This is a genomic window from Pseudoalteromonas sp. HM-SA03 (assembly GCF_002289345.1).
GTDB lineage: Bacteria > Pseudomonadota > Gammaproteobacteria > Enterobacterales > Alteromonadaceae > Pseudoalteromonas.
The window spans coordinates 39,127-96,797 of sequence record NZ_NSDG01000029.1 but is presented as its reverse complement, the minus strand read 5'-3'; the positions used below and the strand labels follow the sequence as shown (position 1 = coordinate 96,797).

The following is a 57,671-nucleotide window of genomic DNA, read 5'->3' as shown; positions in this document are numbered from 1 at the left end:
ATGTAAGCTACTAAAAGACGATTGGACTGTTGTTACCAAAGACCGTAGTCTTTCGGCGCAGTGGGAACACACGCTGCTTGTCACAGATAATGGCGTTGAGATCTTAACGCTGCGCAATGATGAGACGATTGAGCGGGTCATTACACATTCAGCTTAATTACAAAAGCATTTGTCAAAGCCAGCCACATTGCTGGCTTTTTATTGCGAAACTCACGCTACAACTGTTACGCATCTTCTGTGTTTAGATATCAGTTACGCGCGATACTAGTTGCCCAATCCTTGACCCTTCACCTTCTCGTCACTCGCAATTCTTATTTATTTAGTGTAAAACAGGACTCTACTGTTTTTGCGCGCATGACACAGGATCCTAAGTGGCATTACCGAACAAAGTGAAGACGCTTCTCGACGAAGCACAAGAACTTACCGATTACCGTGATTGTCTTGCTTTTTTCTACAAATGGTTGAGCAATCAATTTGCCAAGCAACCCGTTAGAAACCTAATTAACTCTCGAGCCGAATTTATCGACCGATTATTAATTAAACTGTTTAATGAAACCGGACTGTCGCACCAACCAGACTTGTCTCTAGTCGCCATTGGCGGTTACGGTCGTGGTGAATTACACCCGTTCTCTGATATCGATTTTTTGGTGCTGACCAAATCAATCCCCTGTGAAGAAGTGACCAGCTGTTTGGAGCGTTTTGTCACTTATCTATGGGATTTAGGTCTAGATATTGGTCATAGCGTAAGAACCCATGAACAAGTCCTAGAACAAAAACAAAATGACGTTCACTTTGCCACAAGTCTGCTGGAAAGCCGCCTAATTTGTGGTAACCACATTGAGTATGAACACCTCAAACGACATATCGTTGAAACCCCAATTTGGCAATCTAGTGACTTTTTTATCGCCAAGGTCAACGAGCAGAATATTCGCCATAAAAAATGCCACGGTACCGCCTATAACCTTGAGCCTAATATTAAAGAAAACCCCGGTGGCCTTCGCGACCTGCAAACCATTTTTTGGGTCGCTAAAAAGCACTTTCGCGCAGAAACGTTGGAAGAGTTGATCAATCACGGATATTTGACCCATGAAGAATATCAAGAGCTGTTAGAGTGCATCGAGAACCTGTGGAACATTCGCTTTGCGCTGCATCTGGCCGCTGGTCGCAGTGAGAACCGCTTACTGTTTGACCATCAACCACATGCCGCAGAACTCCTCGGTTTTGGCTCTGAAGGTAAAGCCTCAGTCGAGCGTATGATGAAACGCTTATTTAGGATCATGAGCCGAGTGCGTGAAATGAACCAGATGCTGCTCTCCTATTTCGAACAAAGTATTCTTCCTGAGCAGTTGGAACAAGAAGCAGTCCCTCTCGACAGAAACTTTGAGCGTATTGGCAATAAAATTCGCGTTAAGAACCCCTCGGTCTTTTTCCGTCGAGAGAATTTGTTTGTCCTCTTTGAACATATTGCAGACAATCCTAAAATTAATCAAATTGACCCAAGTACCATACGTACTATGCGCCAAGTCAGACGCCGTTTATTAGGCGATTTGCAAGATTACGCAGGCTGTCGTGACGCTTTTTTAAGGTTATTGAAACACCCTAATGGCATGGGCCGAGCGTTTACTCTGATGCACAAACACGGGATCATCGCCGCCTATTTACCGCAGTGGCGAAATATTTTTGGTCAAATGCAGTTCGATCTATTTCACGCCTACACAGTGGATGAGCATACCCATAAGCTTATCAATAACATCTACCGCTATTTCGATAAAGAGCATATTAGCGAGTTCCCGATTTGTTCTGAAATTGTTGCCCGCATGGACAAGCCCGAGCTACTCTACTTAGCTGGGATCTTTCACGATATTGCCAAAGGTCGAGGTGGCGACCATTCCGAACTTGGTGCCGTTGACGCCATGGCATTTACCAAAATGCACGGTTTTACCGCTTCCGACGCTAAATTAGTAGCTTGGCTGGTGCAAAATCACCTACTGATGTCTGTCACAGCTCAGCGTAAAGATATTAACGACCCCGATGTTATTGCTGAATTTGCACAAAAAGTGAAAAACGAACGTCAGCTAGATTATCTCTATTGCTTAACAGTTGCCGATATTCGTGCCACCAACGACAATCTCTGGAACGACTGGAAAAATACGCTCTTACGCGAGCTGTATTTGCATACTCAGCGGGCATTACGCTTGGGCCTTGAAAACCCAATGGATATGCGCGATCAGATCCGTGATAAGAAACGTCAAGCCAAGCAACGGCTGATTAATTTGGACTACTTCGAAGAATACATTGACCTTATTTGGTCACGCTTTAAGGCCAATTATTTTACTGCCTTTAGTGAACAGCAGATCTCTTGGCATACTGAGCACCTATTACAGTCTGATGACTTAAGTCAGCCAAGCGTGATCGTCTCTGACAAGCCCATGCACGGCGGGACACAAGTATTCGTATACAGTCCTTATGAATCTGCGTTATTCGCCAAACTGGTCAGTGTAATAGGTTCTAAAAAAGCACAGATCCAACATGCTCAGGTCATGACTACAAAAGACGGCTATGTTGTTTTTAGTTTTGTTATCCTAGAAGTGAATGGCGACCCACTCAGTACTGGCCGTGCAGCGGGGATCAGAAAAGGCTTGGAAACATTACTGAAAGACCCAAAAAGAAAGATCCGCGTTAAGAAAAACCGCTCACAGAAATTTAAAGACTTTAATATCAAACCTAAAATTATATTGCGCCCACACGCACGCGACGATCGCAGCCTAATTGAAATTCAGGCCATTGATATTCCGGGGTTACTGACTAAAATTGCTGAGGTATTTCAGGCCTATTCACTACATATTCATGCCGCGCGCATTACAACCGTCGGCGAACGCGCAGAAGACTTTTTCGTCGTCTCAAATAAAGATTACAAGGCACTAGATGAAGTACAAAAAGCAGAGCTTCATCGCGCCCTACTCAAAAAATTAAATGCTGAAACAGATTAACGAGGAATTTATGTCTGATTTAAAAACGACTATTGAAACCGCGTGGGAAAACCGCGATACCATTACTCCAACCACGGTATCAGACGAAGTAAAACAAGCGATTGTCAACGCATTGGAAATGCTAGATTCAGGTGCAGCGCGTGTTGCTGAAAAAATTAGTGGTGAGTGGGTTGTACACCAATGGTTGAAAAAGGCGGTACTCCTGTCTTTTAGAATTCGTGACAACCAACCAATGAGCGATGGCGTTAACCAGTTTTACGACAAAGTACCATTAAAATTCTCAGACTATACGCCAGAGCAGTTCCAACAAGGTGGTATGCGCGTAGTACCAAACGCGGTAGCGCGTCAAGGCAGCTTTGTCGGTAAGAATGTGGTACTTATGCCGTCTTACGTTAATATTGGTGCTTACGTCGACGAAGGCACCATGGTAGACACTTGGGCGACCGTAGGCTCGTGTGCACAGATCGGTAAAAACGTACATCTATCTGGTGGTGTGGGCATTGGTGGCGTTTTAGAGCCGCTACAAGCCAATCCAACGATTATTGAAGACAACTGTTTTATCGGCGCACGTTCTGAAATTGTCGAGGGTGTGATTGTTGAAGAAGGTGCAGTTATCTCCATGGGTGTCTATATTTCACAAAGTACTCGTATTTACGACCGTGAAACAGGCGAAACCCATTATGGTCGCGTACCAGCCGGTGCAGTGGTAGTACCAGGGTCACTACCGAGTAAAGATGGCTCTCATAGCCTGTATGCAGCAATTATTGTGAAAAAAGTAGATCAGCAAACCCGCGAAAAAGTTGGGATCAATGCACTACTTCGCTCACTAGACGATTAATTGTCACGATAGTTTCAAACAAGGGAGCTTTCTGCTCCCTTTTTCATGTATTACCAGCGGTAGTCCAGTGACACTAGAATGTTTCTTGGTCTTCCGGGAAAGTACCTTTCACCACTAAATGAAGTGTAATCGGCACGCTCAGCGTAACGTTCGTCGGTTAGATTTTTCACTCTCATCGTCAACGCCAAATGCGGATTTACCTGCCACTTTCCTCGTAAGCTCAGTAAATCGTGACCAGAATAACGATGAAGATTTTCGGGGTCAGTAAAATACTCTCCTACATGGTGCCAAGCTAAAGACCAACTGAGATTATCCCGTACTTGCCAGTGTAATTGGGCGTTAATGACGCTCCTTGGTGCTGAATCTAGATCGTTACCATTAATATTGATGCCACCAAGAATATTATCTTGTTCATAGGTATGCTTAGCACGCGTTGCGGCGAGATCTAGTTGCCAATGTGCTGTGAATGAATAACTCAGCTCCAACTCCACACCTCGGTGTCTTGAGCGACCATCGTTAATATAGAAAAAGTCGCTATCTCGGAAGATCAAATTTTCTTTTTCCATGTCATAAATCGCGACCTGATAGCCAAGACTATCTGCACTCCCTTTTAGGCCAAGCTCGATATTGTCCGCCTTTTCTTCCTCTAGCGATGTTTTTACCTGCTCTCGCTGCAATTGGTAAAGCTCAGCAGTTTGTGGTGCGCGATAGCCTTTGGACACGTTAGCATAGGCAATATGCCGCTCAGTAAACGCATAGCTTAGGCCAAATTTTGGTGAAAAATAAGCAAAGCTATCTCTGCTACTGGCTGGGCGACTATAACGACATCCTCCCATTGCACACACCGAGCCATCTTCTTTGGTGCGCCCAGTAGGCAAAAAGTTGCGATAATCGTACTTCATTGACTCAAAACGACCGCCCAGTTCAACTAACCAGTTACCCTGTCGCCAACTGAGATTTGCAAAAGGCGCGAGTTGCCTCGCATCTACTTCATAGTCGTAATGCTTTCCTGTAGGAATAGTTGAGCGCAAAAATGCAGAGCCTTCAGTCGGCGTAGGCTGATACTGCAACATCTCGCCTTGGGTATATTCCGCATCCATTCCCCAATCTAGTTGTATTGAGTCACTTAATTCAGTGTGTATAAGCGTTTGCAGCCCCACACCAGTTTGACCATTTTCTTCAAACGGCTTACCCGGCAAGAAATGCTTAACAAATTCCATCTCTTGCCAGCGTACATAAGGTTTTATCAGTACGGTGTTGCTATCATCAACGTGCCCGGTTATTTCTGTCCAAGCTCTAAATGACTCAGCCTTTCTAAATGCTTCAGGGTTTTTGTTTTGCTTTGCCAATTGCTTATTTTTATAGCTATCCACTCCGGTTACATAACCTGCTGTTTGCTGATCTAAGTGGGTGTATGTTATTCCAGATACGACACCAACCTTCTCGCCTTCATATTGGTGTTTGACGCTCAACTTTTGTTGCTCAACGCTTTCCTCGTCACGATAACCCATATCCTTTGTAAGGGTTAACACTGCGCCCAAGCCAAGGGCTTTGTCGCCAGCTTGTATCCTAGTTCGACTATAACCATAGGAGCCGATATCTAGTGCGATCCTAGGTGTTTTTTGAATGCTGTTTGAAGTAATCACATTGACCACTCCATGCACCGCATTAGAGCCATACAACACGCTATTTGGCCCTTTTAGCACTTCAATACGCTCTGCCGCTTCAAAGTGCGATTCAAATAGTTCATTAATATTACAAAAACCTGCGGCTCTGAGTGCAATACCATCTTCAGCCATTAAAATGCCGCCACATGCGCCTGCACCAGAGAGCACTTGTGAGCGCAATGCAGGTAGATACTCTTGACCATTACCATGTTGTACATTTGCGCCAGCAACGAGCCTCAACGCCTTTTCGATATGCGTGACGCCTGTGTCATCTAATTGAGCTTCCGTGAGCAAAGAGAGGCTTACAGGGCGCTCTCCTGCCGTCTCAGCCAATCTGGATGCCGTAGTAGTGATGATTTCAAATTCGTTGTTCTCTGTCGCTTCGCTAAGTTGTGGTGCAAGGGCACAACTTGCAAAGACCAACACCATTTTTTTCATTTTGATACCAATTGTATTAGGGCCTGTTGATCTTTGCTGTTTGATTTTTGTTCTCCTGAGTGTGTTTTGGTCGCGACGCTCGACTTGCCGCCTAGTAATCTAGGCAAAAGTTGAGCAACAATGAACAAAGCCCACTCAGGTGAACCCAAAGGGCAGCGCTTGATTAGCATTTCTACTGTGTTCTCGCCTGACTCACATAGAATAACTATGCTACGCAGGCTCTGCCTTGTACAAATACCAATCAAACTGCTGCAAAAACAAACTTGAAAGGTAAACAGGCCCTAACTCGATTACAAGGCAAAAAGAAAGGGCTACACAGCCCTTTCGTTTTCTTTACCACTAAGCGTTATGCTTGTCTCGCCTCTAACATCAAGCGCTTCATATCTCGTACTGCCTTTTCCAGTCCATCAATTGCCGCTCGAGCAATAATGGCATGACCAATGTTAAGTTCGTAGATTTCTGGCATTTGTGCAATCGGTTTAACGTTATGGTAATGCAAACCATGGCCAGCGTTGACGATAAGACCTAGGCCATGAGCATACTGAACGCCCTCACGAATGCGCTCAAGCTCAGCGCTCATTTCGATGTCGTTCTCAGCATCAGCATAAGCACCGGTGTGGATCTCAATGTAAGGCGCACCGCTTTGCTTTGCGGCATCTAGCTGCTTTTTATCCGCGTCGATGAACAAGCTTACTTTGATACCTGCATCAGCTAGACGCTGAGTTGCCGCTGTGATCTTATCTAGATTACCCGCAACGTCTAAGCCACCTTCCGTGGTTAATTCTTCGCGCTTCTCTGGTACTAGGCAAACATATTCAGGCTTTACTTCGCAAGCGATATCGAGCATTTCGTCAGTTACTGCGATTTCTAGATTCATACGTGTTTGGAGGGTTTTTGCCATCACGTAAACATCGCGATCTTGAATATGGCGACGGTCTTCACGTAAGTGAATAGTAATGCCGTCGGCACCTGCGTGCTCAGCTACTGCGGCTGCATGTGCTGGATCAGGATAGCTAGTGCCACGCGCCTGACGAAGCGTTGCAATATGGTCTACGTTGACGCCGAGTAAAATATCTTTCATCGTTTATCCCTTGATAATATGACGTAGCAAGTGGATCACCCACTTATTACCGCGATACCAATTTACCGATTTATACTTTTGATTAAATTGGTATTATTTCTTTGAAATAAATAGTTCTCTACTTTTCAGCCCTTGCTTACCAACCAGCGGTGCCATTAACTTGCGTGTTAATAGCTTAGCCGCCCTTCTCACGGCAAGGTCTTGGAAATCTTGATTGGCAATGGCCAATAACATACTGCCCGGTATCGTATCAGGTTCACGACCGACTGCAATAAAACCGTACTCAGATACGTACTTATACGCGGCTTTTGGCCGTACTGGATTACCTTCAGCGTCAAATTCCAGTTCCACCCCGAAACCCAGCTCACCCAACAATTGCAACTCAAAGCTGCGTAAGATAGGTTCCACATCTTCATCTTGGGCCAAACGCATTAAATGTAGTTGATAGAGCGCAAAGATCTGCTCTAGCGGTTCGTTCGTTGGTACCACGCGTTGCGTTAGCTCATTGAGATACAAGCCGCAATATAACTGCCGCCCAACGAGTTGGATTTGATTGTCTGTGGGTTCAAAACGGTTTAGGTATTTAAAATCGTATCTGCCTGCATATTGCAGTAAAAGTAATGAAAATGGCCGCAGCTGGGCATTATGTTTGAGGGATTGCTTGCCCTTTACTCGGGCAAGCATTTTGAGTTGTCCAACGCCTTCGACCAGCACGTCAAGCAGTACCTGAGAATCGCTGTAAGGTCTGCGATGTAACAGATAGGCCTGTCGAAAGTCGCTATCCAATCAGTCTTCTCCGTACCCTAAGCTACGAAGAGCACGTTCGTCGTCTGCCCAGCCAGACTTCACTTTAACCCAGCACTCGAGATAGACTTTGTTGTCTAGCATGTTTTCAAGATCTTTACGCGCTTCGCGACCGATCACTTTGAGCTTTTCGCCTTTGTTGCCGATCACCATGCGTTTTTGTGATTCGCGCTCAACAAGGATCAACGCGTTGATCTGCCAAACACCATTGTCTTGCCACTTAAACTGTTCGATCTCAACCGTCACCGAGTACGGTAGTTCATCGCCCATAAAACGCATCAGTTTTTCACGCACGATCTCAGCCGCCATAAAACGCATTGAACGATCGGTAACATAATCTTCAGGGAAATAGAATTCACACGCAGGTAAACGCTTGTGCACTTCTTCTCTGATCATATCAACGTTTTTACCTTGCTTCGCAGAGATAGGTACGATCCCGATAAAATCTCCTTGTTCACTCAACCACTGAATATGTGGCATCAACAAGTCTTTATCTTTTACCTGATCGGTTTTATTCATCACCACTAAGATAGGACGACCGCTGTCTTTGACTTTAGCCAATACCATTTCATCATCAGGCGTCCAATGCGTCCCTTCAACAACAAAAATAACCAGTTCAACGTCGCCAATTGAGCTTGATGCTGCTCGGTTCATTAAGCGGTTAATTGCACGCTTTTCTTCAATATGAAGTCCTGGCGTATCAACGTACACCGCTTGATAGTTACCCTCTGTATGGATCCCCATGATGCGGTGACGAGTGGTTTGTGGTTTACGCGAGGTAATACTTACCTTTTGCTCAACCAATTTGTTTAATAGTGTCGATTTACCTACATTAGGTCTACCGACAATGGCAATCATGCCGCAATGTGTATCAAGCGTCATTCTTTAATATCTTAAGCGCTTTTTCGGCAGCTTTTTGCTCAGCTTTACGTCGCGAGCTGCCTACTGAAATTATACTCTCCATCCCTTCCACTATACATTCGACCGTGAATGTTTGGTTGTGAGCTTGCCCTTTGGTATCTATTACAGTGTAGCCCGGTAAAGGTAACTTTCGAGCTTGTAGATACTCCTGCAGCAGCGTCTTCGGGTCTTTTTGATTATGACCAGGAGAAATCGCAGTTAAGCGTGATTCATACCAGCTTAGTACCAAATCTCTACACACATCGATGTCAGAGTCTAAGAAAACGGCACCAATAATGGCTTCTACTGCATCAGCGAGCGTTGACTCACGGCGAAAACCGCCGCTCTTCAATTCACCTGGACCTAGTCGCAGATAATCACCCAGCGCGAATTCCACACCGAATTCCGCCAGCGTTTGACCACGCACTAACGTTGAACGCATGCGGCTTAAATCACCTTCACGCGCTTTTGGAAACTTGTGATACAAAGCATTTGCAATCACAAAGCTTAAAATAGAGTCGCCCAAAAATTCGAGACGCTCGTTGTGCTGGCCTTTGTGACTACGATGCGTCAAAGCCTGCTCAAGCAGCGCCTTATCAGAGAAGTTGTACCCTATTTTATTATAAAGTTCTTCTACGTTTCTTTTCATTTTTACTGAATACTACCTAGGCGTTCAAAACGAACACCAGTTGGAACCCACCCTGGCAAAATGCTGTCTGGGCCATTATTAAAATCAAAACTTAACCAAATAAATACTGCTCTTCCAACCAAGTTTTCATCAGGTACAAAACCCCACATACGACTATCTTGGCTGTTATTACGGTTGTCACCCATCGCAAAATAACTTCCCTCTGGTACTACCCACTCATCGCGGCGAGTACCTGGTTGTTGATAGTAGCGATCTGTTAACTCTAACACTTCAGGATTAATTAAAATATCATGTTCTACGTTTGGCAAATGCTCTGTTAGGCGCACTAACTGCATTGGGCCTTGCGTAAACTCATCACGATTTACAATGTCTACATCAATCTTGTTATATTCGCCACACATTAACCCGTTTGCTTCGCTCTGTCCGTCTTCACACTTAGGTTTAATATAAAGTTGACGATTGCGATAAACAATGTGGTCGCCCGGCAAACCAACAATACGTTTGATGAAATCAATACGCTCGTCTAGCGGAAACTTGAATACGGCAATATCACCGCGCTCAGGCGTGCCCGTTTCAATGATTTTGCTACGCCACACAGGGTCTTTAATCCCGTAAGCATATTTTTCCACTAGGATAAAATCGCCATCCAATAAGGTTGGCATCATTGAGCCTGATGGAATTTGAAACGGCTCAAAAATAAACGAACGGAAAATCGTAATTGCAGCAATCATTGGAAAAATAGATTTCGCGTTTTCAACAATGGCAGGTTCAGGTGCTATTTCCGCAATGATGTCGGCATCCAACTGGGTGTCAGACGCACCTTGCGCAATAGCAAGCCTAGCTTGTCTTTTTGGTGCATACACCAAGTGATCGATCAACCAAATAAGGCCCGAACCGACCGTGAGTAGCACCAATAAAATTGAAAAATAACCTGCCATTTGTATTTCCTGTTACTTGCCTACTTTCAATATTGCTAAGAATGCGTCTTGTGGCACCTCAACGTTACCAAGTTGCTTCATACGCTTCTTACCTTCTTTTTGCTTTTGCAGTAGCTTTTTCTTACGGCTCACGTCACCACCATAACATTTTGCGATTACGTTTTTACGTAACTGCTTAACTGTACTACGCGCAATAACGTGATTACCAATTGCAGCTTGAATAGCAATATCAAACATTTGGCGAGGGATCAATTCTCTCAGCGCCTCAGCTAACTGACGGCCACGCGTTTGTGAACCATCACGGTGAACAATTATTGCAAGCGCATCAACGCGGTCGCCATTGATCAGAATATCCACACGCACCATGTCTGATGCTTCAAAACGCTTGAAGTTGTAATCAAGTGATGCAAAACCACGGCTGGTAGACTTCAACTTATCAAAGAAGTCCATCACCACTTCTGACATCGGCAATTCATAGGTTAACGCAACTTGCTTACCGTGATAGGTCATCTTGGTCTGCATACCACGCTTTTCAACACACAGCGTGATCACGTTTCCTAAATATTCTTGCGGAACGAGAATATTTGCTTCAACGATTGGTTCACGAATTTCAATAATATCGTTTACTGGCGGTAGATCAGACGGGTTATCGATTCTCACCACACCGTGCTTAGTTTCTACTTCATAAATTACCGTTGGTGCCGTGGTAATAAGATCCATATCATATTCACGTTCAAGGCGTTCTTGAATGATCTCCATATGAAGCATACCAAGGAAGCCACAACGGAAACCAAAACCCAGTGCCGTCGAGTTTTCAGGCTCGAAGAATAATGATGCATCGTTTAGGCTTAGTTTGTTCAGTGCATCTCGGAAGTTTTCATAATCATCAGATGAAATTGGGAACATTCCCGCATATACCTGAGGTTTTACCTTCTGGAAACCTGGCAAACGGTCTGTTGCAGAATCGCGAGCCATAGTAATGGTATCACCAACAGGTGCGCCATGAATATCTTTGATACCTGCGATAACAAAACCTACTTCACCCGTTTTCAACACTCCGGTATTGGTCTGCTTTGGTGTAAAGATACCAACCTTGTCTACTTGGTGAGCTTGCTCTGTAGACATAATCTTGATCTTCTCGCCCGCTCGTAATTCACCGTTTTTAATACGCACCAATGACACTACACCTTGGTACGGGTCAAACCATGAATCGATAATCAGTGCCTGTAATGGCGCACTTGGCTCACCTTCTGGCGGCGGAATATCACGTACGATCACTTCGAGTACTTCATCAATGCCGATACCCGTTTTCGCACTACAACGAACCGCTTCTAATGCTTCTATACCGACGATATCTTCAATTTCTTCAGCTACGCGAAGTGGATCTGCCTGTGGTAAATCAATTTTGTTCAGAACCGGAATTACTTCCAAGTCCATCTCTAGTGCGGTGTAACAGTTCGCTAGCGTTTGTGCTTCAACACCTTGACCTGCATCAACAACCAGTAGTGCACCTTCACAAGCGGCTAGAGAGCGCGAAACTTCATAAGTAAAGTCAACGTGTCCCGGCGTGTCGATAAAGTTTAGCTGGTAAGTTTCGCCATCTTTTGCTTGATAGTTAAGCGTTACACTCTGTGCTTTAATGGTAATGCCGCGCTCACGTTCGATGTCCATCGAATCCAGTACCTGCTGCTGCATTTCGCGGTCTGTTAAACCTCCACAAACTTGGATTAAGCGGTCTGATAGCGTCGATTTTCCATGGTCAATGTGGGCAATAATAGAAAAGTTACGGATATGCTTCATATACTGGATTCAATACTTCTGTTAGTCACAAATAGAGATTAAGGGCTCGATTTTACATTTTATTTAGTACAATCACCATCTATTTGCGTTATTGGTAGGCTAATTGGGTAAATTTTTATCACTTTTACCTGATGTTTGAGTTTATCCCCTTGGACTTTGGCGAAAAATAAACCGAGTGTTGCACTGGTAAATGCAATAAGTATCTGCAAAGGTTCATTAAGACCAAGTACGAGAGCCGCAATAAACATGCCGGCAAAAGCAAAAAGCAATGGCATCATGTAAACATAAAACGCATGTTTCACCACATTAGAGTCGTCTAATGCTAACTTAATTTTTTGGCCAATTTCGACAGATTCCGTCAAATCTACAAGAAATTGCTTTTTGTGGGTGCCAAAGAGTTTAGCGAATACCTGGGAGCCGCACTTGCCGTTACAGCCTTCACAAGCGGGTTTTGGTTGTGCTTCTAAATAGACAGTTGCACCTTTTATGGCGGCAACTGTCAGAGTTTGTTCTATCATAAAGGTCTTTTCACAGACTCAGCGATTGCTTTTGCGGTCATTGCTGGAATATTTCCAACTACAGATACATCAAATGCACCTGTGTTGTGTACGTACACCGTTGTCGCACCTGAAGAAAGCGCACCACTTGGACGCTGACCCGGTAAAGGACGTTGTACAAATACCGAAATATCGACAAGGCCGTCGGAAAACAAGTAGTAGTCTGCCAGCTCGTTGTTTAAATCTAACTTATGTCTATCAGATTTTAGCAGCTCAAAGCCCTGAGGTAACCAACCAATTTGCCAATTGTTTTTTGTGCCATTCTCAAGTGTCTTCAACAACCCAGATACGGCTTCAGGAAACTGCTTTTGTGAAAGTTCTAACAATTGCTCGGCTGGGGTTTCAGTCACACTGATATGGGTAAGCTGAAGCTGTTCTAACAACTCGCCTTGTTGATTTACGTAAGCGGATTTTAGCAACAGAGATGACTCGGTATCGATCCACAACCAATAGTTGTATTTAGCGTCATCTTTTGCTTCTAGTCTGACAAGCTGAGCAGGTCTGTCAACGATCCGACCTTTACCACCTAAAACAAAATCATAGCTTTCTTTGAGGCTGTCGATATTTTTGAATAAAACTTCGGGAATAGGGCCTGCTATCGAATCTGTTTGGATGGTGTAAGGGTCAGACTTTGGTTCAAAGTAAGTCACTTTGTCACCAATGCGGATCATTTCAAGTCCAGCACCATTGAGCAAACTTAAAAGCTCGAATTCAGTCCCATCTTGGTTACCATGAAGCCAACGGTAAGGCTCCATAGATTTTCCTTTTACCACGACAAACGATGCATCAAAGTTTCTATGATGCACCGCTTCGGCCATATCTTTTAGCAGTTGTTTGGCTGATACGCTTTCATTTGCCCACAGCCAACTAGAGAAAAATACACTTACTACAACTAACAGTGCTCTCATTTATTGCTCTTTTTCCTCTTGCTTTTCAGCGGTGTTATTTTCGCCAGATTGCTGCAGCGCATACGCCATGCGTGACTGTCTTTGGTGCTCTAGCACCAATGCACCAATACGTTGCTGCTGTAACTCTCGAATGCCTTTAGCCGCTGATTCAAGCGCAGGCTCAGTTGATAAGCTCACAGGAGAAACGCCTCCAGCAAAAGGAGTAGATTGCAACTGTAACGTATCGCCCGCAGGTAAAGTCGCGTCAGTGCTTAGCGTATTAACCCCAAGCACAGCAAACAATGACACACTTGCCGCGATAGCCACTTGTGCAAACGGCTTACGCCATGCACTTAGCTCAATCACATTGCTCTTTGGCGTCGTTTCTTTCACTTGCTCAACGGCAGGCTCACTATACGTTTGCTCTTGTTCGAGTGCCGCTGCGAAGCTACTGGTGATATCAATGCAAGGTGTGTCTTGCTTTTGACTACGCATTACATCGCCAATCAAGGCATACCGAGCAAACTTTTGTTCGTCTAAACGAACATCAGTTTCAGCGTTGAGTGACAGATCACCGTCAAGAATTTGCGATGTCGTTAAATCTTCTGTCACTTGTTTTTCAGCTTGTGCCATATTAAGACTCACCTATTAATGGGTTCAAATTGTTATCTATCGCTTCCCTTGCGCGAAAAATTCTCGAACGAACTGTACCTACCGGACAATCCATAATGACAGCTATTTCCTCGTAACTCATACCTTCGATTTCACGCAAAGTAATTGCGGTTTTTAAGTCGTCAGGCAAGCGCTCGATAGTTTTGAAAATCACTGCTTTCACTTCGTCGCTTAACAATAGATTTTCCGGTGAAGCGTTCGATCTTAATTGGTCTGCGCCATCATAAAACTCGGCTTCTTCCGCATCTACGTCGTTTGCTGGCGGCTTTCGACCAAGCGCCACCAAATAATTTTTTGAACAGTTAACCGCGATTCTATACAACCAAGTATAAAATGCGCTCTCGCCCCTAAAGTTAGGCAACGCTCGATAAGCTTTAATGAACGTTTCCTGTGCCACATCTGCCACATCACCTTGATTCGCTACATAACGCGAAATAAGCGCTGCGACTTTATTTTGATACTTGGCAACTAACAGGTTGAATGCGTTTTTATCTCCCTGTTGAACGCGTTTAACTATATCTAGATCTAAATCCTGCTCGCTCATTCGAGCCGGTACTCCTCTTTTTGCTTTTCTAAATCGTATCTAGTTGCCATCATTCACAGCTACTCTGACTTAGTACTGAATAAAAAGTTCTGTTTTTTTGTATTTTTTTTTAAAATAAACGAATTCATCCATCTTTGCGTACTATTTCTTGGCTGCTTTTTTAGCATTATTCCATTAGCAGTCACACAAAATGTTCTAAATGATTCTCATTAAACGGAACAAACTCTCTGCCTTCTATGATAGCAGATGTGGTATAAATAGCAGAATTAAACGCAAAAACAGTAAAGATCTTCGAATATGAAAAATACGACTCACCACAATACTGATGTAGTCATTATTGGCAGTGGCGCTGCTGGACTCTCTCTTGCGCTCTCTTTAGCAAATCACTGTAAAGTTACCGTGATAAGCAAAGGGGCGTTAAAAGAAGGCTCCACACTTTATGCTCAAGGTGGCATTGCCGCAGTATTCGATAAGAAAAATGACAGTATTGAATCTCATGTCGAAGACACGCTTGCGGCAGGCGCTGGCTTATGTGACCGCGATGCAGTGCACTATACCGCCTCAAATGCAAAAAATTGCTTGAAGTGGCTGATTGAGCAAGGCGTACCATTTGATATGGAAGTGGATAGCAAAGGGAAAGAGCGCTTTCATTTAACCCGCGAAGGTGGGCATTCACATCGTCGTATATTGCACGCGGCTGATGCAACGGGTAAAGCCGTTCAAACCACATTAATTAGCCAAGTGCAGTTACATCCAAAAATTAATATACTTGAGCAATACAACGCCATCGATCTCATCAAAGATAAACATGGCGACTCAAGCGATATCAAAGGCGTTTACGTCTATAATCGCAAAGCGGATAGAGTTGAGAGCATCTCGGCTAAGTTTGTCGCTTTAGCGACGGGTGGCGCAAGTAAAGTTTACTTGTATACCTCAAATCCAGATGTTTCTTCGGGTGACGGCATCGCAATGGCGTGGCGTGCGGGTTGTCGTGTGGCCAACATGGAGTTTAACCAATTTCATCCAACCAGCTTATACCACCCTGAGCTACAAAACTTTTTAATAACCGAAGCCATGCGCGGTGAAGGCGCGCTGCTTAAACGTCCTGACGGCACACGCTTTATGCCTGACTTCGATGAGCGCGAAGAACTCGCCCCTCGCGATGTGGTCGCCCGTGCCATTGACTATGAGATGAAACGATTGGGCGCAAATTGCGTCTATCTGGATATCTCACATAAAGACAAAGAGTTCATCATTGAGCACTTCCCTACGATTTATGCTAAGTGCTTAAGTGTTGGTTTAGATATCACCAAAGAGCCAATCCCCGTAGTGCCAGCGGCGCATTATACCTGCGGTGGTGTTATGACTGACTTTAACGGTCGTACTGACATCGACAATTTATATGCAATCGGCGAAGTGGCTTACACAGGTCTACATGGCGCAAACCGCATGGCGAGTAACTCGTTATTAGAATGCATTGTGTTTGCCCACGCAGCCGCAAAAGATATTTTAGCTAAAATCGATAATCGTCCTGAGCCATCTAAGTTACCAGATTGGGACGAAAGCCGTGTCAGCGACTCGGACGAAGAAGTCGTGATCACCCACAACTGGCACGAACTTAGATTATTTATGTGGGATTATGTTGGCATCGTTCGCTCAACTAAACGGTTAGAGCGTGCGCTACGCCGCGTTGAGTTATTGCAGCAAGAGATCCACGATTATTACGCCAACTTTAGAGTGAGTAACAACCTGCTTGAATTACGTAACTTAGTACAAGTAGCTGAACTGATTATTCGCAGCGCGTTAGAACGTAAAGAAAGTCGTGGACTGCACTATACCATTGACTTCCCAGACATGGCTGAAAACCCCACACCGACCGTTTTGTCACCGACAAAATAATAATATTTGCATGTAGAGCATGTGCTGATTTTTATCGCCATGCTCTAGTCGCTGTTTCTAATTGGCTTGCAGCGCGGTGCGACAAAGTAAACGCCAGTCGGCTTCTGGTATTGCCTGTCGAGTCAAAAATACCTGCTGCTTAGCTTGGTTCGCATCCATGATTTTTAGCGCTATTTGACTATCAAACCATATGGTTGCACCAATAAGCTGCCCTTTGAAATTTATCGTTTGCGACTGTATTTCAACAAAATTTTCCTTTGGGAGCATGAGTACAGTACCGGCCTTTGGCGTACGAGATAAAACAGTTCGCCAACTGCAATAACCTGTCACGACGAACACGATGGCGACTAACCACCACAGCGTTGGAAACAGCAGAAAAAGGATAAAAGCGAGGCAAGAAAAAAGAACCACAAAGAAGGCGTGGTTCTGAAGATTGTGTTGAAAGTCGATTCTATACGCGGATCCGATCAAGGATTAACTTAACCATGCGTTTTAGCTCTGGATCTGGGCATTCTTCATGACCCATAAACCAAGCGAATAAATCTGGATCCTCACAGGTAACTAGACGCTGAAACACGTACTTACCTTCGTCGGATAGCGCGTCATAAGCCTGCTCAACAAACGGCTCTAAAATAACGTCCAGCTCTAACATGCCACGTCGGCAAGCCCATTTAACTCGAGCTTTAGGCAGCAACTCAACCATAAACTGATTAACCCCTCATAAACTATTGAGAAAATTATACCCACTGTGCAGGACATATGCCATAAAACTTATAGAAATGGCACATTGAAATCGTCCGTCCCTATCTCCACTTATGATTTTACGGTAACATTACGAAAACACTTTAATAGGGATCAACATTATGTCAATTGCTCGTGCTTATGCGCTTCCGTTCAAGGTTATTCGCATTTCAGGACAAGATAAACTTAGCTATTTGCACGGTCAGGTTACTCAAGACATTAACCTTATCAAAGAAGATAATTTTATGTGGTCTGGGCATTGTAGCCCTAAAGGCAAGCTTTGGTCTGTGTCGCGCTTAACCCGCTATCAAGACGACTACTTAATGCTTGCAGGTGTAGCCGAAGCTGAAGCATCACTTCGTGAGCTAAAAAAGTACGGCGTTTTTGCCAAAGTTGACATTGATTTTGCTGACTGCGAAGTCTTTGGCTTAATGACTCAGGACAGTAAAGCGCTTGCTAGTGCTTTTGGCGTTGAGCTTTCGTCTGACACAAGCGCTGTAGATGTTGCCAACGGCAAGCTATTAAAACTCGCAGACGAGCGCTTTGTTTTCATCGCGTTCGACGGTGCAAGTTTACCAGCGGACGTGGAACAACAAAGCAATCCAGCACCGTTTATTGCGGCCAGCATTTTAGCGGGTGAGCCAAGTCTTGATGCAGATCACGTGGACGAATTTGTGCCACAAATGGTTAACCTTCAGGCCCTTAACGGGATCAGCTTTAAGAAAGGTTGCTATACTGGTCAAGAAACCGTAGCTCGTATGCGCTATCTTGGTAAAAACAAACGTGCCATGTACATAGTGACAGGCAATGCTGCAGAGCGCACCGAAGAGGCAGACATTGAACTGCAGATTGAAGACAACTGGCGTCGTGGTGGTAAGATTATTCAACAAACCTTTGATGCTAACAGCAGCCGTTATTATGCGCTGGCTGTGATGCCAAATGACACACCACAAGACGCGGTGCTAAGAGCAAAAAATTCACCAGAGGTGAGTCTTACTATTCAACCTCTACCTTATTCTTTAGAAGACAACTAACGGGATCTTATATGATTATTGGCCCTAACTCGGTAGTGACAATCCACTACTCAGTTCAAGACAAAGACAACAACACGATTGATAGCACATTTGATGATGAGCCTGTAATAGCGATGCTTGGCTCAGGCTATCTGATCCCAGGTCTTGATGATGCCCTACAAGGCAAACAAGCTGGTGACACTTTCAGTGTGACCATAGAGCCACAAGAAGGCTATGGTGAACGCTTTGACGAACTGACTCAGGCGGTTCCTAAATCAATGTTTGAAGACATGGAAATCGAAGTGGGTATGCAATTTAGAGCTACCACCGACGAAGGCGACCAAATCGTTGTGATCATTGGTATCGAAGACGAAGAAGTCATTGTTGACGCGAATCACCCGCTTTCTGGGATCACGCTGAATTTTGACGTTGAAGTGCTTGAAGTACGTGAAGCAACGGCTGAAGAAGTTGCCCACGGCCATGTTCATGGCGAGGGCGGTTGTGGTCACGACCACTAAGATTAGTCGAGTTACTAATAGAAAGCGCTGACTATTCAGCGCTTTTTTCTTGTTTAAGTTTACTTTCCATTGCCGTAACCAAGTTGGCTTGGTCATTTGTACCTAAGCGATATTTAGTGCCGTCCTTCATCACCACTTCAAGCGCCTTGAATCCGGCAACTGTGTATACCCAACCATCTGTGCTGATCCGCATGCCAATGCCATGACGGAGAGAATTAGTCACAGGCTGAACATAATCGATATCGTCAAACTTTAAGGTCATTTTGGCGACCGACGGTCCAAACCACCAGCTTAACGTTTGTTGCTCTTGATTCACTTGAATGGTTAAGCCGTAAAAAATAAACGCAACAAGCGCGAGGATCACCAAAAAGCCAACAAAGGCGAGATTGCTACCAGTGAGGAAAATTGCCAATATGGTAAAACTGGCGATAAAGGCTAAAAACAGCCATATAACCCATGCAAACTGTGTATTTTTATACATCGATAATCTTCTTAATCAAAGCTGTAAACTAATGTAGCACCAAGTTCGGTGTCTACTTTTTCTTTTTCATTTTCTGGCTGCGAATTATAACGGTAAATAAACGCAAACTTCAGCGCAATCCCGCCAATCACTTGTGTAACTAGCGCAGACTCAGCAAACAATCGAGAGTTTAAACCCGACAGCGATTGTTCGAAACTGACGTCTTGATTAAAGCGGGTACGCTTTGAAACGTTTCTTTCCCACTGCAATGCCATACGCAAAAGCTGGCCTTGCTGCGTTCTATCTTCCTCCGGTTCAAGCTCGATTTCGTTATCCACACGAGAAATGGACATACCGGGACCAACGTCGATATCTACCGTGTTCTTTCGTCCCTCGTACACACGATTGCCATAACCAAGCGCAAATGTCGTGGTATATTCCTTGCCATTAAACTTGTCACGCTCATAGTCACCGTACATAAAGAACGAAGCGTTATCGTCTCCTAATTTGTAGTTACCTTGCGCAGAGCCAAAGTAGCGCGACGCTGAGACATCTTCGACGTCTGTTTCTGTATTTTGCTCGCGGCGATAAAGGCCATTAAATTTAAATTGATTACGCCACTTGGGGAAATCTTGGTAAAGATTACTTTTAAACTTAAATGACGTGTTTTGCGTATTACCTTTGTTAACGATAAAGCCAAACTCAACGTCACCGTATAGCATCTCACCCTTGTGTTTTTGATGAATTTCATCATCGGGCATTTTGCCATATTCGTGAAAATCTTCGAATGGATCCGTAGCTAAGCTTGGTAGTGAAACCAAGCCAATTGCAAATAAAATGAAAGTTCTAAAAAATGGCACTGACAACTACTTTTCGGTTACTGCTTCCAAATAATATGACAAAACGGTGCATCTAAATCTCTGCTAATCAAGATTTTTGCGTACACCTGATCCGAGTCATCAAACTCGATACCGACCAAAACCTGAACGAAGTGCTCTGGTTCTGCTTCTTGTTCATACGCAGTTATGCTCGACCAACTCTCGTCCGGCTCACTTTCTTCAATGAAACCACGATCTTCGCGATGTTCGTTGAACATATTAATATCGTGTTCTTCAAGATTATCCGGGGCCAACTCAAGGAAGATATCATATGCTTGGTGAGTGGCTTCTTCGATGCTACAAAGTCTTGCTGTCATGGACGCTAGCCTGTGGTTTTAAAGTTGGCGCAATGATAGCAAAATGAGGTAAAACATAAATACTTAGTCGCGATAATCAAACAGAAAATAACGCTAAATGACGAACAAATTATCGGTAAAAGTTGAATGTTACGCCGCTTTTGAGTTATTACTCTAGAACTATCGCATAAAATCCGCAGGGAGCATCTCATCATGATTTCATTTTCCGAAGCGAACAACATCGCATTTGTAACCTTATCTCGACCAGAAAAACAAAACGCGCTGTCTGTTGAAATGTTTGTTGGTTTAGATAATGCGATAAAGAAAATTAGAAAAAGCAGATCAATTAGAGCTGTCGTTATCCAAGGTGAAGGCCCACATTTTTGTGCAGGTCTAGATGTAAAAAGCGTGCTGAATAAACCTTCCGGGATCATCAAGCTACTTAAAAAATGGTTACCCGGGAATGCTAACTTAGTACAAAGAGTCGTACTTGGCTGGCAAGCTTTGCCAGTTCCTGTCATCGCCAAGATCACAGGCAACTGTTTAGGTGGTGGCTGTCATATTGCATTAGGCGCGGATATTCGTTTAGCCGATAGTAGCGCGCAGTTTGCCATTATGGAAGCCAAATGGGGACTTTGCCCTGACATGGGCGGCAGCTTACTTTTGCCTGCCACAATGAACAAGGATAAGGCATTGCTAATGACAGTCCATGCACAGCGAATAGACGCCCAGCAAGCACTAAAGGACGGTCTCATTACCGAGCTCTGTGATGATGTTGACGCTAGACTCTCAGAGTTACTCACTCAATTTACCGCACGCTCGCCAGATGCCATTGCAGCAATTAAGAAAGTGTATAATCGAGCCTACAACCAGCCCGCACGTAAACTATTGTGGTTAGAAACGTGGTCACAAATTAAATTGCTCGCCGCTAAAAATACCAAAATTGCAATGAAGAATGCCTCTGTAGCAGATGATAATAAAAAGCCATTTTTGCCTCGCATGAAGTGGTAACGCTAGGTTGAATGCCTGTTTGCCCAAAGTATAATGGTCATCGCAATACGAGAGCGTACAATGGGCCATCATGCATGCTAGGCCATTGCAGCGCTAAGGATTTACATTTAATGGTACACAGAACGAAGTTGATATTACAATTTGCACTAGGCTTTGCCATCATTTTAGCGTGCCTCTTCAGCGCTAAGTGGATAATTCAGCTTAGTGCTTTACAGATCCCAGCCGCCCTACTTGGCATGGTGTTTCTTGTCATACTCCTTGCCACAAAAATTATTAAAGTAGAATGGTTAGCACCCGCAGCTGAGCCTATTTTAAAATACATGGCGCTGTTTTTTATTCCAGCGGGAGTAGGCTTGGTAGAGCATCTCAGTTTGTTTCAATCCCATTGGCTTATGCTGCTGTTATTGCTAGTTGGTGTTCCAACAATAAGTCTTGTATTGTTAAGCCCTATCGTAAAGAGTATCAAGTTTCGTGATTAATTTGATTGCGGCGTCAGCGCTCACTGTGCTGTTATTTTTTAGTGCACGCAAACTATATCAGCGCATCTCCTTACCGATATTAAACCCTGTGCTGATCTGCATTTTGGCCATTTCGGCATTTCTACTGTTTACAAAGTTCAACTACAAAGTATATCAACAAGCAACGCTACCAATTCATTACTTGTTAGAGCCAGCGGTCGTTGCACTCGCCTACCCTTTGTATAAACAATTTCACCAAATTAAACCGGTATTTTTTGCATTGTGCTTAACCAGTTGGTTGGGTGTTTCACTGTCTACGTTAAGCGCTTTTTTTATATGCCAACTTTTTGCTGCCGATCCGCAGCTCTCGGCTTCAATGGCGGCCCTGTCAGTTACAACACCAATCACCTTACTCATTAGTGATTATCTCGGGGGTATTCCCGCTATTGCAGCGATTATGGTGATACTAATTGGTGTATTTGGTGGCGTGTTTGGACTACATATTTTGCACTGGTGTAAAGTCGAATCTATGCAAGCGAAAGGCACTGCGCTTGGTGTTGCTTGCCATGCGATAGGCACAGCCGCAGCGATAGAACATCATCCTATGGCCGGCGCTTTTGCTTCTGCAGCGATGACAATTACCGCCATGATTACTGCACTTTGGGTGCCTTTGTTTTATCATTGGTTGGCTACTCTAATTTAATAACTCGGGATACGACTGTGATCAATCAAGAAATCGAGCAAATAGAACACTATTACAACATTATTCGAGAGTATCTGGTGACGTACAGTTTCCAATTGCTCGCTGCGATATTCATCTTCCTTCTCGGTTTGTGGTTATCAAGAAAACTGTCTAAAGCGACTGAAAACTTGATGCTAAAACACAATATCGATCCTGCTTTAACCAACTTTATTGGCAATGTGATCAAAGTGCTTATCATCACCATGTTTGTGATTATTTCGCTTGGCAAGGTTGGCATCAGTATCACACCGTTTGTTGCCGCCATCGGTGCCGCGTCTCTAGGTGCTGGTCTTGCACTGCAAGGTATGCTGGCAAACTATGGCGCTGGGCTTGCCATCATTGCTACCCGCCCATTTGTGATTGGCGATACCATCAGCATCAAAGGGGTTAACGGCCAAGTGAAAATGATTGAGCTTGGACATACCACGCTCATCAACGAAGACAAAGTAGAGATCACTATCCCAAATAAACATGTGGTGGGAGAAATTCTCCATAACTCGTTTGCAAACTCTCTGGTTAAAGGTGAAATAGGGATAGCTTATGATGCTGATTATCAAGGTGCATTAACACTTATCAATCAGGTACTCGCTGATAATGCGAAGGTCAGTCAAGACCCTAAGCCTCAGGTGGGGATTGAGGAATTTGCCGACAGTGCGGTGATATTGAGCTACCGCTACTGGGTGCCTACAACTTCACTTATCGAAACTAAATTAGAAGTGAATAAAGCCGTGTTTGCCGCGATTAAAAATGCGGAAATCGAAATTCCATTCCCGCAACGAGTGGTTAAAATCATTCAGTGAGTAAACTCAATAACGGCTAACACCCTAGCCGTTATTCTACCCTCAGTTTTCATCAGGCTTTTCCATATAAAAGCCACTGCGTAAATGAAGATCGCGCTGTGGAAACGGGATCTCGATTTGATATTTTCGGAAGGCATCGTCAATAGCCCAGAGGTAATCAGAGACCAGCGCCGTTGGTCGCTTTACCTGTTCAGGTTGCACCCAAACTCCTAGCGTGAAATTCAAGCTACTATCACCAAACCCTGTCATCCATACCGTTGCTTCTCGCCCCGGCGTATTCAAGGTATATTGGACATTTTTGGCCGCTTCCAATGCGGCACGCTTCACCTTCTCTTTATCGCTGCCGTAGGCCACCGAAAAAGGAATACGGAAACGACGATATTTGTCCGACATTGTCCAATTGGTAATTGTATTTGACACCATTTCCGAGTTAGGAATAAGCAGGTCGACGTTGTCATTTGTACGGATCCAAGTCGAACGCATGTGAATGGCTATCACTTCCCCCACCACCCCGTTGGTCAGCTCCACAAAGTCCCCGACTTTGACTGTTTTCTCTAGCAGTAACACCAGACCAGAAACAAAGTTATTCACCAGACCTTGTAGACCCAAACCAATCCCAACGCCGAGTGCACTAGCAACAAGCGCTAATTCAGTGATCTCTACCCCTAAGGCCGTCAGCGCAATAATAAGACCAATAAATAATACGATGTAGTGAATGATCCTGCCTATCACATAGGCTGAGGTATGCTGGATCACTCCTTGTCTTGAAGCAAGACGATTAAATGCTAGTCGTAGGATCTTGGAGATCACCAAAGTTGCAACGATCACAGCGATAAATGAGAGTGCCTCTCCCACCTCTAATGAAAATTTACCTAATGAAAATAGCTTTTGTTCAAGCCACGGAATATCTACGTCTATATCTATTGGTGCTTTTATCATGGTTATATTTTTTGTTATCTCGTGAAGTTAAGTGTGTGAGGCTAGCAGCAAAAATACAAGTATTAGAGGTGCCTAAATCATGCTTTGTTCAAGCTACTCGCTTGACCTTTTACAGGGCTCATGACTAAATAAAGGACAAATAAATAACAAAAATACTACTGCGGATTGGTAAAATACGTCATGAAAAAGTCCCTACTCGCTTTAACCACTTATCTCGCGCTTGCGTTGCCAGCTCATAGTCAATCGCTTGCGGACCTTACCACGCTCGAAGCACAAACCAAAATACAAAATCGAACTTTATCAGCAACGCAACTCACTGAGTTTTATTTAAAAAGGATTGCACAACTTGACGACAGTGGCCCTATGCTCAATGCCGTGATCACGCTCAATCCCAACGCTTTACAAGACGCTAAAAAGCTTGATGCCGAACTACTCGCGGGAAAATATCGAGGGCCACTTCATGGCCTGCCAGTTATTGTTAAAGATAATATCGACACCAGAGCGCCAATGGCAACAACCGCAGGCGCGCTCGCCCTGCAACACAACGTCAAAACCCGAGCTGCGCCGCTTATCATCCAGTTAGAACAAGCCGGCGCTATCATCCTTGGCAAAGCCAATTTAAGTGAATGGGCAAACTTTAAATCAAGTTTCAGCTCGAGCGGCTACAGCACGCTCGGTGGTCAAACCAAAAACCCGTATGTGTTAGATAGAACACCATGTGGCTCAAGTTCAGGCTCTGCCGTTGCCGTCTCCGCAGGTCTTGCACTGCTCGCCATTGGCACGGAAACTGACGGCTCTATTGTTTGTCCTTCAGCACATAATGGTGTTGTAGGTATTAAACCGACTGTCGGTTTGGTTTCTGGTGAAGGCATTGTTCCTATCAGTCATAGCCAAGATAGCGCAGGCCCTATGGCAAAATCGGTGATGGGTGCCGCGTTATTGCTCAATGCTATCGTTACCGATGCAAAACAGCCGATTGATTTTACCCAAGGCTTAAATGCTGCCAGTTTCAAAGGCAAACGAATTGCTATCACCAGTCATCTAGGTCAGTTTCCACCAGCAGTTCAAGCGGTATTTGCAAAAGCCGTTGCAACCATGAAAGCAAATGGCGCAGAAATAATTGAAGGGTTAGACTTACCTGAGCTGGAAGCTTTAGGCTCCGCCGAATTGGATATTTTGCTCTATGACTTTAAACATGATCTCAATGCTTACCTTGCCAAGACACCAGAGCTAGTAAAAGTAAAGAACCTAAACCAGCTCATCCAATTCAACCAGCAACATCCCTCCACCATTAAGTACTTTGATCAATATTTGATAGAGGAAGCAGCAAAGAAAGGCGATATCACAGAACACCGATATCAAGAAGCCCAAGCTTTGGTTAAAAAATTTGCCCGCCAACAAGGCATTGATAAAATAATACAAGAACATCGCCTTGACGCATTTATCGCACCAACGAATACCCCAGCTTGGAGTATCGATATCATTAACGGTGATAATTTCTCGGCCTCGTCGTCATCTCCCGCCGCGATTGCAGGATATCCAAGCATTACAGTACCGATGGGTTTTCATCACGAGCTACCACTGGGTATTTCTTTCTTCGCTGAGGCTTATAGCGAAGCGAAGTTAATCAAGCTTGCCTATGCTTTCGAACAGTTGACTAATGCACGCAAAGCGCCTGAGTTTAAGGCGACATTAACGCCATAAAAATAATAGTGACGTTATAAATAAAAATGCCTTCACATCGATTGATGTGAAGGCATTTTTATTTGCGTATCGTGTTGGTACCAAGAAGGTTAAGCTTTACGCCAAGTTGTTTTGCCCGCGCTATCTTCTAACACAACGCCTAAGGCAGTTAGCGCATCACGCGCTTCATCCGCTGCAGCCCAATCTTTATTTTCGCGAGCGCTGCGGCGCTTTTCAATCAATGCTTCGATTTGCGCTACTTCGTCATCGTCTTGTTCGCCCTGTAAGAAAGATTCAGGGTCTTGCTGCGCAATACCTAAGACTTCCGCGAGTTTCACAAGAATAAATGCATGCTCACCTGCAGCTTCTGCGTCACTATCTTTTAAGCGATTCACTTCTTTTGATAATTCAAAAATCACTGGCAGTGCTTCTGGCGTGTTAAAGTCGTCGTTCATTGCTGTCTCAAAACGTTCAGCGTAAGCATTACCTTTAAGCTCGACTTCCACCAGCTCAACGCCACGTAGCGCAGTGTAAATACGCTCAAGCGACGAACGTGCTTGTTCAAGGTTTTCTTGTGAATAGTTTAGCTGGCTACGATAATGACCATTGATCAAGAAATAGCGTACTGTTTCTCTATCAAAAGCTTTAAGCACTTCACGTACGGTAAAGAAATTGCCAAGAGACTTAGACATTTTCTCTTTGTTAACTTGTACCATACCGGTATGGATCCAAGTATTCACATAACGGCCGTTATTTGCGCAGCAAGATTGGGCAATCTCGTTTTCATGGTGTGGGAATTGCAAATCTGAACCCCCACCGTGAATATCAAAAAATTCACCCAAATGCTTTGAACTCATTGCGCTACATTCAATGTGCCAACCCGGACGACCTTCGCCCCACGGAGATTGCCACGCAGGCTCACCCGCTTTGGCTTTTTTCCACAATACAAAGTCGAGTGGATCATCTTTGTCTTGCGCTACCTCAACGCGTGCGCCCGCTTGTAGCATTTCTAAATCCTGCTGAGATAACTGACCATATTGCTCAAACGTTGAGACATCAAACAATACATCCCCATCCTTCGCAACGTAAGCATGGCCTTTTTCAATCAAGCGCGCGATCATCTCGATGATTTCATCCATATGCCCTGTTACCGTCGGCTCAATATCCGCAGGTAGCATATTCAACGCAGTAAAGTCTTCATGCATGGCTTTGGTCATGCGAACGGTTAGATCATTAATCGACTCTTTGTTTTCCGCGGCGCGTTTAATGATTTTGTCATCCACGTCAGTAATATTACGCACATATGTGACGTCATAACCTAAATAACGTAAATAACGGTTCATTACGTCAAATGAAACGTAAGTACGTGCGTGTCCTACATGACAGAAATCATAGATAGTGATACCACACACGTACATATCAACCTTGCCTTCTTTGAGCGGTTTAAAAGGGGCTTTTTGGCGAGTGAGTGTGTTGAAAATCTGCAACATGTAGTTTTCTTCCTAAGTACGGTTCATTTTTTTAACAAAAGTGCTTTTAATCATACCACCTGCATAGCAGCGCCTCTAGATTTTAATAACGAATTACGGCAGTTTTTTGATTTTTTGCGCTGATTTTTAAGGAATGCTTTTTCACAAAAGCCCAGTTGATATAAAATAGGGTTTTATCATTCAACACGATGGACACTAACATGGTTGTTTTAGAAACAAATCACGGCGAAATCCGTATTAATCTTTTCGCTGACAAAGCGCCTGAAACGGTAGCTAACTTCCTAAACTACGTAAACAGCGAGTTTTATAACGGTACTATTTTCCACCGTGTAATCGACGGCTTTATGGTTCAAGGTGGCGGATTCGCATCGGGTATGGAACAAAAAGCAGTTGAAGCACCGATCAAAAACGAAGCTAACAACGGTGTTGCAAACAAAGTGGGTACTCTAGCAATGGCACGTACGCCAGATCCACACTCTGCAACTGCACAATTTTTTATCAATGTTAACGACAATGATTTCCTTAACTTCTCAAGCGAAACATCGCAAGGTTGGGGTTACTGTGTATTCGGTGAAGTTGTTGAAGGCATGGACGTAGTAAATAAGATTAAAGGTGTTGCTACTGGTTCTTCTGGTTTCCACCAAGACGTACCGCTTGAAGATGTGATCATCGAAAAAGCATACGTTGCTGAGTAATATCCTACTTTTTATTCAAGGCCAGTATTTATGCTGGCCTTATTAGTTTTGAGGTCCCATGGGTAAAACCTATTTTATCGCCGACTTGCATTTAACCGAGCACCGCACTGATATCACCGACGCATTTTTCGCTTTTCTCGACCATCATATGACCGCCGATGTCGACGCTTTATATATTCTGGGTGATTTTTTTGAAGTGTGGATTGGAGACGATGAAAAAGACCCCTACGCCCTGAGTATTGCACAAAAACTGCGAAGCTTGAGTCACCTTGGCATTCAAGTCTTTTTTATTCACGGTAACCGTGATTTTTTAATCAAACAGGCCTTTGCTGACGAATGCCAAATGACTTTGCTCCCTGAACAAGCAGTGATAGATCTATACGGCACACCAACGGTGATTTTGCACGGCGACGAGATGTGTACACAAGACGAAGCCTATCAAAAGTTTCGTAAGAAGAGCCGCGGTTGGTGGTGGCCAAGATTGATGCTTGCTATGCCACTTTGGTATCGTCGTAGAGTTGCTGCAAATGCAAGACGTAAGAGTATTGAAAACCAAAAAGGCAAGCCCCTCGAGATTCTAGACGTCACCGAAGAAGCAGTGGCTGAAATGTTCGCAAAACATGGCGTAGACAATATGATCCACGGCCATACCCACAGACCAAAAGTGCACACCTACCAAGGTGGTAAGGTACGCACTGTGCTTGGCGATTGGTATTCACAAAGTTCATATATCGTCGTTGACGAAAGTGGTAAACAGCAGCTCCTTTGCCATCCTTTTGAATAAATTTAGTGTTTAGATAGGCGCACCTGAGTGAAACTTGAAATCGAGGTCCGGCGAGCTGATAAGCTCGTTTTCTACTTGTTGAAATAGTTGAATGCGCCCAGCTACATCACAGCGCTTAGGATCGGTTGCGTTGGCAACTTGATGCGCCAAATCAATATAGTCTTGGTAATGTCTGGCTTCAGAGCGCAATAGCGACACATAAAACTTAGCAATTTCTTGATCTAAGTGTGGCGCAAGCTTGGCGAAACGCTCACATGAACGAGCCTCAATGTAGGCTCCAATGATCAGTTTATCAACCAGAGCTGCAGGTTCATAAGTGCGAATTTGTTTAATCATTCCAGACGCATAGCGAGATGCTTGTACGTACTCAACAGGAATGTCACGTACCCTTATGATTTCTAGCACCTGTTCAAAGTGATGTAGCTCTTCTTTGATAAGCCTCACCATCTTACTCAAAATATCTTGATTGTAGGCATATTCAGGCCGTGCAGTTAGCTCACCGATCAATTCATTTTTACTGCCTGAAAACTCGCCATCACCAACACTGCGATAAATAAAATCTTCGTAGGGTTGCAACCAACTTAACAATGTTTTTGCAGACGCATCATCAATTGCATATTTGCGAATTAAAAAGGCCGCACTTTGTGCCGCTTTTAACTCACAATGCATATGATCGATAAGCAACGATGGTAAGTGCTCGCTTTGCTTTGCTTTTTCAATCCAAGCTTGCGGGGTTTCACAGCCCAAAAATTGGTTAATAGGCGTAAGTAAATCTGTGTACTTTTCTAACATAACAACAAAAGACTAATGTGTTTGCGCCATTTTATCATAACTTCTCGCTACAAGGTGCACCACTAGGCTATTCCCCAAGAAGTTTTAGATCATTCTGAAAATAGTAATATTGCTATTCAACTACATTTTCTTGACAAAAATTAACTCATCTCTCATAACTTAATTGAATTGTACAAAAATAGTACAAACCTATATTTGAGGGGCTAACTATGATCTTTAATCATCTATGGGGCTTATATGCTCACCCGCACGAAGAGTGGCAAACAATTGATAACCGTCACGAAAGTATGTTTTACAGTTTGTCACATATTGCACTTGTTGCGCTGATCCCAAGCATTATGGGGTATTATTCTTCAGTCTACTTAGGCTGGAGTGTTGGTACTGGGGATGCTGTCTATTTAACTCATGAGTCGGCAATATTAATTGGTGTTGCAATGTACTGCGCATTAATTGCAGGCGTCTTTATTCTGGCGTATCTCGCCCACTGGATGGCCATCACTTTTGGCTCAACACCGACCTATACACAGACTCTAGAGTTATCGGCTTACACGGCAACACCAATGTTTATGTCGGCTTTTGCGGCATTTTATCCTGAGCTTTGGTTTGTCGTATCGGTTGGGATGGTTGCGCTGGCGTACTCCGTTTACCTGCTTTACACGGGCGTGCCTATTCTGATGCATATTCCTGAGGAGCGTGGGTTTATTTATGCCAGCTCGGTTGTGACTTGTGGCCTAGTGCTGTTAGTCATCATTCTTGCTGCAACCGCTATCTTGTGGACTAATGGCATAATAAGCCCTACGTTTACGTAACCTGAGAGTGGGATAAAAATAGATTAATCTATGTCTGCTAACGCTAGTTGTATTTGCTTGGAAAATGAAAAGACGAACGTTTTCTTGGCTTTTATCCTAAATGATGAATAAAAACGGCGCTTGTTTAGCGCCGTTTTTATTTTGTAGGTCGAAATATGACATGGGGTTGTCGATATTTGTCGACATAAACGTCGACCTACTGTGCTGCGAATACTTCGTCAGTTTTAGCGGCACAAATAAAATCGTTTTTATGAAGACCTTTGATAGAGTGGCTCCACCACGTTACCGTCACTTTACCCCATTCGGTAAGTAAACCTGGGTGATGGCCTTCTTCTTCAGCCATATCGCCCACCTTGTTTGTGAACGCAATTGCTTGTTTAAAGTTTTTAAACTTGTAAACACGCTCAAGCTGCATAATACCATCGCGTACTTCAGGTACCCAATCAGGGATCTGTTTGATCAGAACCGCTAGTTCTTCATCTGATACTTTAGGCGCATCCGCACGACACGCTTCACATTTTTGTGCACTTAAATCAGACATTGATAATTCCTTAACTTGCTAGTTTTTCTTTTGGCGGAAACTTAGGTTCAAATAACCCTAGCTCTTTTGCTTGTTCAACCAGCGACATGATATCCATTTTAGAGATCTCAAATAAGTCGTTGATTGAGTTAATTGTATAGTAAACAGGTTGCATAATGTCGATGCGATAAGGTGTACGTAACACATCTAACACTTTAAGCGGATTAATTTCTGGTTTGTCGGAGTAAACATATTGAGTCTCACCGGGGCTTGATAGCACACCGCCACCATAGATACGTAGACCTTGCTCGGTTTGCATCAAACCGAATTCGACGGTAAACCAGTATAAACGTGCAAGGTAGACGCGATCTTTCTTCTCAGCGGCATAGCCTAGCTGACCATACTTGTGTGTAAACTCGGCGAATGCTGGATTTGTTAGCATTGCACAGTGGCCAAAAATCTCATGGAAGATATCTGGTTCTTGCAAGTAATCAAATTCTTCTCTGGAGCGAATAAAGGTCGCTACAGGAAACTGTTTGTTGGCAAGTAATCGAAAGAACTCATCAAAATCAATCAGTGCCGGCACTGGTGCTACCTGCCAACCCGTTTCTTTCGCTAGTGCTTCGTTTAACTCACTTAGTTGTGGAATGCGGTCTTTTGGTAAGTTAATTTTCTCAAGGCCCGCCAAATATTCATCACAGGCTTTGCCTTCGATACACGCTAGCTGACGTGCAACTAACTCTGACCAAATTTGATTCTCTTCATCTGTCCAAGCAATAACGCCATTTTCATCTGGCTGCTTAGATACATATTTACTTGCTTTAGCCATTTTACATTCTCACTTACTTCACCCCGAGTTTATGATCTTGCAATTTCAATTGCCGTCCTGTTGATGGTTCGGAGCGCTTCAACTTGTGACTTTGATACTAAGTAAAAGTGAAGGAAAGTTTAATAGTGAGCACATTTATCACATTTCGCACAATAAGCACTTTCGTAAACTATAAAATACATACATGTAAAACTAAAATTACACACATAATAAAAAGGGGCTACACCCAACCCCTTTGTAAAAATTAACTTACAGCTATATTTTATCAAACGCCTGCTTAAGATCGTCAATAATGTCTTCTACGTCTTCAAGCCCCACTGAAATCCGAATTAGTCCATCAGAAATTCCCGCAGCTAACCTTTCCTCTTGTGTATAAGGAGAGTGTGTCATTGATGCTGGATGTTGAATGAGCGTTTCCGGATCACCTAGGCTTACCGCTAACGTACACAGCTCTGTCGCATTGATAAATTGTTCACCCTGTTCTAGCGAGCCATTGATTTCAAAAGCAATTACCCCACCAGCTCCTTTCATTTGTTCACCAAGAAATTGGTAACCAGGATGCGAAGGTAAACCAGGGTAGTAGACTTTGTTCACTTTAGGGTGTGCTTGTAGGACCTCTGCTACAGTTTGTGCGCTCTGACAGTGGCGTTGTACACGCAAAGCTAAGGTTTTCAATCCTCGATTGATTAACCAAGCATCATGCGGACTGATTGTAGCGCCAATGTCTTTTAACACGGTTAATTTGATAAGTTCTATGTGCTCTTTTGAACCGCACACGAGCCCAGCTACCACATCCCCATGACCATTTAGGTACTTGGTTGCGCTGTGCACAATAAGATCAGCACCATAATTAACAGGCTTTTGTAAAAGCGGTGTCATAAAGGTATTGTCAACGACAAACAAGAGCTCGTGCTGTTTAGCGATCTCCCCTAACATTTTCAGATCTAATACCGTCATGTTGGGGTTGATCGGCGTTTCGGCAAACAATAGTTTTGTATTTTCCTGTACCGCGTCACGTAACGCTTGCTCATCGGTTAAGTCAACGAATGACACCTCAATACCGAATTTAGGCAACATATGCGCAAATAGTGCGAAACTACAACCATACAATGCGCTTGATGCAATCATATGATCGCCTTGCTGCAAAAAGCTCAGCACCGATGCAGAAACGGCACCCATACCAGTGGCGGTCGCCGCAGCATCTTCCATTCCCTCGAGTCGAGCTACTTTTTCCTCTAGCTCTCGCGTCGTAGGGTTGCCTAAGCGAGTATAGATATAACCGGGCTCTTCACCAGCGAACCGTGCGGCTCCTTGCGCTGCGTCTTTAAAGTGGAATGTTGAGGTTTGATACAAAGGAGCGGTTAACGCCCCATGTGGGTCGTCAAAATGATTGGGTCCGTGAATACACTGACTGTCATCTCTTAATTTTTTCATACTTGCCTGCTGATTTTATTATTGCCAACCAAATAAACATGGTAGTGAATTGATTAGCGTCGTTTTTGTGTAATAACCAATATGTAGGGTAGTTTAGAAAAATAGACAAGCATGCCAGATGGGGAGACGGCTAGTTCACTTATTGTGACTAGCCAGTTTTACTTAAAGAGGTGTATAAAATTGTTGCCGTTTAATCTTTTTTGCTACGCCTTAGTAGCACATCAACGACTGAGCTAATCGCACTTTTCAAAAAGCTTTGTTTGTGCTCCAAGCGTGGTAATGGTCGACAAAGTTCCATCGCCTTATAGCCCAAACGAGCTGTGAATATCCCAGCACTCAAGCCCTGTGCTGAACGGGTAGAAAGCTTGCCAAGTAATTCAGCCCCCACACTGGTCGCAGCAAGGTCGCTTACCAATTCACTTGCGCCAACAAACACCATTTGCTTCAACAACATTTTGTACAAGGTGATGCGGCTGCGATACGCTAATCGAATACCATAATGTTTGCTGATCTTTTCCACCAGCACGACTCCGCGCCACAGCACCGCCAGCATATCCACAAGTGCAAGTGGACTTAAAGCAACTAAGAGCGCCGATGTTGTTGCATGCTCCTGAATTAGCTTTTTAGCTTCAGCATCTTGGCCTCGGAGCAAAGTTTTTTCATATAAAGTGATGACTTCTTTGTCTGTGTGGTGAGGCTGTAACGCCTCTTCAAATGCGGCAACCTTTTGCTCTGGATGCGCTTTTAATAGTGGCCCAAGCCAAGCTCGCGCCTCGCCAATTTGGTCACTTTGTAATAAGCGCTGGGCATCATGCTTAATTTGCTGATGTTGTTTTAGCTTGCTAAGTGCGATGACTTCCGAAAATAAGAACTTAAATAGCGCAAGTAAACCAAGAGACAACACGGTGGTGTATAGACTAAACAGCAGAATATTTTGCTCATAGCTCTCTATCAAGGTCAGTGCTGCTTCCACAATGATAAGTATTAATAGCGCAAGCAAAAAGCACTGCTTAAACCCAAATCGCCAAGGCGATTCGTAGATACGTTCAATTTTCGGTAACTCGGGTTCAGGCACTGTATCAAGGTTCTCGCTCACAATCAGCTCATTGCCGAGAACTTTACCTTCTCCACCCAGTTGAGATTCATCTTGGCTTTCTGTGTCGATGTTTAAGCGCCTACCCGAACCTTGGTAAGATTTTGTCTGATCTGTCATCTTAATTTATCTCCAATTAAGAACTGCAAAGCATGATCAAGCCTGATATGCGATAAGTTTCCTTGCCTCGCGGGTAGCGGCTCAAACGCTAAAAACTCAAACCCATTTTGAGGCCAAGCCTGCGCTTTTGGAACGTGATCAGGCGGAGTTGGTGGCACATAATTAATAAACTGCTGCTCGCCGACTGGCTTGCCGTAAATACATTGCACATGTTGCGTCCCCTCTTTCACCGCCCTTGACTCAACACTTCTCACCGAAGAAAGAGACATCGTATCCACGGTTACCCCGTTGAAGCGAAGCTCATTGGCACTGTCCACCAGCATTTCATTTAACAACCTTGTCAAATTGGTCTGCTGCTCGTTCAAGACGCCATCACATTTGTTGGCGGCAAATAGCACCTTATCTATTTTTGGGTTAAATAAACGAGACAAAAAGCCACTTTTACCATGAGAAAACATGGCGAGGATCTGCTTTAACGCAACTTCTTGCTCTTTCAATGTGTCATAGCCATCACTTAAGCTACCCAATAAGTCAACTAACACGACTTGGCGGTCAAACTGACAAAAGTAATCTTTGTAAAAAGGTGCGACGACTTGCTTTTTGTAGGCTTCAAAACGCTCCACAAGCTGTTGATATTGTGAATGCTCGCTAATGTCGTTTGGGTGAATTTGTACCGGGAAAAACAGCAGTATTGGCGCTCCCTCGAGGTCACCCGGGATCAACGCTCGACCGGGTTGCAAGTTAGATAAACGAGTGTCCCGCTGCAACTGCGCTAAAAGCGCATGGTAACTTTGTGCAAGCGTTTTCAGCTTACTTTCATCCACCACTTCAGTCCCATCAAACTGCTCGAGTAGCTGTAAAAACGTTTGTGCAAATGGCTGATATTTAGGCTTATTTAATAATGCAAATTGCTGCTCACACCACTCGGGAAAAGTCATTTTAAGTAGCGGCAAGTCCATTAACCATTCACCTGGGTAATCGTATAGTTCAAGGTATAGTGTATGGGTTTGCGCTAAGTGCTGTTTGAGTCCACGTTCACTATGATACCTAAACGCCAGTGTTAAGGTGTTGATACGTTTGGTGGACGCAGGCCATGTTGGCGGCTCTTCCAACAAACAAGTTATCGCTTGCTGATAGTCAAAAGTTGGTACCGCCAGTGCCTTCTGCGGCTCAGGACGACACGCAACAAGACGACCTTCACTCACGACATCTAAAAACGGTAAGTTGTCGGTGCTCGTTTGGGTAGTCAGATGCTTGATAAGCGCCGTAATAAATGCGGTTTTTCCGCTGCCACTAAACCCGGTTACGGCAAGCTTTATATGCTTATCAAAAGAGCGGTGGAGCGTTTTTTTGGCTTGTTGTTTTAACTTATCTAAGGAAGATGGGGTTCGAAAGCGTGACGTAGTCATAAATAGAAAAGTGCCCCTTAAGAAAATGCCAAGGCGGCCTATACCGCCTATAGCTTGTCGATTTCTCTGCTAACTGTAAATTCAGGGGAAGTTACATAGCGTTCCATGTTCTGAATGCGACCATCAAGTCGTGATAATCTGTCCTTTAGGTCGTAAAGTGCCTGTCTTGGCGGCTCGCCTTTTTGCCACACCTTAAACTTCACCGATACTTTATCTTCATCTTTCGCATCAGACGAACGGTTTGGCGTCACTTCACGTTTATCTAAAATAAACCAGCATGCCACATACACCACGATAAATAATGGACCACCTGATAATAGCACGGCTGTGATGAATAAGATCCTAACAAGCCATAACTCCATGTTGAAGTAATCGCTAAGACCTGCGCATACCCCAGCTATCTTGCCGCGACTTGGGTCACGATATAGCTCTCGCTTTAGTCTACTCATAACTTGCGTCTCCATTGTGGTGACTCTTGGTCAAGTAAAGCTTCTAACGTTTCAACACGATCTGCCATTTTTTCTGCCTTGCTGGCTAATTCGATAAGCTGACGATGCTCGTGTTCACTTAACCCTTGGCTTACCTGCTTTTTGCTACGGTAGTGCAAAATCAACCAAAGTGGTGCCACGATGACCATAAAAATAATCAACGGAGCCATTAAAACTTCTGCGTCAAACATAATCTTCTCCTGCCTTCAACCTGGCTGTTATTATTGTAGATGGTTAGCACCTACCCTGACAGTAGGTGCGACTATTTTCACTTTTCAGCCATTTTCTTTTTCAGCTGTTCAAGCTCATCGTCAATCTTTTCGTTCTTTTGCAGATCAGCAATCTCATCCGCTAAAGATTTCTTACCTAAATCGTAAGATTCGATTTGCGACTCTAGGCCATCGATTTTGCTCTCATAACGTTCAAAGCGATTTAGGGCATCATCTACTTTACTGCTGTCTAGTGCCTTTTTCACCTCTAAACGAGATTCAGCTGAACGCTGGCGCAGAACAATCGCTTTTTGGCGCGCTTTTGCGTCGGCCAATTTATCTTGTAATGTACTGACTTCTTGCTGCAGCTTTTCAATGTGCGTGTCTACATGCTCTAGCTCTTTTTCAAGGGCTGCAACATCCTCCGCAGACTTTTGCTTTTCAAGTAAAGCAGCACGTGCTAAATCTTCACGTTCTTTACTTAGTGCAAGCTCTGCTTTGGTTTGCCAATCATCTACCTGTGCTTTTAGCTGATCTAGACGGCGTGTTAACTCCTTTTTCTCAGCGAGTGTTTTTGCTGAGGTCGATCTTACTTCGACTAGTGTATCTTCCATTTCTTGGATAATTAGGCGAACCATTTTTTCTGGATCTTCGGCTTTATCCAAAATAGCATTGATATTAGAATTCACTATGTCTGCAAAACGAGAAAAAATTCCCATAGTGGTTACCTCTTTGGTTAATAGCTAAATTGCTTACTGTCTATGTATCAAATAGCTTGCCAACTTTAACAAATTTAAAAACACAATAAAATCATAAGGTTATTTTATTTTTAAAAAGCCTTTAGTTATCCCTTTTTTTGAAATACACTAGTTATTAGTAAAAACCACTAAGAGTTAGGCAATATGAGCCGTTTTCGCCAACAGGATAATTTATTAGGCCAATCTGACAGCTTTTTAGCTGTGCTAGACAAGGTTTCACAGCTCGCTCCTTTAGAAAAGCCCGTGCTTATTATTGGCGAGCGTGGCACAGGTAAAGAATTAATTGCGGCGCGCTTGCATTATCTCTCAGAGCGCTGGGATCAAGAATACGTCAAACTGAACTGCGCAGCCCTAAACGAAAACCTCTTAGAGAGTGAGTTATTTGGTCACGAGAGCGGTGCCTTTACCGGTGCGAGCAAGCGCCATGAAGGTCGATTTGAACGCGCTAACAGTGGCACACTGTTTTTGGATGAGTTAGCTAATACCTCTGCAATGGTGCAAGAAAAGCTCTTGCGTGTAATTGAATACGGTGAGTTCGAGCGAGTTGGCGGCAAGCAAACCATAAAAGTAGATACTCGACTGGTATGCGCTACCAATGAAGATCTCCCCACTCTTGCCGATGCTGGAGAGTTCAGACACGACTTATTGGACCGCCTCGCATTTGACGTCATCACTTTACCGCCTTTAAGAGCGAGAAAAGAAGACATCTTATTATTGGCCGAACATTTTGCGATAAATATGGCTCGGGATTTAGGATGGGAGTTATTTAGCGGCTTTACCCGCAAAGCCATCGAAAAGCTGCTTGATTACCCGTGGCCCGGTAATATTCGTGAGCTCAAAAATGTAGTTGAACGTAGTTTATATCGCCATGGCAACGACCAAATTCCGGTTCATGATATTGTGTTTGACCCCTTTGCTAGCCCATTTAGGCCGAGCCAACGGATCAAAGCACCAAATGCCCAGCCAACAACTGTAGCCACTCATAAAGTTGAGCCGTTGCCTGCGGCGCAACCGAGTAATGAACAACAGGCAGATCCAGCCCTCGAGTTCGACTTCCCTTGTGATTTAAAATCGCTTTCCAACGGCTATGAAATCACAATGCTGCAAAAAGCGCTTGAATTTAGTCAATTTAATCAAAAGAAAACTGCACAAAACCTTGGTTTGACGTATCATCAACTGAGAGGTTATTTGAAAAAATACAACCTACTGGACCAAAACCAAAAACAAGAGGCATAGTGGTGCGTAAATTGTTTTTTGGTGTGCTGTGTACCGCTTTATTTGGCTGTACAGATCAGGCGCCAAATAAAGTGAATGATAAGTCACAAGGCTTAGTATATTGTGCAGAAGCGAACCCTGTGTCATTTAATCCACAAGTGACCACAACAGGGTCTACGATTGATATTATTGCCAATCAGCTTTATGACACCTTGATCAGTATTGATCCTGAAAGCGGCGAATTCTTACCTGAGTTGGCAACGTCTTGGCAGGTCAGCGATGACGGTAAATCTTTCATTTTTACCCTGAGGGATGATGTCCAATTTCACGATACCCTCTACTTCACACCAACAAGAAAAATGAATGCCGATGATGTGGTATTCTCATTTAACCGTTTATTTGATGTTTACAATCCGTACCACTTTGTTGGTGATGCAAATTATCCTTATTTTCAAAGTATTGGACTCGACCAACTGATCCGCCAAGTAAAAAAAGTGGATGAACATACCGTTCGCTTTGAGCTGTTCAACGCGGAAAGTAGCTTTTTATCCAATATCGCCACAGACTTCGCTGTCATTCTTTCTAAAGAATATGCCGATCAGCTTATACAGCTTGAACATAAGCAAGATTTTGATCAAAAGCCCGTAGGCACCGGTCCGTATAAGTACCGTGAATTTTTACGTGATAACCTGATCCGATATTATCGCCATGAGCATTACTGGAAACACCCAGTATACATGGAACAATTGGTCTACGACATCACCACCAATGGCACTAGCCGCATCGCGAAAATGCTAACTAAAGAATGTGATATTACGGCGCATCCCAGTGCTACCCAGCTCACCGTGCTTGAGCAAAGAAAAGACATAGAAGTTGAGAAGGCCGCAAATCTGAATATAGGTTACTGGGCATTCAACACCGAAAAGCCACCATTTGATAATCCATTGGTCCGCAAAGCGCTGGCGCACAGCATAGATTTTGAAAAAATCATGCAAGCGGTATTTTACAACAATGGAATTTTAGCCCGCTCGATGCTTCCCCCTTCTTCATGGGCATTTGAAGCGCAGCAAAAAATGCCAACATATGACCCTGACAAAGCCAAAGAGTATTTGAAACAAGCGGGTCTTGAGGGTGGTTTTTCCATGACTTTATGGGCCATGCCGGTGTCGCGAATTTACAATCCTAACGCGCGGAAAATGGCAGAGCTTATTCAACGTGATTTACGTGATATTGGCGTCAATGCCAGAATAGTCGAGTACGAATGGAATACCTTTATTGAACGCGTAGGCCGCCATGAGCATGATAGCGTGTTATTAGGCTGGGCAGCAGATACACCTGATCCAGATAATTTCTTCAGCCCGTTATTGAGCTGCACTGCGACATTTAGCGGTAAAAACCCATCCAACTGGTGTAATCCGGAGTTTGACTTATTGCTCACTCAAGCGTTAGACACCAACGATATGGAAGAAAGAAAATACTATTATCAGCAAGCACAAAAAATGGTAATTGAGCAACTGCCTCTCGTTCCAATTGCTCACGGGCTAAGGTTCCAAGCAACTAGCTCTGATATCAAGGGCGTCTCACTACGTCCATTTGGTGGTATTTCGCTCGCTGAGGCAAGGAGAGACTAACATGTTCGCAAAATATGCTTATCGACGACTGAGCTTGCTTTGCTTTATGTTGTTTACCTTAACGATTTTTACTTTCGCCCTCAATTACCTGTTTCCAGGCGAGTTGATCACAAACTTCAGTGGCGAAGTCAACTCAAGTTATGCTCAAACGCAGGCGCTAGTAGAAAAATACCGTATTGAAGAAAATATCTTTGTGCAATATGGCGCGTTTATGGCTCGTATGTTTGAAGGCGATTGGGGTTTATCTTTGTCGTCGGGGCAGCCCGTGCTTTCTCATGTGAAACATCTATTTCCAGCAACGCTTGAGCTGTGTTTATATGCTTTAACGGTTGCTGTCGTGATTGGTGTACCAAGTGGAGTAATAGCCAGCGCTTATCATAAAAAGTGGCCAGATAAGCTCATTAACTCATTAAGCTTGATGGGGTTTTCCATTCCAGTTTTTTGGTTAGCCCTGCTGCTCATTATGGCATTTTGTCTGGGCCTTGGGCTTTTCCCCATGTCCGGTAGAATTGGCTTACTTTATGAAATACAGCCCGTTACTCATTTTATTCTGATTGATATTTACCTTGAAGGTTTTCCCTATGGTGGTGCCGCATTTTGGGATGCACTTCATCATTTAGCGCTGCCAACCGTTGTGCTGGCTATGTACCCAACGACAGTTTTGATCCGCTTTACTCGCGACTCTATGCTCGAAGTCCTCGACCAGAACTATATTAAAACAGCTAGAGCAAAAGGCCTTAATCGCAGCCAGCTTATCATCCATCACGCGCTGAGAAATGCGCTGCTACCAGTGATAAAGCAAATTGGTCTCCAATTTAGTACACTCATCACACTTGCGATGATCACTGAGGTGATATTCTCTTGGCCTGGGATCGGTCGATGGTTAATTGAAAGCATCTATCAACGTGATTTCCCCGCTATCCAAGGGGGACTACTCGCGGTGTCTTTCTTTGTTATCATTGCCAACATGTTGTCTGATTTTATTCACTCGATACTCGATCCGCTCGCAAGGAATCAGGCTCATGGCAAAGTTTAACTTATTTACCGAAGAGTCTAATCGCTCACCTTTATTTAGGTTATGGCGTAAATTCCGCTCAAACCACGTTGCGCTAGTGGGTTTGTGGCTGTTTGTTGCCCTGACGGTATTGGCTTTAACAGCGCCGCTGATCGCGCCCTATGGTGTTAACCAGCAGCATGCTGATGCACTGTTGCTACCACCTTCTTGGCATGACGATGGCGATGTGCGCTTTATACTCGGTACAGATGATTTAGGGCGAGACATCTTATCGCGCTTAATGAACGGAGCAACTTACACCTTTGGTTTATCTATCATTGCGGCCTTGGTTACCACAGCGCTCGGCGTCGTGCTTGGTACACTTGCTGGCGCCAGTCGAGGCTTAAAATCCAGCTTTCTTAATCACTTATTGGATATTACGCTCGCTATTCCTTCGTTACTGCTGGCCATTATCATCATTGCTATATTGGGGCCAGGTTTGATGAATACAGTGTGGGCGATTATCTTCGCGCTATTGCCACAATACATCCATTCGATTAGAAACCTAGTGGTCACTGAGCTGAGTAAAGACTATATCATCGCCTTTAAGCTTGATGGTGCAACACGCTGGAAACTGCTCGTCCGTGGCATACTGCCTAACATTTATGAGCATATCGTGGTGATTTTTACCATGGCGCTGTCGACTGCTATTTTGGATATTGCGGCACTTGGTTTTTTAAAGCTCGGTGCGCAGCCTCCATCTACTGAATGGGGTGCCATTCTACAAGAAAACTTAAGTTTAATTTATCTCGCGCCTTGGACTGTAGGCCTCCCAGGTGTATTACTCTTTTTGGCGGTACTATCCACCAACTTGGTTGGTGATGGGCTCCGAGAAGCGCTGAAACAACGTAAGGCAGATTAATGCAATTGCTAGACATTAAGAACCTCACCATTGAACTGCATACAGAAGACGGCGTTATTCGCGCAGTTGATAAGGTCAACCTTAGCCTTAAAGAAGGCGAAGTACATGCGCTTGTCGGTGAGTCAGGCTCTGGTAAAAGTCTAATCGCCAAAGCCATTGTGGGAGTACTCAATCAGCGCTGGACGGTAACCGCAGACCGCATGCACTGGCGTGGTGTCGACCTTATGCGTTTATCTTCAGAAAAGCGCAGAAAGCTTGTCAGCCAAGACATTGCGATGATTTACCAAGAGCCAAGTCGAAGCCTTGACCCAACCGCTACTATTTTCGACCAAGTCGCGGAATCTATTCCCGATAGCGTCTTAAAAGGTGGCTTTTTTGGTCGTAGAAAAGCGCGAAAAGAAAAGGTCCGAGCGCTATTGCACAAAGCTGGGATCCGAGACGATAAAAAGATCTGCAGCAGTTACCCACATGAGCTTTCCGAAGGGATGTGCCAAAAAATCATGATTGCGATGGCCATCGCCAGAAGCCCTAAACTACTTATTGCCGATGAGCCAACCACTGCACTTGAGAGCACCGCCCGCGCGCAAGTATTTCGATTGCTTAAGGCATTAAACCAGCTTAAAAATATGTCGATATTAATGATCTCACATGAGCTGGAAGAGATCTCCGACTGGTCTCATGCAATGCATGTGCTCTACTGCGGACAGATGGTTGAAGCAGGTCCTACTCAGGCTATTTTTAAACAGCCATTACATCCCTACACCCAGGCGCTGGTTAAGAGTTTACCTGACTTTGGTCAAGGGCTCGGCCATAAAGAAGCATTTTATGCCTTGAAAGGCACTATTCCCCCATTACAGCATTTACCCATAGGATGCCGCTTGGGACCTAGGTGTCCTCAGGCACAAAAAGAATGTGTCGTCACGCCAAGGCAAAGTCGCTCGCATGGTCATAGTTACGCTTGCCACTTTCCGTTAATTAAGGTGAAGCAAAAATGCAACCCGTCTTAAAAGTACAGTCTTTAAACAAGTCCTACACGTCTCGCCAAGGGCTATTCAGACGCCGCTCGTTGCAGGTACTCAGAGATGTGTCGTTTGCGCTTGCTCCCGGACAAACCCTCGCAATCATAGGAGAGACCGGCTCTGGCAAAAGTACGCTCGCCAAAGTACTTGCCGGTGCCGACATGGCCGACTCTGGACAAATATTACTGAATGGCCAAATTGTAGAAGACGCAGGTATTCGCAATCATGACTGCCGTACTATTCGCCTTATCTTTCAAGACCCAACTCGCTCGCTCAACCCGGGTCTCACCATTGGGGACATACTTGATGATTGTCTGCAATACAATACGGAACTCACTGAAGAGCAGCGCTATAAGAAAATCCGCATCACGCTCAGCCGCGTCGGGCTACTTGGCGAACACATAGACTACTATCCTCATATGTTTAGTGGCGGACAATTACAGCGAGTTGCCTTAGCGAGAGCCCTTATTTTAGACCCTAAAGTACTGGTATTAGATGAAGCGTTGTCATCATTAGACCCATCCGTACGCGCTCAGACCGTGAATCTGCTGTTGGAATTACAAGCAGCAACGGGACTTGCCTACGTGCTTATCACACATCATTTGAGTTTGGTTCGTCACATGAGTGATGAAATTTTGGTATTAAATCGCGGCAAAGTCGTCGAATATGGCGAAACCGAACGTGTGTTCAATACTCCAAAATCTAAAACCATGCAGAAGCTGCTGTCAGCTTAATTTCGCGACGGAATGAGAAATGGATTTTAGTGCCCATCTGTTATTTTTCTTCTCAGTTGTTGGAGTATTTAACGGCTTTATTCTCAGCGCCCTACTGCTAGTAAAATTTCAGGAGGTAAAGGCACTGCACTGGGTGTCGGTGCTCCTCATTTTACTCTGTATTCGAATTGGTAAATCAGTCCTTTTTTACTTTAACCCAGAGCTGGATAAAACGATTCTGCAAATAGGTTTGAGTGCCTACTTTTTGCTTGGTCCCTGCCTGCTCAATTTTGTACTTGCAAGCTACAGTAAAACCAAAAATCGTTATCTAACAGTACACTTTTTGGCATTAAGCGGTTTTATTATTGGATTTGGTATACTTATGCCCTATCAGCTTCACCCTGAAATTTGGCAAATGTGGGGTTACAAAGGCACATCCTATTTTTGGCTAGGTTATTTACTGATAAGTTCTTATACTTTTTATCGTCTAGCGACAGGCAAAAGCGCCAATGGCAACGCTGAGTTTCATCTACCTTTGGTTGTGATCTGCGGTTGCTGGCTCATTTGGGCCGCGTATTTCTTTTCATCATTCACTTCTTACATCACAGGAGCACTCACGTTCAGCTTTGTGCTCTATTTAAGCATCCTTTTCGCCCCCAAATTACTACGAAAACCAACTCCAAATGAAAAGAAATATGCCAATACGCACGTAAGCGACGATGAATACAATCAGCTCATAGCCAAACTTGAGTCGCTAATGTCAGAAAGCAAGCTATTTACTGAGCCGGATTTAACGCTACCCCGATTAGCCAAACGATTAGGCACGAGCCACAACAAATTATCGCAAATAGTAAATCGCCACTATCATTGTAACTTTAAACAATATCTCAATGGCTTGAGAGTTGAATATGCGAAACATTTGCTCAATAGTACCAACATGCCGTTGGAGCACCTTGCACTAGAGTGTGGTTTTAATTCTGCATCCACATTTTTTGCCGCATTTAAGAAGCTCACGGGGTACTCTCCAAATCACTTTAAGCACTCCGAGAACATACTCTCAGACTCCTAAAATATACTCTAGGTGACTGCTTTAATTAAATAAGTTTATGTTTCTTCTGAGTCAAAACAGGAGAAACTTATGACTCTATCAAAACTAGTACCATTGTTATTTTTACTATTTTTTCAAATCAGCAACGCTGTCGCTTTTGAGGGTGAGACCGCTAAAATTACCGCTGTATTAAACCACTACATCAGTGGCACCGCGAATAACCAGCCTGAAATGATAAGAAAAGCGTTTCATCCCGATGCGATGCTTATTTTAGAAAAGTCAGACCAAGCGATGTGGCAAGTCCCGCTGAAGGAGTATTTGAGTTGGTATAAAGGCTCGAAAAAAGACACTGGCAGGCTCGCCAAAATTCTATATATCAGCGTGAATGATCACCTTGCACAGGCCAAAATCCGTATTGATATATTGAAGTCAAACGTGCAGTACATCGATCACCTACTCCTAAAGAAAATAGCTGGCACATGGAAAATCATCAGTAAATCGGCGCAGCAAACCACGCTAACTTCCGAGCAAGTAACGAACTTAGGTCGCCGAGTACTCATTGTCGCATCAAGCAAGGCCTTTCACGGCGATAGTCAGCTGCCAGCTGGTACGAGCTTCGAAGAGCTACTCAGTGCCTATGACGTATTTACCCAAGCAGGACTAATTGTTGATTTTGTCAGCACACAAGGTGGCGCGCTAAACCTGAGCTATATAAATACTTCAAACGGTGAACATAAGAAGTACCTTTACCAACCTGACTATATGTATGCGCTCAGCAACACAATGCGCCCAGCTGAAGTCGACCCTAGCCAATATGCGGCAATCTATTATGTTGGCGGCAGCAATGCCATGTATGAAGTAGCGGAAAACCCTACTCTACAACATATAGCTATGCATATATATGAACAAAACCAAGGTGTTGTTGCCGCCGTATGCCATGGCACAGCTGGTATCGTCAATTTACGCTTGAAAAATGGCGAGTATCTCATCAAAGGAAAGCAAATCACCGGTTACCCTACTGCTTTTGAGAATCCAGATAGAGCCTACTTCAAGCATTTTCCTTTTCAAATTCAGCCTAAAGTGGAAGAACTTGGAGGGAGTTTTGAATATGGAGAGCGGAATGCGCCTTTTATCAAGGTAGATAGCCGCATAGTGACGGGGCAGAATTATCAGTCTTCGCAGGCTGTAGCAAGGACCGTTTTAACTCTATTTTGAATACCAGGGCGGCTATAATATTGACCGCCCAATTAAATCACCCTTTTCGTTAACCTTAGGTTTGGATAAGGAGTAAGCTAACTTATTGTTTTTAAAGTTCACCTTAATTTACACCCTTATCTAGCAAGAGAGTTTTAGAGGTAACATCGCTTCCGCGTCCTGCTAAAGCTGGCTGCTAGCAAGGCATTAATTATCCCCAGTTCAGATTAATTAGTCGTGTTACCCTTAAAGTTCATACACTCACTGGTATGACAAAACTTTAAACCTTTCGCACTTGCATAAGCCAATACATTTTCAAGATTTTCTGGAGTGATATACCACTCATTTCCAGTTTTGCCAATGACATGCGTTGCTAAATATAGCGTCTCACCACCTTTTAAGGTATCAATCGCATTCTGGATCTTGTCCAAATCAAAGCGATGAGAGTCCATAGATAGTCCCGTTGTGATCGGTCTATCACTGCGTTCACCTCTATAAATAACAGAAGACCAAGAAGCAAACTTACGTACATGAGTAAAATATTTCTTGATTTCACGATCAGTTTCTTTGGTATAAGCCCCGAATGGGTACGCATAAGATGTTACCGTCAAACCATCTTTTCTCATCGCGTCAAGCTGTGGTGTGATATCATCTGCAATCCACTTCTGAACACCATTTTCTTCGGAGTAAATCTTCGCATGACGGTGTATTACTCCATGATGACCGATTTCGTGACCTCGGTTTTCTATATCAGCCACTTTTGAATGATCAATAGTGGAGTAATGGCTAACATAATATGTAAATGTTGCGTTATATTTATCAAATAGATCAAGGTGATCATGGATAGAGTTTAATGCGCCACCATCGTCAAAAGAAATATTAATCTGTTTAGGCCAAACAGAGCTTTGATTATGATGGAAGTCCTCAATTGCCCCCTGGAGCGCGGCATACTCAAAGTGGCTCTCTGGTATCGTTAAAATCAGCTCGTCATATGCCCACTGATCCAGTTTACCATCTTCAAAAAATAAGCCCCGAAGCCCAACTTCCTTCAGTCTGTTCGGTGTGAGTAAAGATTTACTATCTAATTCAAAAAGCTCAACAACTTTGCATAATCGATGTTTGAGAGCCGTCAACTGTAATTCATCTTGTGTTGTATTAAAATATCCCTGAATTACAGATAGGTTTGCCGCGGTTACACATCCAAATTCAGCAACTTCAAAGTCTTTTAAAGCAAGAGAGGTAGTGCTTTCTGCTCCTTGTGCGCTCAGAATCCGCTTAATTACCTCTTCTTTTGTTTCTTTTGTGGGATTATTAGAATTAGCATTATCTGAATTTGAATCGTCGGTATTGGAATTATCTTTATCTGAGTTATCAGTATCCGAGGAGTTATCAGTATTAGTTCCATTATTGTCAGTTGAAGCATTATCTCCTTGACCTCCCTCTACAGGTAACTCTATAACAGTCTTACTATCACTGTTACATCCCGATATTGATAGCAATAGGGCTACAATCCATGCGCTATATCTATATTTCATAAAATTCCTATTCTAAGACACTTCGTTCCGAAAATAGAGCATGTTAAGTTGGGGAACAATACTTGTCAATATGAACAATGAAGAGTTTATTATTTTTAAATTAACCACTTAAAATACCAACATTCAACTCACCTTTTAATAAACCAAACTTAAGTTAACTTAACAAAAAAGCACCATAACGAGAGGCCAAAAATACAAAAAAGGCGCCGTGTTGGCGCCTTTCTTCGATCTAAAAACGATTATTGCTGCTCTGTGACCTGTAACTGTGGTCTTTTTACTTCAGACCTAGCTTCAAGTGCTGCTAGTAGCTCAAGATAGTTTTTGTTTGCGTAAGAAGCGGTGATTGACTGCTTCTGCTGTGGGTCAACCTTGCCATCAACTTCAGGCGTGGTGACTGACTTCAGTACCACAAATGCCGAATCGCCATTCCCAAGCTCCACAATTGCAGATTCTGTCTCTGCGACACCAGGTTGAGGCAATTTAAATGCTTCAGCTGCAATAGCTGGTGGCACGTCATAGCTACGACGCTTAAGCTCGGTCACGCTTTTCACTTCGATATTTTGTGCTTTAGCAATCTCAGCTAAAGTAGAACCACCTTGTAGTTGCTCAAATAGCGACTGTGCTTTCTCCGCAATTAATATCGACGCTTTTTCATTGCTCAACTGCGTTTTGATCTGTGCGCTTACTTCCTCAAGAGGCTTAGTCGTAGCCGCTTTATGCTCAGCAACACGAACTACCACGATATGCTCAGGTGCAACTTCCAACACTTCTGAGTTTACGCGGTCTTCTAGCAGCTCTGGCGTGAAGATAGTATTGCTTATCGCTGGTGAGTTCAGTGGCTCAGGAAGCGCATTACGGCTTANGCTCAGTTGATTTGATTTCAACGCCAGCGGCTTCAGCAGCGTCTTGTAGCGAGTCAGCCATTTCAAAAGCAAGTTCTGCTACACGGGTTTGCTTTTGATAAAACGCATCAATTTTGGCTGCTTTTTCCAGCTCTGCACGAAGGTCGTCTTTTACGTCTTCGAAAGATTGCGCCTGTTGGCGCTGAATGTCTGTTAGCTTGATAATGTGGAAACCAAACTCAGATTCAACTACTTCAGATACATCACCTACCGCGGCAAGCGCAAATGCAGCATCTTCAAACGCCGGATCCATCATGTCTCTTTCAATCCAATCTAGGTCACCGCCAAGCTCAGCACTCACCACGTCGTCAGATTTTTCTTCTGCAACAACGGCAAAATCAGCACCGTTATTCAATTCAGCCAAAATTTCATCTGCTTTTTGTTTAGCGGCTTCAGCATCTTCGCTTGCATCAACAAGAATGTGTGACACACGGCGCCTTTCAGGTTCAAGATATTGATTTTTTTGCTCTTCGTAATACGTTTTTAACGCTTCTTCAGTCACTGATTCTGCAGGCTCCAAATCTTCAGCTTTTAGCTCGATGTAGTTAATCGCCACTAATTCTGGAGCTTGGAACTGAGTTTGATTCAAGTCGTAGTAGTTTTGCACTTCTTCATCTGACACTGACACTTCATCTTTCACCAACTCTTTGCTTAATACCGCATAGTCGATAGCACGAGTCTGTTGCTGTAACGCAATGGATTGCTGGAGTTCATTTTTCAGTACAAAATCAGTGCCTGCAACCGCTGAGATTAACTGCGCACGAGTCATCTCGTCACGAAGATATTCACGGAAGCTATCTGGCTGGAAGTTCATTTGACGGATAACTTGTAGGTAACGGTCGTTACTGAATTCTCCACCAATTTGAAAATATGGCATTTCAACAATCGCTTTTTTAACCTGCTCATCGCTCACACGAAGACCAAGCTCTTTAGCTAGTTGGGTTTGTAATTCTTGTTGTACTAATTGGTCAACAACACCTTGGCGAATTTGCGCCATATAATTAGGATCGGCTGCAATCTGTGCAAAGTATTCACCAAACTGTTGCTCTAGTCGTGCACGTTCATTTGAGTAAGCACGAGAAAACTTAGTTTGTGAAATCTTTACTCCGTTCACTTCTGCGACAGGCTGCTCTGTGGTTTGACCTAGGTAACCACCGATCCCTGCTAACGCAAAAGATAAGATGACTAAACCTAATATGATTTTAGCCGCCGGGCCTTGCGAGCCTTCTCTGATCTTTTCAAGCATTTATTGTTTCTCTTATCTAAGTCAAAGCACCAAAGCACTTTGTGTTTGCTAGATTTGGGTTAAGCATTACACCAATCATACTAGTGATGGTATAAAAAAAGCGTATCTTAGCAGATACGCCTTTTATCTTGAAGCAGTTCGCGATGACTCTGCATCGCTTAATTCAAATTGAATTAGTTTACTGCGTCTTTAAGCGCTTTACCCGCTTTGAAAGATGGGATGTTAGCAGCTGCGATTTGAATAGTCTCACCTGTTTGTGGGTTACGACCAGAACGTGCAGCACGCTCGCGCACAGAGAAAGTACCAAAACCTACAAGTGCAACAGAGTCACCGTCTTTTAGTGCACCCGTTACAGACTCAATGAATGAATCTAGCGCACGACCAGCAGCCGCTTTAGAAATGTCAGCATCAGCTGCGATTTGATCGATTAATTGAGATTTATTCACAATATCATCCTCTTCCATAGTTATTGTCAAAAGTTACTTCTTACTGATAACTTTTGCTATTCATTTAGAGACATCACAGCGACTCTCTAATTCTCAAAATCTTTCTCAAGCCTAGTGATTACGGGGCTTCCGAACCAGTAGGCTTGAATACAGTGCCTAACTTAACACACCTTTTAGATTTGAAAAGCCTTTTCATTCAATTTTTTGGCTTTTTTCTTAGTTTTTTTGCGATTCCACACTAAAACTGTCTATTGGGTGCGCTAACGCCAGTGATAATACCTCATCAATCCATGACACTGCATGAATATCAAGCCCTTCAAGAACATTCTCAGGAATTTCTTTTAAGTCACGCTCGTTCTTTTTCGGTATCAAAACTCGTTTAATTCCACCACGGTGTGCTGCCAATAATTTCTCTTTCAGACCACCGATAGGCAGAACCTCACCACGCAAGGTAATTTCACCAGTCATCGCGACATCTGCACGCACGGGATTGCCAGTGAGGCTTGATACTAAGCCCGTTACCATCGCAATACCGGCACTCGGGCCGTCTTTTGGTGTTGCACCTTCTGGAACGTGGACATGAATATCACGTTTCTCGTAGAAATCGTCATTTATGCGTAGTTTGTCAGCACGGTTGCGCACAACCGTCATTGCCGCCTGAATTGACTCTTGCATCACATCGCCCAGCGAGCCGGTGTAAGCAAGTTTGCCTTTACCTGGAACTGCCGCACATTCGATAGTGAGTAAGTCACCCCCGACTTCCGTCCATGCAAGACCAGTAACTTGACCAACTCTATCGCCGTCTTCCGCCTTGCCGTAGTCGTGACGTTGTACACCTAAGAAGTCTTCAAGATTTTCTTGGTTAATCACAACTTGCTTAACATTTATATCTAGCAAGATGTTCTTAACTGCTTTTCGGCACAACTTAGATACTTCGCGCTCTAAATTACGTACACCCGCTTCACGCGTGTAGTAGCGGATAATGCCAATGATCGCGCTGTCTTCAATATTGATTTCAGACTCTTTTAATCCATTGCGTTTCACTTGCTTTGGAATTAAGTGCTGCTTGGCAATATTCAGCTTTTCATCCTCGGTGTAACCAGAAAGACGAATGACTTCCATACGGTCTAATAATGGACCTGGAATGTTAAAGCTATTAGAAGTCGCAACAAACATAACATCTGACAGATCGTAGTCCACTTCTAAATAGTGGTCTGCAAAGTTGCTATTTTGCTCTGGATCTAACACTTCTAGTAGAGCCGATGCAGGATCGCCACGCATATCCGATGACATTTTATCGATCTCATCCAACAAGAAAAGTGGGTTCTTTACGCCAACTTTCGACATGCTTTGGATCAGTTTACCCGGCATTGAGCCAATATAAGTTCGTCTGTGCCCGCGAATTTCAGCTTCGTCGCGCACACCACCGAGCGCCATACGTACGTACTTACGGCCAGTAGAACGCGCGATAGATTGACCTAAACTGGTTTTACCAACGCCTGGAGGGCCGACTAAGCATAAGATAGGACCTTTAAGCTTATTGGTGCGCTGCTGTACAGCTAGATATTCGATAATACGATCTTTCACCTTCTCAAGGCCATAGTGATCGGCATCGAGTATCTTTTGTGCACCAGCCAGGTCTTTTTTCACCTTTGAGCGCTTTTTCCAAGGCACATTGATCATCGTCTCAATGTACGAGCGCACAACCGTCGCTTCCGCAGACATAGGTGACATCATTTTTAGTTTGTTAAGCTCTGAAAGTGCTTTTTCTTCAGCTTCTTGCGGCATATTCGCTTCGCTAATACGCTTTTTCAGGGCTTCAAATTCGTCAGGTACATCATCCAGCTCACCAAGCTCTTTCTGAATAGCTTTCATTTGCTCATTCAGATAGTACTCACGTTGGGATTTCTCCATTTGCTTTTTAACGCGTGAGCGGATCTTTTTCTCTACTTGAAGTAAGTCGATCTCGCCTTCCATCAACGCCATCAAATACTCAAGACGCTCGGTCACATCGTTAATTTCTAGCACCTTTTGTTTTTCAGGTACTTTAATTGGCATATGAGCAGCCATCGTATCCGCTAAACGTGCAGCTTCATCGATACCCGATACTGACGTTAGTACCTCTGGTGGGATCTTTTTATTTAGCTTCACATAGCCTTCGAACTGGCTAATTGCGCTGCGAACTAATATATCCTGCTCTTGCTCATCCACATCCTGAGATGGAATATACTGAGCTTGCGCCAAGAAATACTCGTCTGTAATTAGAAACTCATCTATTTTTGCGCGTTGAGTACCCTCAACCAGCACTTTCACTGTGCCATCAGGTAGTTTGAGTAACTGTAGTACCGTTGCAATGGTACCAGTCTGATAGACATCATCAGTGCTTGGGTCATCAACTGAGGCGTCTTTTTGCGCAACTAAAAAGATTTGCTTGTCATTGTCCATCGCAGCTTCTAGGCATTTTATTGATTTTTCTCGGCCTACAAACAGCGGGATCACCATATGCGGATACACCACTACATCGCGTAGCGCTAGCACTGGAATTTCTACTCGATCCGTTCTTTCAAGCGTCATTATGTTCTCTTCGCACTTCAATTAATTTTGGGAATACTGAGCTATATGGGGATAACGCAGATAAAGTTCAATAGTTTATAGTAATCCGCATCAAGTAGAGATCAATTTAACGTATAAAAAGCTTAGTTTTGACACTCAATTTATCGTGGTGGAATGTATAAAAAACTCACCCTAAAACTTGTCTCATAGCAATTTGACTATATTGGTTTCTATCTGATGTGGACTAAGAAATAAAAAGGAGCGCTAGGCTCCTTTTTTCAATCTCATTCTGAGCTATTCAGACGCCACTTTTTCTTTACCGTTATTTTCGTAAATCATAATAGGGTCTGATTCGCCTTTGATCACCGTTTCATCAATGACGACTTTACTCACTTCTTCTAGTGAAGGAAGCTCATACATGGTATCAAGCAATACGCCTTCGACAATCGAACGCAGACCACGGGCACCCGTTTTACGCTCCATCGCTTTATGAGCAATCGCTCGTAGCGCATCTTCACGAAATTCAAGGTCAACACCTTCCATCTTAAATAGCGCCGCGTACTGCTTAGTGAGTGCATTTTTCGGCTCATTTAGGATTTCAATTAGTGCTTCTTCGTCCAGTTCAGTCAAAGTCGCAACTACAGGCAAACGACCAATAAATTCAGGAATTAGGCCGTACTTAACTAAATCTTCAGGCTCAACGTCTTTAAACGTTTCGCTTAACGAGCGCTCAGAGTCTTTAGATTTAACTTCAGCACCAAACCCAATTCCAGTATTTTTTGCACTGCGCTGCTCAATGACTTTATCCAGGCCTGCAAATGCACCACCACAGATAAACAAGATCTTAGAAGTATCAACTTGTAAAAATTCTTGTTGCGGGTGCTTTCTACCACCTTGTGGTGGAACAGATGCAACCGTACCTTCAATCAGTTTCAGTAATGCTTGTTGTACACCTTCACCTGACACATCACGGGTAATTGATGGATTGTCAGATTTTCTTGAAATTTTGTCGATTTCATCGATGTAAACGATACCACGCTGTGCTTTCTCAACGTCGTAATCACATTTTTGCAGAAGCTTTTGAATGATGTTTTCAACATCTTCACCCACATAACCGGCTTCGGTTAATGTCGTTGCATCTGCCATTGTGAATGGAACGTCAAGTAAACGTGCAAGCGTTTCCGCTAGAAGGGTTTTACCACTACCCGTTGGACCAATTAGTAGAATATTACTCTTGCCAAGTTCTACATCGCCTTTGCCGCCTTGGTTACGCAGGCGTTTATAGTGATTATAAACCGCAACAGACAAGACTTTTTTAGCGTGGTCTTGACCTATCACATAATCATCTAAGTGATTTCTGATCTCTTTTGGCACAGGTAATTTATCAGACGCGTCATGCTTAGGCGCAATATCTTTGATTTCTTCCCTAATGATGTCGTTACAAAGTTCAACGCACTCGTCACATATATAGACAGATGGACCGGCAATTAACTTACGAACTTCATGCTGGCTCTTACCGCAAAATGAGCAGTAGAGTAGCTTGCTATTCTTATCGCCGTCTGTTGGAGTGTCTGACATTCAGCTACCTCATTCAATTGCTGTTATCTCTAGATAACATCGTATTTCTTTTAACTATACCAAAGAAATTTGGCTTTGGCACAGTAGAAGCCGATGAATTCAACTCATCGGCTAATTCATAATCACTTAAGCTCTCGACGAGAGTGAACTGCATCGATCAGGCCATATTCTAACGCTTGATCTGCTGTCATAAAGTTATCACGGTCAGTATCACGCGCAACCACTTCATAAGGCTGACCTGTATGATCTGCCATTAAGCGATTCAACTTCTCTTTGATCGCCAAGATTTCGCGGGCATGAATTTCAAAATCAGAAGCCTGGCCTTGGAAACCACCTAAAGGTTGGTGGATCATCACACGCGAGTTCGGTAAGCAATAGCGTTTACCTTTAGCACCGCCAGATAGCAAAAATGCCCCCATACTCGCAGCTTGACCAACACAAACCGTACTAACGTCTGGCTTGATAAAATTCATCGTGTCGTAGATTGACATTCCAGCAGTCACAGAACCACCAGGCGAGTTGATATACAAGAATATATCTTTATCAGGACTTTCTGATTCCAAGAACAGCATCTGTGCCACAATTAGATTGGCCATATGGTCTTCGACTTGACCAGTTAAGAAAATAATACGGTCTTTTAGCAGTCGTGAGTAAATATCATAAGAACGCTCGCCTTTAGCCGTTTGCTCCACGACCATAGGTACTAACGCATTGATTGGATCGATCATACCATCATTCATGTTTTTCATTCCTTATTAGCACAGAATCTATTGCCTATTCTCAGCAACTTTAATGGACTTAGCGCGGTCCATGAAAATATTCTGTGATCGGTGTTTAGGCTAATACTTTTTTGAGCGAATTGAAACGAGTAGATATAACTGTAGCAGTAATACTCAACGAAACCTGACTCGTAAAATAGTATAGCTAATAAAATAAGCCATGCCTCAAGATATAAGTACTTAACGCTTCAATATCAAGGCTTAAAAACAAAAATGGCCCGAATTCTCTATTAGAGTAACTCGAGCCATTTAAACTTCAGCTTAGCTGTAAGTCAATGATTTCTTCAAAGACTTATTGAGCAGCCTGTGGATTCATGATGTCGTCGAATGACTTTTCAACATCAGAAACAGATGCAGCAGCAAGTACAGCTTCAACTGCTAGCTCTTCCATCGCAACGTTGCGCATTTGCTGCATTAGTTGATCGTTTGCTTTATAGTATGCCACTACTTCACTTGGATCTTCGTATGCAGAAGCAACTGTGTCGATTAATTCAGCAACTTTATCTTCATCAACTTTGATATCGTTTGCTTTGATCACTTCACCTAGTAGTAGGCCAGTTTTCACGCGAGTTACTGCTTGCTCGTGGAATAGCTCAGCAGGAAGCTCAGGCATGTTTTGAGCGTTGCCGCCAAAACGTTGTGCAGCTTGTTGACGAAGTGCATCGATTTCTTGGTCGATTAGTGCTTTTGGCACTTCAACTTCGTTAGTTTCTAGAAGACCTTTGATCGCTTGATCTTTCACGTTCGCTTTAACCGCTTGGTTTAGCTCACGCTCCATGTTCTTCTTAACTTCTTCTTTAAGTGCGTCAACGCCGCCTTCAGCAACACCAAACTTAGTTGCGAACTCGTCAGTTAGTTCAGGAAGCTCTTGAACTTCAACTTTCTTCACGGTGATAGTGAACTGAGCCGCTTTACCTTTTAGGTTTTCAGCGTGGTAATCTTCAGGGAAAGTTACGTCAGAAACAACTTCTTCACCTGCTTTTTTACCAACGATACCGTCTTCGAAACCTGGGATCATACGACCTTGACCAAGCTCTAGAGGGAAGTCTTCAGCTTTACCGCCTTCGAATTCTTCACCGTCGATTGTACCAACGAAATCAACCGTTACACGGTCTTTTTCGCCAGCTGCTGCATCACTCTCAGTCCAAGAAGCGTGTTGCTTACGAAGCGTTTCAAGCATGTTCGCTAGGTCTTCATCAGTGACAGAAACTGCTGGCTTCTCAACCGCGATTTTGTCTAGATCTTTAAGTTCAACTTCTGGGTATACTTCAAAAGTTGCATCGAATTCTAGATCTTTACCAGCTTCTAGTGACTTAGGAGCAAAAGATGGTGCGCCTGCTGGGTTGATTTTCTCAGCAATGATTGCTTCGATATAGTTACGCTGCATCAGATCGCCAGCAACTTCTTGACGTACAGCCGCGCCGTAACGCTTAGTGATGATTGACACTGGAACTTTACCAGGGCGGAAGCCATCGATACGCTGTGTTCTTGACAGTTGTTGTAGGCGTTTTTTAACTTCAGTCTCAACGTTCTCTGCAGGAACGGTGATGGTCAGACGGCGCTCAAGGCCTTGAGTCGTCTCAACAGAAACTTGCATGATTTACCTCAATCTTCATTTTTGGGCGACAAAGCGCCTTCCTTACTAACAAGACAACCATCATGCTTTTTATGGGCCTTCGGCTAAATTGCCAAACTCTCCGTTGCATGTGACGCTTGTTGCCTGCCCTACGGGCACTACGTTAATTAATAGACGCGGCATTATAACCTATTCAACGACGGAGTCGAGCAATCAGGTTAAATAATTAGGCATATTGGTGCTAATTGATTAAAAGTTAGTAAATTTGAAATAAATGACTGAGATACTAGAGAGNCGATGCAGGATTTGAACCTGCGACCCCTTGGACCCAAACCAAGTGCGCTACCAAGCTGCGCTAATCGCCGAACATATATATTTTGTAGNNATGCAGGATTTGAACCTGCGACCCCTTGGACCCAAACCAAGTGCGCTACCAAGCTGCGCTAATCGCCGACTAATTATTGGCATGTAGATGGGGCGACTGATGGGACTTGAACCCACGACAACCGGAATCACAATCCAGGGCTCTACCAACTGAGCTACAGCCGCCACTACATGTGGATTAAAATAAGATGGCGCACCCTGAAGGATTCGAACCTTCGACCGACGCCTTAGAAGGGCGTTGCTCTATCCAGCTGAGCTAAGGGCGCAAACTCGTAAACATCTTCATGCTACTTTCTTATTTTA

The 57,671-nt window shown here is 43.8% G+C and carries 55 protein-coding genes, 3 tRNA genes and 1 pseudogene (1 of these 59 running past the window's edge); 22 read left to right on the top strand and 37 right to left on the bottom strand.

Annotated elements, in window-relative coordinates:
* The 3 genes from map to dapD form a co-directional block, all read left to right on the top strand.
* Positions 1-157, top strand: the end of a protein-coding gene (map, locus tag CKO50_RS06240) for a type I methionyl aminopeptidase (protein ID WP_095727459.1). It extends 635 nt beyond the left edge of the window; 157 of the gene's 792 nt are visible here — the last part of the coding sequence; the start codon falls outside the window, past its left edge; its stop codon occupies positions 155-157.
* 214 nt (positions 158-371) lie between these two features.
* Positions 372-2,990, top strand: a complete 2,619-nt coding sequence (gene glnD / locus CKO50_RS06235) for a [protein-PII] uridylyltransferase (protein ID WP_095727458.1) — start codon at positions 372-374, stop codon at positions 2,988-2,990.
* Positions 2,991-3,000: 10 nt separating this feature from the next.
* Complete coding sequence (gene dapD / locus CKO50_RS06230; protein ID WP_039497128.1) at positions 3,001-3,828, top strand: 2,3,4,5-tetrahydropyridine-2,6-dicarboxylate N-succinyltransferase; 828 nt, start codon at positions 3,001-3,003, stop codon at positions 3,826-3,828.
* 50 nt (positions 3,829-3,878) lie between these two features.
* Here dapD and CKO50_RS06225 read toward each other — a convergent pair whose 3' ends face one another.
* The 11 genes from CKO50_RS06225 to rpoE all read right to left on the bottom strand — a co-directional run bounded on the left by CKO50_RS06225 (position 3,879) and on the right by rpoE (position 14,765).
* Positions 3,879-5,933, bottom strand: a complete 2,055-nt coding sequence (locus tag CKO50_RS06225) for a TonB-dependent receptor (protein WP_095727457.1) — start codon at positions 5,931-5,933, stop codon at positions 3,879-3,881.
* A gap of 346 nt (positions 5,934-6,279) precedes the next feature.
* Complete coding sequence (gene pdxJ / locus CKO50_RS06220; RefSeq protein WP_095727456.1) at positions 6,280-7,014, bottom strand: pyridoxine 5'-phosphate synthase; 735 nt, start codon at positions 7,012-7,014, stop codon at positions 6,280-6,282.
* 93 nt (positions 7,015-7,107) lie between these two features.
* The gene (gene recO / locus CKO50_RS06215; protein ID WP_010606763.1) at positions 7,108-7,800 is read right to left on the bottom strand and encodes a DNA repair protein RecO; all 693 of its coding nucleotides are present in this window, start codon (positions 7,798-7,800) and stop codon (positions 7,108-7,110) included.
* Positions 7,801-8,700 (bottom strand): GTPase Era, encoded by a 900-nt coding sequence (gene era / locus CKO50_RS06210; protein WP_010371295.1) that lies wholly within the window; start codon positions 8,698-8,700, stop codon positions 7,801-7,803.
* Positions 8,690-9,367 carry a ribonuclease III gene (gene rnc, locus CKO50_RS06205; protein ID WP_010371291.1) on the bottom strand — a complete coding sequence of 226 codons (678 nt, stop codon included), beginning with the start codon at positions 9,365-9,367 and terminating at the stop codon, positions 8,690-8,692. Before rnc ends, era begins: the two co-directional genes overlap by 11 nt.
* A gap of 2 nt (positions 9,368-9,369) precedes the next feature.
* The gene (gene lepB, locus CKO50_RS06200; RefSeq protein WP_095727455.1) at positions 9,370-10,305 is read right to left on the bottom strand and encodes a signal peptidase I; all 936 of its coding nucleotides are present in this window, start codon (positions 10,303-10,305) and stop codon (positions 9,370-9,372) included.
* 12 nt (positions 10,306-10,317) lie between these two features.
* Positions 10,318-12,105: a translation elongation factor 4 gene (gene lepA, locus CKO50_RS06195; protein ID WP_095727454.1), complete on the bottom strand. Its 1,788-nt coding sequence runs from the start codon at positions 12,103-12,105 to the stop codon at positions 10,318-10,320.
* A gap of 59 nt (positions 12,106-12,164) precedes the next feature.
* Complete coding sequence (locus CKO50_RS06190) at positions 12,165-12,623, bottom strand: SoxR reducing system RseC family protein (protein WP_095727453.1); 459 nt, start codon at positions 12,621-12,623, stop codon at positions 12,165-12,167.
* A complete protein-coding gene (locus tag CKO50_RS06185) occupies positions 12,620-13,570 on the bottom strand; it encodes a MucB/RseB C-terminal domain-containing protein (protein WP_095727452.1) in 951 nt (316 codons plus the stop codon). The genes CKO50_RS06190 and CKO50_RS06185 overlap by 4 nt, the downstream gene beginning before the upstream one ends.
* The gene (locus CKO50_RS06180) at positions 13,571-14,182 is read right to left on the bottom strand and encodes a sigma-E factor negative regulatory protein (protein WP_095727451.1); all 612 of its coding nucleotides are present in this window, start codon (positions 14,180-14,182) and stop codon (positions 13,571-13,573) included. It abuts the gene before it with no gap.
* 1 nt (position 14,183) lies between these two features.
* On the bottom strand, positions 14,184-14,765 hold the full coding sequence (rpoE, locus tag CKO50_RS06175) for an RNA polymerase sigma factor RpoE (RefSeq protein ID WP_010371267.1): 582 nt from the start codon (positions 14,763-14,765) through the stop codon (positions 14,184-14,186).
* 297 nt (positions 14,766-15,062) lie between these two features.
* Here rpoE and nadB point away from each other — a divergent pair, with 297 nt between their 5' ends.
* On the top strand, positions 15,063-16,664 hold the full coding sequence (nadB, locus tag CKO50_RS06170) for an L-aspartate oxidase (RefSeq protein WP_069018605.1): 1,602 nt from the start codon (positions 15,063-15,065) through the stop codon (positions 16,662-16,664).
* 57 nt (positions 16,665-16,721) lie between these two features.
* Here the strand turns inward: nadB and CKO50_RS25055 are convergent, their stop codons facing one another.
* Together CKO50_RS25055 and CKO50_RS06160 are read right to left on the bottom strand one after the other, a co-directional pair.
* Complete coding sequence (locus CKO50_RS25055) at positions 16,722-17,135, bottom strand: protein YgfX (protein ID WP_368665260.1); 414 nt, start codon at positions 17,133-17,135, stop codon at positions 16,722-16,724.
* A complete protein-coding gene (locus CKO50_RS06160) occupies positions 17,116-17,367 on the bottom strand; it encodes a succinate dehydrogenase assembly factor 2 (RefSeq protein WP_010371260.1) in 252 nt (83 codons plus the stop codon). Before CKO50_RS06160 ends, CKO50_RS25055 begins: the two co-directional genes overlap by 20 nt.
* 160 nt (positions 17,368-17,527) lie before the next feature.
* Between CKO50_RS06160 and ygfZ the strand changes: the two genes are divergently transcribed.
* Entirely contained in the window at positions 17,528-18,439 is a 912-nt protein-coding gene (gene ygfZ / locus CKO50_RS06155; RefSeq protein ID WP_095727450.1) for a tRNA-modifying protein YgfZ, read from the top strand.
* A gap of 11 nt (positions 18,440-18,450) precedes the next feature.
* Positions 18,451-18,936, top strand: coding sequence for a peptidylprolyl isomerase (locus CKO50_RS06150; RefSeq protein ID WP_010371256.1), 486 nt, complete (start codon positions 18,451-18,453; stop codon positions 18,934-18,936).
* Between the two features lie 31 nt (positions 18,937-18,967).
* Here the strand turns inward: CKO50_RS06150 and CKO50_RS06145 are convergent, their stop codons facing one another.
* From CKO50_RS06145 to CKO50_RS06135, 3 genes are read right to left on the bottom strand one after another with little or no spacing between them, the layout of a single operon-like run.
* A complete protein-coding gene (locus tag CKO50_RS06145; protein WP_095727449.1) occupies positions 18,968-19,417 on the bottom strand; it encodes a hypothetical protein in 450 nt (149 codons plus the stop codon).
* Between the two features lie 11 nt (positions 19,418-19,428).
* Positions 19,429-20,256, bottom strand: a complete 828-nt coding sequence (locus tag CKO50_RS06140) for a YdiY family protein (RefSeq protein ID WP_095727448.1) — start codon at positions 20,254-20,256, stop codon at positions 19,429-19,431.
* Positions 20,257-20,273: 17 nt separating this feature from the next.
* On the bottom strand, positions 20,274-20,591 hold the full coding sequence (locus CKO50_RS06135) for a DUF440 family protein (protein WP_010371248.1): 318 nt from the start codon (positions 20,589-20,591) through the stop codon (positions 20,274-20,276).
* A 192-nt stretch (positions 20,592-20,783) separates the two neighbouring features.
* Between CKO50_RS06135 and CKO50_RS06130 the strand changes: the two genes are divergently transcribed.
* The 4 genes from CKO50_RS06130 to CKO50_RS06115 all read left to right on the top strand — a co-directional run bounded on the left by CKO50_RS06130 (position 20,784) and on the right by CKO50_RS06115 (position 23,581).
* Positions 20,784-21,581, top strand: a complete 798-nt coding sequence (locus tag CKO50_RS06130) for a crotonase/enoyl-CoA hydratase family protein (RefSeq protein WP_095727447.1) — start codon at positions 20,784-20,786, stop codon at positions 21,579-21,581.
* A 110-nt stretch (positions 21,582-21,691) separates the two neighbouring features.
* Positions 21,692-22,060, top strand: coding sequence for a CidA/LrgA family protein (locus CKO50_RS06125; RefSeq protein ID WP_095727446.1), 369 nt, complete (start codon positions 21,692-21,694; stop codon positions 22,058-22,060).
* On the top strand, positions 22,053-22,742 hold the full coding sequence (locus CKO50_RS06120; RefSeq protein WP_095727445.1) for an LrgB family protein: 690 nt from the start codon (positions 22,053-22,055) through the stop codon (positions 22,740-22,742). Before CKO50_RS06125 ends, CKO50_RS06120 begins: the two co-directional genes overlap by 8 nt.
* 17 nt (positions 22,743-22,759) lie before the next feature.
* Positions 22,760-23,581 (top strand): mechanosensitive ion channel family protein, encoded by an 822-nt coding sequence (locus tag CKO50_RS06115; protein ID WP_095727444.1) that lies wholly within the window; start codon positions 22,760-22,762, stop codon positions 23,579-23,581.
* Positions 23,582-23,623: 42 nt separating this feature from the next.
* On the opposite strand, the gene CKO50_RS06110 is transcribed toward CKO50_RS06115, so the two are convergent.
* Positions 23,624-24,520: a mechanosensitive ion channel family protein gene (locus tag CKO50_RS06110; RefSeq protein ID WP_095727443.1), complete on the bottom strand. Its 897-nt coding sequence runs from the start codon at positions 24,518-24,520 to the stop codon at positions 23,624-23,626.
* Positions 24,521-24,700: 180 nt separating this feature from the next.
* On the opposite strand from CKO50_RS06110, the gene CKO50_RS06105 reads away from it, so the two are divergent.
* Complete coding sequence (locus tag CKO50_RS06105) at positions 24,701-26,224, top strand: amidase (RefSeq protein WP_095727442.1); 1,524 nt, start codon at positions 24,701-24,703, stop codon at positions 26,222-26,224.
* A gap of 89 nt (positions 26,225-26,313) precedes the next feature.
* On the opposite strand, the gene cysS is transcribed toward CKO50_RS06105, so the two are convergent.
* On the bottom strand, positions 26,314-27,693 hold the full coding sequence (cysS, locus tag CKO50_RS06100) for a cysteine--tRNA ligase (protein WP_095727441.1): 1,380 nt from the start codon (positions 27,691-27,693) through the stop codon (positions 26,314-26,316).
* Positions 27,694-27,893: 200 nt separating this feature from the next.
* On the opposite strand from cysS, the gene CKO50_RS06095 reads away from it, so the two are divergent.
* Both CKO50_RS06095 and CKO50_RS06090 read left to right on the top strand, forming a co-directional pair.
* A complete protein-coding gene (locus tag CKO50_RS06095; RefSeq protein ID WP_095727440.1) occupies positions 27,894-28,388 on the top strand; it encodes a peptidylprolyl isomerase in 495 nt (164 codons plus the stop codon).
* A 58-nt stretch (positions 28,389-28,446) separates the two neighbouring features.
* Positions 28,447-29,172 (top strand): UDP-2,3-diacylglucosamine diphosphatase, encoded by a 726-nt coding sequence (locus CKO50_RS06090; RefSeq protein WP_095727439.1) that lies wholly within the window; start codon positions 28,447-28,449, stop codon positions 29,170-29,172.
* A gap of 9 nt (positions 29,173-29,181) precedes the next feature.
* Here CKO50_RS06090 and CKO50_RS06085 read toward each other — a convergent pair whose 3' ends face one another.
* A complete protein-coding gene (locus CKO50_RS06085; RefSeq protein WP_095727438.1) occupies positions 29,182-29,964 on the bottom strand; it encodes a tRNA-(ms[2]io[6]A)-hydroxylase in 783 nt (260 codons plus the stop codon).
* Positions 29,965-30,173: 209 nt separating this feature from the next.
* Between CKO50_RS06085 and CKO50_RS06080 the strand changes: the two genes are divergently transcribed.
* Positions 30,174-30,773: a Yip1 family protein gene (locus CKO50_RS06080; RefSeq protein WP_010606742.1), complete on the top strand. Its 600-nt coding sequence runs from the start codon at positions 30,174-30,176 to the stop codon at positions 30,771-30,773.
* 196 nt (positions 30,774-30,969) lie between these two features.
* Here CKO50_RS06080 and CKO50_RS06075 read toward each other — a convergent pair whose 3' ends face one another.
* The 8 genes from CKO50_RS06075 to pspA all read right to left on the bottom strand — a co-directional run bounded on the left by CKO50_RS06075 (position 30,970) and on the right by pspA (position 37,594).
* Positions 30,970-31,314, bottom strand: coding sequence for a 4a-hydroxytetrahydrobiopterin dehydratase (locus CKO50_RS06075; RefSeq protein ID WP_010606741.1), 345 nt, complete (start codon positions 31,312-31,314; stop codon positions 30,970-30,972).
* A 10-nt stretch (positions 31,315-31,324) separates the two neighbouring features.
* A complete protein-coding gene (phhA, locus tag CKO50_RS06070) occupies positions 31,325-32,122 on the bottom strand; it encodes a phenylalanine 4-monooxygenase (RefSeq protein ID WP_095727437.1) in 798 nt (265 codons plus the stop codon).
* A gap of 255 nt (positions 32,123-32,377) precedes the next feature.
* Positions 32,378-33,556, bottom strand: a complete 1,179-nt coding sequence (locus tag CKO50_RS06065; RefSeq protein WP_095727436.1) for a PLP-dependent aspartate aminotransferase family protein — start codon at positions 33,554-33,556, stop codon at positions 32,378-32,380.
* A gap of 190 nt (positions 33,557-33,746) precedes the next feature.
* Positions 33,747-34,769: a TIGR01620 family protein gene (locus CKO50_RS06060; protein ID WP_095727435.1), complete on the bottom strand. Its 1,023-nt coding sequence runs from the start codon at positions 34,767-34,769 to the stop codon at positions 33,747-33,749.
* The gene (locus CKO50_RS06055) at positions 34,766-36,178 is read right to left on the bottom strand and encodes a YcjX family protein (RefSeq protein WP_095727434.1); all 1,413 of its coding nucleotides are present in this window, start codon (positions 36,176-36,178) and stop codon (positions 34,766-34,768) included. The genes CKO50_RS06060 and CKO50_RS06055 overlap by 4 nt, the downstream gene beginning before the upstream one ends.
* Before the next feature lie 47 nt (positions 36,179-36,225).
* Entirely contained in the window at positions 36,226-36,627 is a 402-nt protein-coding gene (pspC, locus tag CKO50_RS06050; protein ID WP_095727433.1) for an envelope stress response membrane protein PspC, read from the bottom strand.
* Positions 36,624-36,857: an envelope stress response membrane protein PspB gene (gene pspB, locus CKO50_RS06045; protein ID WP_010371190.1), complete on the bottom strand. Its 234-nt coding sequence runs from the start codon at positions 36,855-36,857 to the stop codon at positions 36,624-36,626. The genes pspC and pspB overlap by 4 nt, the downstream gene beginning before the upstream one ends.
* 77 nt (positions 36,858-36,934) lie before the next feature.
* Positions 36,935-37,594 carry a phage shock protein PspA gene (pspA, locus tag CKO50_RS06040; RefSeq protein WP_010371188.1) on the bottom strand — a complete coding sequence of 220 codons (660 nt, stop codon included), beginning with the start codon at positions 37,592-37,594 and terminating at the stop codon, positions 36,935-36,937.
* Between the two features lie 183 nt (positions 37,595-37,777).
* On the opposite strand from pspA, the gene pspF reads away from it, so the two are divergent.
* The 8 genes from pspF to CKO50_RS06000 all read left to right on the top strand — a co-directional run bounded on the left by pspF (position 37,778) and on the right by CKO50_RS06000 (position 46,390).
* The gene (gene pspF, locus CKO50_RS06035; protein WP_095727432.1) at positions 37,778-38,869 is read left to right on the top strand and encodes a phage shock protein operon transcriptional activator; all 1,092 of its coding nucleotides are present in this window, start codon (positions 37,778-37,780) and stop codon (positions 38,867-38,869) included.
* 26 nt (positions 38,870-38,895) lie between these two features.
* A complete protein-coding gene (locus CKO50_RS06030) occupies positions 38,896-40,479 on the top strand; it encodes an ABC transporter substrate-binding protein (protein ID WP_255229444.1) in 1,584 nt (527 codons plus the stop codon).
* Between the two features lies 1 nt (position 40,480).
* The gene (locus CKO50_RS06025; RefSeq protein WP_045989989.1) at positions 40,481-41,515 is read left to right on the top strand and encodes an ABC transporter permease subunit; all 1,035 of its coding nucleotides are present in this window, start codon (positions 40,481-40,483) and stop codon (positions 41,513-41,515) included.
* Positions 41,502-42,395: an ABC transporter permease subunit gene (locus tag CKO50_RS06020; RefSeq protein ID WP_010371175.1), complete on the top strand. Its 894-nt coding sequence runs from the start codon at positions 41,502-41,504 to the stop codon at positions 42,393-42,395. The genes CKO50_RS06025 and CKO50_RS06020 overlap by 14 nt, the downstream gene beginning before the upstream one ends.
* Positions 42,395-43,402 carry an oligopeptide/dipeptide ABC transporter ATP-binding protein gene (locus CKO50_RS06015; protein ID WP_095727430.1) on the top strand — a complete coding sequence of 336 codons (1,008 nt, stop codon included), beginning with the start codon at positions 42,395-42,397 and terminating at the stop codon, positions 43,400-43,402. Before CKO50_RS06020 ends, CKO50_RS06015 begins: the two co-directional genes overlap by 1 nt.
* Positions 43,387-44,148, top strand: a complete 762-nt coding sequence (locus CKO50_RS06010) for an ATP-binding cassette domain-containing protein (RefSeq protein WP_095727429.1) — start codon at positions 43,387-43,389, stop codon at positions 44,146-44,148. Before CKO50_RS06015 ends, CKO50_RS06010 begins: the two co-directional genes overlap by 16 nt.
* A gap of 19 nt (positions 44,149-44,167) precedes the next feature.
* On the top strand, positions 44,168-45,196 hold the full coding sequence (locus tag CKO50_RS06005; RefSeq protein ID WP_095727428.1) for an AraC family transcriptional regulator: 1,029 nt from the start codon (positions 44,168-44,170) through the stop codon (positions 45,194-45,196).
* A 69-nt stretch (positions 45,197-45,265) separates the two neighbouring features.
* A complete protein-coding gene (locus tag CKO50_RS06000; protein ID WP_095727427.1) occupies positions 45,266-46,390 on the top strand; it encodes a nuclear transport factor 2 family protein in 1,125 nt (374 codons plus the stop codon).
* A gap of 206 nt (positions 46,391-46,596) precedes the next feature.
* Here CKO50_RS06000 and CKO50_RS05995 read toward each other — a convergent pair whose 3' ends face one another.
* The 10 genes and pseudogenes from CKO50_RS05995 to CKO50_RS05945 all read right to left on the bottom strand — a co-directional run bounded on the left by CKO50_RS05995 (position 46,597) and on the right by CKO50_RS05945 (position 57,634).
* Complete coding sequence (locus CKO50_RS05995) at positions 46,597-47,904, bottom strand: polysaccharide deacetylase family protein (protein WP_095727426.1); 1,308 nt, start codon at positions 47,902-47,904, stop codon at positions 46,597-46,599.
* Positions 47,905-48,143: 239 nt separating this feature from the next.
* Positions 48,144-50,052, bottom strand: a pseudogene (locus CKO50_RS05990) (SurA N-terminal domain-containing protein).
* A gap of 173 nt (positions 50,053-50,225) precedes the next feature.
* Positions 50,226-50,498, bottom strand: coding sequence for a nucleoid-associated protein HU-beta (gene hupB, locus CKO50_RS05985; RefSeq protein ID WP_010371157.1), 273 nt, complete (start codon positions 50,496-50,498; stop codon positions 50,226-50,228).
* Positions 50,499-50,714: 216 nt separating this feature from the next.
* Entirely contained in the window at positions 50,715-53,072 is a 2,358-nt protein-coding gene (gene lon, locus CKO50_RS05980; protein WP_095727425.1) for an endopeptidase La, read from the bottom strand.
* Positions 53,073-53,345: 273 nt separating this feature from the next.
* Positions 53,346-54,629: an ATP-dependent protease ATP-binding subunit ClpX gene (clpX, locus tag CKO50_RS05975; protein ID WP_095727424.1), complete on the bottom strand. Its 1,284-nt coding sequence runs from the start codon at positions 54,627-54,629 to the stop codon at positions 53,346-53,348.
* Positions 54,630-54,751: 122 nt separating this feature from the next.
* Complete coding sequence (gene clpP / locus CKO50_RS05970; protein ID WP_095727423.1) at positions 54,752-55,369, bottom strand: ATP-dependent Clp endopeptidase proteolytic subunit ClpP; 618 nt, start codon at positions 55,367-55,369, stop codon at positions 54,752-54,754.
* A gap of 331 nt (positions 55,370-55,700) precedes the next feature.
* Entirely contained in the window at positions 55,701-57,005 is a 1,305-nt protein-coding gene (gene tig / locus CKO50_RS05965) for a trigger factor (RefSeq protein WP_095727422.1), read from the bottom strand.
* Between the two features lie 270 nt (positions 57,006-57,275).
* Positions 57,276-57,349: transfer RNA gene (locus CKO50_RS05960), tRNA-Pro, on the bottom strand.
* A 108-nt stretch (positions 57,350-57,457) separates the two neighbouring features.
* A tRNA-His gene (locus CKO50_RS05950) sits at positions 57,458-57,533 on the bottom strand.
* Positions 57,534-57,557: 24 nt separating this feature from the next.
* Positions 57,558-57,634, bottom strand: a tRNA-Arg gene (locus CKO50_RS05945).
* Between the last annotated feature and the right edge of the window lie 37 nt (positions 57,635-57,671).

Coding starts and splice junctions, on each gene's coding strand:
- dapD (WP_039497128.1), top strand. CDS start 3,001: ATGTCTGATTTAAAAACGACTATTGAAACCGCGTGGGAAAACCGCGAT.
- CKO50_RS06225 (WP_095727457.1), bottom strand. CDS start 5,933: ATGAAAAAAATGGTGTTGGTCTTTGCAAGTTGTGCCCTTGCACCACAA.
- pdxJ (WP_095727456.1), bottom strand. CDS start 7,014: ATGAAAGATATTTTACTCGGCGTCAACGTAGACCATATTGCAACGCTT.
- era (WP_010371295.1), bottom strand. CDS start 8,700: ATGACGCTTGATACACATTGCGGCATGATTGCCATTGTCGGTAGACCT.
- rnc (WP_010371291.1), bottom strand. CDS start 9,367: ATGAAAAGAAACGTAGAAGAACTTTATAATAAAATAGGGTACAACTTC.
- lepB (WP_095727455.1), bottom strand. CDS start 10,305: ATGGCAGGTTATTTTTCAATTTTATTGGTGCTACTCACGGTCGGTTCG.
- lepA (WP_095727454.1), bottom strand. CDS start 12,105: ATGAAGCATATCCGTAACTTTTCTATTATTGCCCACATTGACCATGGA.
- CKO50_RS06190 (WP_095727453.1), bottom strand. CDS start 12,623: ATGATAGAACAAACTCTGACAGTTGCCGCCATAAAAGGTGCAACTGTC.
- CKO50_RS06185 (WP_095727452.1), bottom strand. CDS start 13,570: ATGAGAGCACTGTTAGTTGTAGTAAGTGTATTTTTCTCTAGTTGGCTG.
- CKO50_RS06180 (WP_095727451.1), bottom strand. CDS start 14,182: ATGGCACAAGCTGAAAAACAAGTGACAGAAGATTTAACGACATCGCAA.
- rpoE (WP_010371267.1), bottom strand. CDS start 14,765: ATGAGCGAGCAGGATTTAGATCTAGATATAGTTAAACGCGTTCAACAG.
- nadB (WP_069018605.1), top strand. CDS start 15,063: ATGAAAAATACGACTCACCACAATACTGATGTAGTCATTATTGGCAGT.
- CKO50_RS06160 (WP_010371260.1), bottom strand. CDS start 17,367: ATGGTTGAGTTGCTGCCTAAAGCTCGAGTTAAATGGGCTTGCCGACGT.
- ygfZ (WP_095727450.1), top strand. CDS start 17,528: ATGTCAATTGCTCGTGCTTATGCGCTTCCGTTCAAGGTTATTCGCATT.
- CKO50_RS06150 (WP_010371256.1), top strand. CDS start 18,451: ATGATTATTGGCCCTAACTCGGTAGTGACAATCCACTACTCAGTTCAA.
- CKO50_RS06145 (WP_095727449.1), bottom strand. CDS start 19,417: ATGTATAAAAATACACAGTTTGCATGGGTTATATGGCTGTTTTTAGCC.
- CKO50_RS06135 (WP_010371248.1), bottom strand. CDS start 20,591: ATGACAGCAAGACTTTGTAGCATCGAAGAAGCCACTCACCAAGCATAT.
- CKO50_RS06130 (WP_095727447.1), top strand. CDS start 20,784: ATGATTTCATTTTCCGAAGCGAACAACATCGCATTTGTAACCTTATCT.
- CKO50_RS06125 (WP_095727446.1), top strand. CDS start 21,692: ATGGTACACAGAACGAAGTTGATATTACAATTTGCACTAGGCTTTGCC.
- CKO50_RS06110 (WP_095727443.1), bottom strand. CDS start 24,520: ATGATAAAAGCACCAATAGATATAGACGTAGATATTCCGTGGCTTGAA.
- CKO50_RS06105 (WP_095727442.1), top strand. CDS start 24,701: ATGAAAAAGTCCCTACTCGCTTTAACCACTTATCTCGCGCTTGCGTTG.
- cysS (WP_095727441.1), bottom strand. CDS start 27,693: ATGTTGCAGATTTTCAACACACTCACTCGCCAAAAAGCCCCTTTTAAA.
- CKO50_RS06095 (WP_095727440.1), top strand. CDS start 27,894: ATGGTTGTTTTAGAAACAAATCACGGCGAAATCCGTATTAATCTTTTC.
- CKO50_RS06090 (WP_095727439.1), top strand. CDS start 28,447: ATGGGTAAAACCTATTTTATCGCCGACTTGCATTTAACCGAGCACCGC.
- CKO50_RS06085 (WP_095727438.1), bottom strand. CDS start 29,964: ATGTTAGAAAAGTACACAGATTTACTTACGCCTATTAACCAATTTTTG.
- CKO50_RS06080 (WP_010606742.1), top strand. CDS start 30,174: ATGATCTTTAATCATCTATGGGGCTTATATGCTCACCCGCACGAAGAG.
- CKO50_RS06075 (WP_010606741.1), bottom strand. CDS start 31,314: ATGTCTGATTTAAGTGCACAAAAATGTGAAGCGTGTCGTGCGGATGCG.
- phhA (WP_095727437.1), bottom strand. CDS start 32,122: ATGGCTAAAGCAAGTAAATATGTATCTAAGCAGCCAGATGAAAATGGC.
- CKO50_RS06065 (WP_095727436.1), bottom strand. CDS start 33,556: ATGAAAAAATTAAGAGATGACAGTCAGTGTATTCACGGACCCAATCAT.
- CKO50_RS06060 (WP_095727435.1), bottom strand. CDS start 34,769: ATGACAGATCAGACAAAATCTTACCAAGGTTCGGGTAGGCGCTTAAAC.
- CKO50_RS06055 (WP_095727434.1), bottom strand. CDS start 36,178: ATGACTACGTCACGCTTTCGAACCCCATCTTCCTTAGATAAGTTAAAA.
- pspC (WP_095727433.1), bottom strand. CDS start 36,627: ATGAGTAGACTAAAGCGAGAGCTATATCGTGACCCAAGTCGCGGCAAG.
- pspB (WP_010371190.1), bottom strand. CDS start 36,857: ATGTTTGACGCAGAAGTTTTAATGGCTCCGTTGATTATTTTTATGGTC.
- pspA (WP_010371188.1), bottom strand. CDS start 37,594: ATGGGAATTTTTTCTCGTTTTGCAGACATAGTGAATTCTAATATCAAT.
- pspF (WP_095727432.1), top strand. CDS start 37,778: ATGAGCCGTTTTCGCCAACAGGATAATTTATTAGGCCAATCTGACAGC.
- CKO50_RS06025 (WP_045989989.1), top strand. CDS start 40,481: ATGTTCGCAAAATATGCTTATCGACGACTGAGCTTGCTTTGCTTTATG.
- CKO50_RS06020 (WP_010371175.1), top strand. CDS start 41,502: ATGGCAAAGTTTAACTTATTTACCGAAGAGTCTAATCGCTCACCTTTA.
- CKO50_RS06015 (WP_095727430.1), top strand. CDS start 42,395: ATGCAATTGCTAGACATTAAGAACCTCACCATTGAACTGCATACAGAA.
- CKO50_RS06010 (WP_095727429.1), top strand. CDS start 43,387: ATGCAACCCGTCTTAAAAGTACAGTCTTTAAACAAGTCCTACACGTCT.
- CKO50_RS06005 (WP_095727428.1), top strand. CDS start 44,168: ATGGATTTTAGTGCCCATCTGTTATTTTTCTTCTCAGTTGTTGGAGTA.
- CKO50_RS06000 (WP_095727427.1), top strand. CDS start 45,266: ATGACTCTATCAAAACTAGTACCATTGTTATTTTTACTATTTTTTCAA.
- CKO50_RS05995 (WP_095727426.1), bottom strand. CDS start 47,904: ATGAAATATAGATATAGCGCATGGATTGTAGCCCTATTGCTATCAATA.
- lon (WP_095727425.1), bottom strand. CDS start 53,072: ATGACGCTTGAAAGAACGGATCGAGTAGAAATTCCAGTGCTAGCGCTA.
- clpX (WP_095727424.1), bottom strand. CDS start 54,629: ATGTCAGACACTCCAACAGACGGCGATAAGAATAGCAAGCTACTCTAC.
- clpP (WP_095727423.1), bottom strand. CDS start 55,369: ATGAATGATGGTATGATCGATCCAATCAATGCGTTAGTACCTATGGTC.
- tig (WP_095727422.1), bottom strand. CDS start 57,005: ATGCAAGTTTCTGTTGAGACGACTCAAGGCCTTGAGCGCCGTCTGACC.